This window comes from Bacteroides sp. AM16-13 (genome assembly GCF_003602705.1).
In the GTDB taxonomy this organism is placed as follows: domain Bacteria; phylum Bacteroidota; class Bacteroidia; order Bacteroidales; family Bacteroidaceae; genus Bacteroides; species Bacteroides xylanisolvens.
Map to the genome: position 1 here is coordinate 1 of NZ_QTLK01000007.1, position 57,671 is coordinate 57,671.

General features: G+C 43.0%; 50 protein-coding genes, 1 tRNA gene and 1 pseudogene (1 of these 52 running past the window's edge). 10 read left to right on the forward strand and 42 right to left on the reverse strand.

Annotation, left to right across the window (positions count from 1 at the left end; all coding sequences use genetic code 11):
- Nucleotides 1-53: 53 nt before the first annotated feature.
- The 7 genes and pseudogenes from DW173_RS06980 to DW173_RS07010 form a co-directional block, all read right to left on the reverse strand.
- Nucleotides 54-3,146: pseudogene (locus DW173_RS06980) on the reverse strand (N-6 DNA methylase); the annotation flags it as partial.
- Nucleotides 3,136-3,576: a DUF1896 family protein gene (locus tag DW173_RS06985; protein WP_120144135.1), complete on the reverse strand. Its 441-nt coding sequence runs from the start codon at nucleotides 3,574-3,576 to the stop codon at nucleotides 3,136-3,138. The pseudogene DW173_RS06980 and the gene DW173_RS06985, both read right to left, overlap by 11 nt.
- A 162-nt stretch (nucleotides 3,577-3,738) precedes the next feature.
- Nucleotides 3,739-5,844, reverse strand: coding sequence for a type IA DNA topoisomerase (locus DW173_RS06990; RefSeq protein WP_118290801.1), 2,106 nt, complete (start codon nucleotides 5,842-5,844; stop codon nucleotides 3,739-3,741).
- A 58-nt stretch (nucleotides 5,845-5,902) separates the two neighbouring features.
- On the reverse strand, nucleotides 5,903-6,109 hold the full coding sequence (locus tag DW173_RS06995; RefSeq protein WP_118290802.1) for a hypothetical protein: 207 nt from the start codon (nucleotides 6,107-6,109) through the stop codon (nucleotides 5,903-5,905).
- 4 nt (nucleotides 6,110-6,113) lie between these two features.
- Complete coding sequence (locus DW173_RS07000; RefSeq protein ID WP_199722824.1) at nucleotides 6,114-7,796, reverse strand: DUF4099 domain-containing protein; 1,683 nt, start codon at nucleotides 7,794-7,796, stop codon at nucleotides 6,114-6,116.
- Nucleotides 7,797-7,918: 122 nt separating this feature from the next.
- A complete protein-coding gene (locus DW173_RS07005) occupies nucleotides 7,919-8,254 on the reverse strand; it encodes a helix-turn-helix domain-containing protein (RefSeq protein ID WP_120144136.1) in 336 nt (111 codons plus the stop codon).
- Nucleotides 8,251-8,592 carry a helix-turn-helix domain-containing protein gene (locus DW173_RS07010; RefSeq protein ID WP_117706970.1) on the reverse strand — a complete coding sequence of 114 codons (342 nt, stop codon included), beginning with the start codon at nucleotides 8,590-8,592 and terminating at the stop codon, nucleotides 8,251-8,253. Before DW173_RS07010 ends, DW173_RS07005 begins: the two co-directional genes overlap by 4 nt.
- A gap of 246 nt (nucleotides 8,593-8,838) precedes the next feature.
- Here DW173_RS07010 and DW173_RS07015 point away from each other — a divergent pair, with 246 nt between their 5' ends.
- Entirely contained in the window at nucleotides 8,839-10,026 is a 1,188-nt protein-coding gene (locus DW173_RS07015) for a GIY-YIG nuclease family protein (RefSeq protein WP_120144138.1), read from the forward strand.
- A gap of 111 nt (nucleotides 10,027-10,137) precedes the next feature.
- On the opposite strand, the gene DW173_RS07020 is transcribed toward DW173_RS07015, so the two are convergent.
- The 8 genes from DW173_RS07020 to DW173_RS07060 all read right to left on the reverse strand — a co-directional run bounded on the left by DW173_RS07020 (nucleotide 10,138) and on the right by DW173_RS07060 (nucleotide 17,705).
- Nucleotides 10,138-10,629 (reverse strand): YdeI/OmpD-associated family protein, encoded by a 492-nt coding sequence (locus DW173_RS07020; RefSeq protein ID WP_120144250.1) that lies wholly within the window; start codon nucleotides 10,627-10,629, stop codon nucleotides 10,138-10,140.
- A 348-nt stretch (nucleotides 10,630-10,977) separates the two neighbouring features.
- Nucleotides 10,978-12,000, reverse strand: a complete 1,023-nt coding sequence (locus tag DW173_RS07030; RefSeq protein WP_120144140.1) for a tyrosine-type recombinase/integrase — start codon at nucleotides 11,998-12,000, stop codon at nucleotides 10,978-10,980.
- On the reverse strand, nucleotides 11,990-12,952 hold the full coding sequence (locus DW173_RS07035) for a tyrosine-type recombinase/integrase (protein ID WP_120144142.1): 963 nt from the start codon (nucleotides 12,950-12,952) through the stop codon (nucleotides 11,990-11,992). The genes DW173_RS07030 and DW173_RS07035 overlap by 11 nt, the downstream gene beginning before the upstream one ends.
- The gene (locus DW173_RS07040) at nucleotides 12,949-14,508 is read right to left on the reverse strand and encodes a tyrosine-type recombinase/integrase (RefSeq protein WP_120144144.1); all 1,560 of its coding nucleotides are present in this window, start codon (nucleotides 14,506-14,508) and stop codon (nucleotides 12,949-12,951) included. Before DW173_RS07040 ends, DW173_RS07035 begins: the two co-directional genes overlap by 4 nt.
- 120 nt (nucleotides 14,509-14,628) lie before the next feature.
- A complete protein-coding gene (locus tag DW173_RS07045) occupies nucleotides 14,629-15,483 on the reverse strand; it encodes a ribose-phosphate pyrophosphokinase (protein ID WP_233562112.1) in 855 nt (284 codons plus the stop codon).
- Between the two features lie 184 nt (nucleotides 15,484-15,667).
- The gene (locus DW173_RS07050) at nucleotides 15,668-16,069 is read right to left on the reverse strand and encodes a hypothetical protein (RefSeq protein ID WP_005832617.1); all 402 of its coding nucleotides are present in this window, start codon (nucleotides 16,067-16,069) and stop codon (nucleotides 15,668-15,670) included.
- Nucleotides 16,070-16,088: 19 nt separating this feature from the next.
- On the reverse strand, nucleotides 16,089-17,321 hold the full coding sequence (locus DW173_RS07055) for a site-specific integrase (protein ID WP_120144146.1): 1,233 nt from the start codon (nucleotides 17,319-17,321) through the stop codon (nucleotides 16,089-16,091).
- 299 nt (nucleotides 17,322-17,620) lie between these two features.
- A tRNA-Ser gene (locus DW173_RS07060) sits at nucleotides 17,621-17,705 on the reverse strand.
- A 242-nt stretch (nucleotides 17,706-17,947) separates the two neighbouring features.
- Here DW173_RS07060 and pflB point away from each other — a divergent pair.
- Nucleotides 17,948-20,176 (forward strand): formate C-acetyltransferase, encoded by a 2,229-nt coding sequence (gene pflB, locus DW173_RS07065; RefSeq protein ID WP_120144148.1) that lies wholly within the window; start codon nucleotides 17,948-17,950, stop codon nucleotides 20,174-20,176.
- Between the two features lie 15 nt (nucleotides 20,177-20,191).
- Complete coding sequence (pflA, locus tag DW173_RS07070) at nucleotides 20,192-20,920, forward strand: pyruvate formate-lyase-activating protein (protein WP_004308786.1); 729 nt, start codon at nucleotides 20,192-20,194, stop codon at nucleotides 20,918-20,920.
- Nucleotides 20,921-21,005: 85 nt separating this feature from the next.
- Here the strand turns inward: pflA and DW173_RS07075 are convergent, their stop codons facing one another.
- The 3 genes from DW173_RS07075 to DW173_RS07085 are packed head-to-tail and all read right to left on the reverse strand — an operon-like array spanning nucleotide 21,006 to nucleotide 22,130.
- Nucleotides 21,006-21,452 carry an N-acetylmuramoyl-L-alanine amidase gene (locus DW173_RS07075; protein ID WP_044133339.1) on the reverse strand — a complete coding sequence of 149 codons (447 nt, stop codon included), beginning with the start codon at nucleotides 21,450-21,452 and terminating at the stop codon, nucleotides 21,006-21,008.
- The gene (locus DW173_RS07080) at nucleotides 21,439-21,630 is read right to left on the reverse strand and encodes a hypothetical protein (RefSeq protein ID WP_022199419.1); all 192 of its coding nucleotides are present in this window, start codon (nucleotides 21,628-21,630) and stop codon (nucleotides 21,439-21,441) included. Before DW173_RS07080 ends, DW173_RS07075 begins: the two co-directional genes overlap by 14 nt.
- Nucleotides 21,627-22,130 (reverse strand): HU family DNA-binding protein, encoded by a 504-nt coding sequence (locus tag DW173_RS07085; protein WP_004305836.1) that lies wholly within the window; start codon nucleotides 22,128-22,130, stop codon nucleotides 21,627-21,629. The genes DW173_RS07080 and DW173_RS07085 overlap by 4 nt, the downstream gene beginning before the upstream one ends.
- 193 nt (nucleotides 22,131-22,323) lie before the next feature.
- Here DW173_RS07085 and DW173_RS07090 point away from each other — a divergent pair, with 193 nt between their 5' ends.
- Both DW173_RS07090 and DW173_RS07095 read left to right on the forward strand, forming a co-directional pair.
- Nucleotides 22,324-22,554, forward strand: a complete 231-nt coding sequence (locus tag DW173_RS07090) for a DUF4248 domain-containing protein (RefSeq protein WP_004302304.1) — start codon at nucleotides 22,324-22,326, stop codon at nucleotides 22,552-22,554.
- An 87-nt stretch (nucleotides 22,555-22,641) separates the two neighbouring features.
- Nucleotides 22,642-24,759 carry a BT4734/BF3469 family protein gene (locus DW173_RS07095; RefSeq protein WP_074910036.1) on the forward strand — a complete coding sequence of 706 codons (2,118 nt, stop codon included), beginning with the start codon at nucleotides 22,642-22,644 and terminating at the stop codon, nucleotides 24,757-24,759.
- A 237-nt stretch (nucleotides 24,760-24,996) separates the two neighbouring features.
- On the opposite strand, the gene DW173_RS07100 is transcribed toward DW173_RS07095, so the two are convergent.
- The 12 genes from DW173_RS07100 to DW173_RS07155 all read right to left on the reverse strand — a co-directional run bounded on the left by DW173_RS07100 (nucleotide 24,997) and on the right by DW173_RS07155 (nucleotide 39,464).
- Nucleotides 24,997-25,302: a helix-turn-helix domain-containing protein gene (locus DW173_RS07100; protein ID WP_004325432.1), complete on the reverse strand. Its 306-nt coding sequence runs from the start codon at nucleotides 25,300-25,302 to the stop codon at nucleotides 24,997-24,999.
- Nucleotides 25,303-25,403: 101 nt separating this feature from the next.
- The gene (locus tag DW173_RS07110) at nucleotides 25,404-25,649 is read right to left on the reverse strand and encodes a hypothetical protein (protein WP_117683964.1); all 246 of its coding nucleotides are present in this window, start codon (nucleotides 25,647-25,649) and stop codon (nucleotides 25,404-25,406) included.
- An 8-nt stretch (nucleotides 25,650-25,657) separates the two neighbouring features.
- Nucleotides 25,658-25,792 carry a hypothetical protein gene (locus tag DW173_RS24310; protein WP_004302294.1) on the reverse strand — a complete coding sequence of 45 codons (135 nt, stop codon included), beginning with the start codon at nucleotides 25,790-25,792 and terminating at the stop codon, nucleotides 25,658-25,660.
- 126 nt (nucleotides 25,793-25,918) lie between these two features.
- Complete coding sequence (locus DW173_RS07115; protein WP_118407646.1) at nucleotides 25,919-27,274, reverse strand: MFS transporter; 1,356 nt, start codon at nucleotides 27,272-27,274, stop codon at nucleotides 25,919-25,921.
- Between the two features lie 16 nt (nucleotides 27,275-27,290).
- On the reverse strand, nucleotides 27,291-28,211 hold the full coding sequence (locus tag DW173_RS07120) for a glycerophosphodiester phosphodiesterase family protein (RefSeq protein ID WP_182425111.1): 921 nt from the start codon (nucleotides 28,209-28,211) through the stop codon (nucleotides 27,291-27,293).
- 30 nt (nucleotides 28,212-28,241) lie between these two features.
- The gene (locus DW173_RS07125; RefSeq protein WP_120144150.1) at nucleotides 28,242-30,773 is read right to left on the reverse strand and encodes a glycerophosphodiester phosphodiesterase family protein; all 2,532 of its coding nucleotides are present in this window, start codon (nucleotides 30,771-30,773) and stop codon (nucleotides 28,242-28,244) included.
- A gap of 21 nt (nucleotides 30,774-30,794) precedes the next feature.
- Nucleotides 30,795-32,141, reverse strand: a complete 1,347-nt coding sequence (locus tag DW173_RS07130) for a RagB/SusD family nutrient uptake outer membrane protein (RefSeq protein WP_055235400.1) — start codon at nucleotides 32,139-32,141, stop codon at nucleotides 30,795-30,797.
- A 12-nt stretch (nucleotides 32,142-32,153) separates the two neighbouring features.
- Nucleotides 32,154-35,573 (reverse strand): SusC/RagA family TonB-linked outer membrane protein, encoded by a 3,420-nt coding sequence (locus DW173_RS07135; protein ID WP_120144152.1) that lies wholly within the window; start codon nucleotides 35,571-35,573, stop codon nucleotides 32,154-32,156.
- A gap of 162 nt (nucleotides 35,574-35,735) precedes the next feature.
- Nucleotides 35,736-36,734 carry a FecR family protein gene (locus DW173_RS07140; RefSeq protein ID WP_120144154.1) on the reverse strand — a complete coding sequence of 333 codons (999 nt, stop codon included), beginning with the start codon at nucleotides 36,732-36,734 and terminating at the stop codon, nucleotides 35,736-35,738.
- A 67-nt stretch (nucleotides 36,735-36,801) separates the two neighbouring features.
- Nucleotides 36,802-37,398, reverse strand: coding sequence for an RNA polymerase sigma-70 factor (locus tag DW173_RS07145; RefSeq protein ID WP_004314736.1), 597 nt, complete (start codon nucleotides 37,396-37,398; stop codon nucleotides 36,802-36,804).
- A 212-nt stretch (nucleotides 37,399-37,610) separates the two neighbouring features.
- Nucleotides 37,611-38,909 (reverse strand): outer membrane beta-barrel protein, encoded by a 1,299-nt coding sequence (locus tag DW173_RS07150; protein ID WP_120144156.1) that lies wholly within the window; start codon nucleotides 38,907-38,909, stop codon nucleotides 37,611-37,613.
- A gap of 6 nt (nucleotides 38,910-38,915) precedes the next feature.
- Nucleotides 38,916-39,464: an RNA polymerase sigma factor gene (locus DW173_RS07155; protein ID WP_049703136.1), complete on the reverse strand. Its 549-nt coding sequence runs from the start codon at nucleotides 39,462-39,464 to the stop codon at nucleotides 38,916-38,918.
- Between the two features lie 176 nt (nucleotides 39,465-39,640).
- Between DW173_RS07155 and DW173_RS07160 the strand changes: the two genes are divergently transcribed.
- Complete coding sequence (locus tag DW173_RS07160) at nucleotides 39,641-40,363, forward strand: NigD-like protein (protein WP_004314739.1); 723 nt, start codon at nucleotides 39,641-39,643, stop codon at nucleotides 40,361-40,363.
- Nucleotides 40,364-40,501: 138 nt separating this feature from the next.
- Here DW173_RS07160 and DW173_RS07165 read toward each other — a convergent pair whose 3' ends face one another.
- On the reverse strand, nucleotides 40,502-41,191 hold the full coding sequence (locus DW173_RS07165; protein ID WP_004314740.1) for an MIP family channel protein: 690 nt from the start codon (nucleotides 41,189-41,191) through the stop codon (nucleotides 40,502-40,504).
- 117 nt (nucleotides 41,192-41,308) lie between these two features.
- Here DW173_RS07165 and DW173_RS23935 point away from each other — a divergent pair, with 117 nt between their 5' ends.
- A complete protein-coding gene (locus tag DW173_RS23935) occupies nucleotides 41,309-41,479 on the forward strand; it encodes a hypothetical protein (protein WP_165450455.1) in 171 nt (56 codons plus the stop codon).
- A gap of 24 nt (nucleotides 41,480-41,503) precedes the next feature.
- Here DW173_RS23935 and DW173_RS07170 read toward each other — a convergent pair whose 3' ends face one another.
- The gene (locus DW173_RS07170; RefSeq protein WP_008643125.1) at nucleotides 41,504-42,430 is read right to left on the reverse strand and encodes a hydrogen peroxide-inducible genes activator; all 927 of its coding nucleotides are present in this window, start codon (nucleotides 42,428-42,430) and stop codon (nucleotides 41,504-41,506) included.
- 138 nt (nucleotides 42,431-42,568) lie between these two features.
- Here DW173_RS07170 and DW173_RS07175 point away from each other — a divergent pair, with 138 nt between their 5' ends.
- On the forward strand, nucleotides 42,569-43,045 hold the full coding sequence (locus DW173_RS07175) for a Dps family protein (protein WP_004314742.1): 477 nt from the start codon (nucleotides 42,569-42,571) through the stop codon (nucleotides 43,043-43,045).
- Nucleotides 43,046-43,355: 310 nt separating this feature from the next.
- On the opposite strand, the gene DW173_RS07180 is transcribed toward DW173_RS07175, so the two are convergent.
- From DW173_RS07180 to rlmF, 10 genes are all read right to left on the reverse strand, one after another.
- Entirely contained in the window at nucleotides 43,356-44,492 is a 1,137-nt protein-coding gene (locus DW173_RS07180) for an AMP-binding protein (protein WP_008643122.1), read from the reverse strand.
- Between the two features lie 21 nt (nucleotides 44,493-44,513).
- A complete protein-coding gene (locus DW173_RS07185; RefSeq protein ID WP_008021533.1) occupies nucleotides 44,514-45,539 on the reverse strand; it encodes an o-succinylbenzoate synthase in 1,026 nt (341 codons plus the stop codon).
- Nucleotides 45,540-45,711: 172 nt separating this feature from the next.
- Nucleotides 45,712-46,536 carry a 1,4-dihydroxy-2-naphthoyl-CoA synthase gene (menB, locus tag DW173_RS07190; protein WP_004310001.1) on the reverse strand — a complete coding sequence of 275 codons (825 nt, stop codon included), beginning with the start codon at nucleotides 46,534-46,536 and terminating at the stop codon, nucleotides 45,712-45,714.
- Between the two features lie 3 nt (nucleotides 46,537-46,539).
- Complete coding sequence (gene menD / locus DW173_RS07195) at nucleotides 46,540-48,207, reverse strand: 2-succinyl-5-enolpyruvyl-6-hydroxy-3-cyclohexene-1-carboxylic-acid synthase (RefSeq protein WP_087318449.1); 1,668 nt, start codon at nucleotides 48,205-48,207, stop codon at nucleotides 46,540-46,542.
- Nucleotides 48,208-48,226: 19 nt separating this feature from the next.
- Nucleotides 48,227-49,342: an isochorismate synthase gene (locus tag DW173_RS07200; protein WP_008021526.1), complete on the reverse strand. Its 1,116-nt coding sequence runs from the start codon at nucleotides 49,340-49,342 to the stop codon at nucleotides 48,227-48,229.
- Nucleotides 49,339-50,571, reverse strand: a complete 1,233-nt coding sequence (locus DW173_RS07205; RefSeq protein ID WP_004315182.1) for a Cof-type HAD-IIB family hydrolase — start codon at nucleotides 50,569-50,571, stop codon at nucleotides 49,339-49,341. Before DW173_RS07205 ends, DW173_RS07200 begins: the two co-directional genes overlap by 4 nt.
- An 84-nt stretch (nucleotides 50,572-50,655) precedes the next feature.
- Nucleotides 50,656-51,018: a DUF488 domain-containing protein gene (locus tag DW173_RS07210; RefSeq protein WP_008643118.1), complete on the reverse strand. Its 363-nt coding sequence runs from the start codon at nucleotides 51,016-51,018 to the stop codon at nucleotides 50,656-50,658.
- Nucleotides 51,019-51,083: 65 nt separating this feature from the next.
- A complete protein-coding gene (locus tag DW173_RS07215; RefSeq protein ID WP_120144158.1) occupies nucleotides 51,084-52,841 on the reverse strand; it encodes a helix-turn-helix domain-containing protein in 1,758 nt (585 codons plus the stop codon).
- Nucleotides 52,842-52,995: 154 nt separating this feature from the next.
- Nucleotides 52,996-53,763, reverse strand: a complete 768-nt coding sequence (locus DW173_RS07220; RefSeq protein ID WP_120144160.1) for an N-acetyltransferase — start codon at nucleotides 53,761-53,763, stop codon at nucleotides 52,996-52,998.
- A 50-nt stretch (nucleotides 53,764-53,813) separates the two neighbouring features.
- Nucleotides 53,814-54,749, reverse strand: a complete 936-nt coding sequence (gene rlmF / locus DW173_RS07225) for a 23S rRNA (adenine(1618)-N(6))-methyltransferase RlmF (RefSeq protein WP_120144162.1) — start codon at nucleotides 54,747-54,749, stop codon at nucleotides 53,814-53,816.
- 345 nt (nucleotides 54,750-55,094) lie between these two features.
- On the opposite strand from rlmF, the gene DW173_RS07230 reads away from it, so the two are divergent.
- Both DW173_RS07230 and DW173_RS07235 read left to right on the forward strand, forming a co-directional pair.
- A complete protein-coding gene (locus DW173_RS07230) occupies nucleotides 55,095-56,378 on the forward strand; it encodes a site-specific integrase (RefSeq protein WP_004308773.1) in 1,284 nt (427 codons plus the stop codon).
- Nucleotides 56,379-56,441: 63 nt separating this feature from the next.
- On the forward strand, nucleotides 56,442-57,671 hold the 5' portion of the coding sequence (locus DW173_RS07235) for a YhcG family protein (RefSeq protein ID WP_004308774.1). It continues 66 nt past the right edge of the window; only the first 1,230 of its 1,296 coding nucleotides appear in the window; it begins with the start codon at nucleotides 56,442-56,444; its stop codon lies beyond the right edge, outside the window.

A 57,671-nucleotide genomic window follows, 5' to 3' on the forward strand; every position in this document is an offset into this window, starting at 1 on the left:
TTGCCTGGTAGCTTGCTAATGCTACATTTACTATATGCCCCTTATGGGCGCAGGACCTCGTGGTCGCATATCCCGCCGCCGTTCTGTTTGAGCATCCAGACGCAGTCTTTTTGACTTTGGTACACCTCCTTAATGCCGTACTTCTTTTCCAACGCTTTCAGGTCTAATCCCGGAAAACTCTGGTGCGAACCGTCATAGGAGGGACGCACGAAACAGTTGAACTTGCGGTTGTACATATCTGCCAGCCGCTTTTGAAATTCGGGCGACTGTTCGTTTAGCCAATCCGTGAATCCATTACGGATTTCATCAATCTTGGCGTTGGCAAGCTGTATCGCCTCGCTGTCCCTTACCTTGATGTCATTGCCGTGTTCATCCTTGCCGATACTCTTGCTGATGTCCGGCACGGTATTCAGAAGGGCGTTTTTCAGCAGGCTGACACCGTCGTATTTCCGGTATTGCCCCTGCACGGCGTACTGGTCGGTGATTTTGGCGTTCTTTTCCCCGCATTTGACCGAATACTCGTCGATGCTCTCCGAATAGGCGATAGAAATATCCGTTCCGAACAGGTGCTTGACATAGGCGGTGTAGATACCCGTCGGAATCCAGCGTTCACCGAAATTGAAATCCAATTCGTCGAACGTAATCGGTCGGGGCATGGCATCCCTGAGTGCCGCCAGCGATTCTTCCACCTCCGGTTTACGCTCATTCCCTTCATTGGCAGCCGCCCAACGGGAAACCTGTTCCAACTTCTCAACAACGTTTCCGGCGACAAAGCGGTCTTTAATCTCGTAGTTGTCCACGAGCGGATTGAAAAAGATGCGTCCTTTCAGTAATTTCACCAATTCATCCCGGCTGTTGTCGCAAAGCGTTTCCATGTAATCAAGATTCACCGCCCCGTAACGGTTCAGTGAAGCGGACAAAGCCTCATGCGGTGTTTCCACGTGTGTAATGTCGTTCAGGGCAAAAGCCACGGGATGGTCGAATATGTCCGCCTTGATGAACTGCCCGTTTTCCACCCGTTCCAGCGAAAGCATATCACGCCCGGAAGCGTCCATAAGCAGGAATTTCACGTTCGCTTTGGCATTCAGCCTGCCATAACGCTTCACGAATGTGTCGTAGGCGGTATTCAATGCGGTACGTTCCGGCTTGTTTTCCTCGTGCATCTCCGCCTCGTAGGTATAAAGCCGCTGGTAACTGTCACGCATGGAGATGTAAAGCTCCGCTTTTCCCTGCTGTGCCTTGTCCAGCTCCAACGGGTGGAACGTAGCCCCGTACCGGGTAATCCCTTTCAGATATCCCACCTGATTGCCGTCCGCCACTAACATACCCTCTTTGTGGTGCGGTTCCAATTTTCCCATTAACGGACGGGGCTTCATCAACTCCGCCTCTAACTTCTCCGCTTCTTCCCGTTGCTTTATTTCCTCCCGACGGCGTTGCTCTTCCTCCAATCCGCCACCAACCGGGTACACCGGCTTTTCCGCATCGGAACGGTCGGATAGAGTTTTCCCTTCCCTCAGTTCTGCCCGTTGCTTGGGAGTAAGCCCCATCATCGCCTCATAAAAGCCGTTGATAGGCGGGTTGGTATTCCAATCCATAGCGGCATATACCTGTTCCATATCCACGCTTGGTGGTGTCAGTCGTGCGGTTTCTCCCTCCACCTTATTTATAGGGGTGGTTTGATTGGCAGTTGTCGCCTGCGGCTGGTCGAACAAACTGCGCTGTTTGGAGCGAACGGTACGTTTGGGCTTCTTTCCGGTCGGTTTCTTCTTCAATCCCGATTGAGCGAGCCGCCGTTCTTCTTGGCTGAAATTGAACAGGTCGTACAAGTCCATCACGGGAGGGGTGATTTCCGGCTTCTCTTCTCTTTTCTCCGGTCGTGGGAGGTTTTGCCCGGCTGCGGGTTCCGGCTTCACCTCCGGTTCAGGTTGAACTGTTTCCTTAGCTGCCGGTTTCTCTGTTTCCAGCTTCACTTCCGGCGCACCCTGCCTATACCTATTATATAGGTCGATATTCAGATTGGCGGAAACGGCTATGTCCAGATATTCTTTCAGGTCTTCGCCCATTGCCCGGATACCGCCTTGATGGATGGTGAGCAGAGCAGGTTTGCCGTATGGATCTGTCCCGTGCTGCGTTTTCGTGTTCGGGAGCGGGGCGACGCTCATCGTGTATTCATTCTCAATGATGCCGTCCCCGATGTCCGTTGCAAGGATAAACCGTTTTTCCTGCTCGGACAACTCCCGATTCTTTTTCGTGTCCTTTTGCAGGATAACGAGGTCGCTGCCCACTTCCGTCCCGGCATGGTCGGTAAACAGGTTGTTGGGCAGCCGTACCACCGACACGATATTAGCGTTCTTCACGATATGGCGGCGGACAAGCTCGTTCTTCGGGGAGTTCAATACGCCCTCCGAAGTGATGAACGCCACGATACCGCCTTCACGTGCCGCATCCAGACCTTTGAGGAAAAAGTAGTTGTGGATGCTCTTGGCGGCAGTACGCCGAGCGTTGTCCGCAACTCCCGTGTATTCGGGATCGAACACCGCCACGTCGCCGAACGGGATGTTGGATGCCACCACATCGAAAGTGCCCATGAAGGGTTTCTCAATCCGCTCGAACCCTTCCGCACGCACTTTATGTTCCGGGTAAAGGTGCGAGAGTATCTTTCCCGTAAGCAGGTCTTTGTCAAAAGCCATGACCTCCGCACCCGGAGCGTCAGCACCGAAAGCGGAGATAAACACCCCTTGTCCTGCCGACGGATCGAGCAGGCGGTCGGGGGTAATGCCTTGTTCATGGAGCGTACCGGCAATTGCCGATACAATTTCGGGGGGAGTATAGAACGCTGTAAGGACGGAACTTTTCAGGCTGTCCATATAGCGTTTGTACTCTCTCTCATCTGCCGAGTTATCACGGACAAGCCTGTGTAACTCCGCTGTCATGGGAAACAACTCGCGGTCTGATTTCGTCCAATGTACGGCGTCCATCAGGTTATCGGCAGGGTTGAGGATGAACTTCAACCCGCCGAAACCGCAGTAGCGGCTGAGTACCTCCCGTTCTTCGGGAGTAGCCGCCCTGCCTTCCTTTTCCAATGTGAACACCGTCCGTACTGCCTCGATGTTGTCCCGCAGCTTCGCTTTACGGTTAAATGCCATGCTCTTCGAGGTAGATTGCGACGGTTCCCGTCAGTTCGGTGTAGAGCAGGTCGTATTCGGGCGTGTAGGCGAAACCGTCCGCAAGCGGGTATCGGGCGAACACCTCTTCCGTTGCGGGGAGCAGTGTCAGGGCGAATACAAGGGCATCGCCCTGCGGCACTTCATCGGCAAACTCGTTCCACAATACTTCGATAACGGTGTTGTACTTGGAAAAATGCAAGCCTTGAAGCAATGCCGCCATTGCCAACTCCTGCGCACCTTCCGGTGTAGCCCCTTCCAGACGGGATTGTTCGTACACATCGGCGGCATGGTCGGCACGACCTTCGATGAAATCCGTGTCGGATACACGGTCGGGATGGTTCTCTTTCAAGTATTTCAGCAGGTATAGCCCGTAATAGGAAAACTCTGCGGATTTATTCTTATCATTCATATTTCTGTAGATTTTAGTGGATGATTGTAATTAAGAAAGGTATAAACGCGAAAGGCACTCGACGTCCCCGCCGAGTGCCACCACTAAAATCCACAGTAAAATCAGTACCGACTATCAGATAGTATGAATGACTTCCTGCAAATTCAGTGGTAAATATACGCATTATTTCTTTTTTCGCTTGGAGTTATGGTTGTTTTTCACATCGGGGAACACGAACACCGTGTTGAAATCCCCGTCAAAGGCGACGGCGGCACTGAACGGCTTGCCCTCCTTGCTGTTGAAGCCCTTGATGACTCCCGTCCGCCCTTTGGTAAGCAGTTCGGTAATCTCCGCATCCGTCAGCGTTTTCCCCGCTTTCTGCCGGAACATGGGCAACCCGCAATCGGGATTGCCGCAACGTACCACCTTGCCATAGAACTGCATCATCCCTTTCCCGCATTTGGGACAAGTGCATCCGCTTTCATTGTGCGGGAACAGCTTGTCCGAACTCAGCAGCTCCGATGTAATCTGCGAGGTGTACGCCTCAATGCCCTTGCGGAACGCTTCGGCACTTATTCCGCCGTCTTCGATCTGCGAGAGAGCCGTTTCCCATTCGCCCGTCATGGTTACGTCGGCAATGCGCATCGCCTTGACTACCGAGTAAAGCGCAAGCCCCTTTTCGGTAGGGACGAGGGATTTTTTCTGCCGCACCATGTATTCACGTCTGAACAGCGTTTCGATAATGGCAGCCCTTGTTGCCGGTGTGCCGATGCCGCACTCTTTAAGGGACTGGCGCATCTGCTCGTCTTCCAGCTCCTTGCCGCAGGTCTGCATGGCGGAAAGTAAAGTAGCCTCCGTGTGAAGCGGTTTCGGCTTGGTCTTCCCTTCGGTCAGCGAACACCCCTTGACGGGTAGCGTATCGCCCTCTTTCCATTCGGGCAGCGTCACTTCTTCCGTTTCCTCGCTCTGCCGGTACACGCCACGCCATCCGGCTTGCTTAATGACGGAACCTTTGATGCCGAACGCCACGCCGCCGCATTCCGCCGAAACGGTCGTCACGTCTTTTACGCATCTTTCCCCGAAGGTTTCCAGCATACGCCCGGCAATCATGTCGTAGATAATCCGTTCCTCTGCACCAAGATGCTGTGCCTTTACCTCCGTGACAAGCAGGGCATGGTGGTCTGTAATCTTCGTATCGTCCACGCTCCGGAGTGAGAGGTCGCCCATGCCGGAAATATAACCGCCCCATGCCGGGTTGTTCTTCAATGTCAGCAGCAATGCGGGTATTTCAGCAAATACATCTTCGGAGATATAACGGCTGCCTGTGCGGGGATAGGTAATCAGCTTCGCCTCATAGAGCTTTTGGGCGATGGAGAGCGTCTGTTCCGCCGAGAACCCGTGCTTGGTGTTCGCCTCTTTCTGCAAGGTCGTCAAATCATACAGGAGCGGGGCTTCCTGCACGGTTTCCTTGCGTTCCACATGGGTGACGATAATCTTCCCGCACTCTTTGGCTATGCCGTAGGCGGTTTCGGCAGGCTCTTTCTCTTTCCATTTTTCTATGGAAGAGAATTTCACGACCTCACCGTCCGCCGTTCCGTCGGTCGATAAATGGAGCTGGAATACAGGTTCGGGAACGAAACGCTTGTTTTCCCAATACCGGTCGCATATCATCGCCAATGTGGGTGTCTGCACACGTCCGAGCGAGTATGTACCTCGTCCGGCGGCAACGGTGATGGCTTGCGTGGCGTTGATACCCACGAGCCAGTCCGCTTCACTGCGTGCCTTGGCTGCATAATACAGCTTGTCGTACTCCGCACCGGATTTCAGGTTTTCCAATCCCTCACGGATGGCTTTGTCGGTAAGCGAACTGATCCAGAGACGGTCAAAAGGAGTGGCGCATCCGATGTACTCGTACAAATAGCGGAAGATAAGTTCTCCCTCACGTCCTGCATCGGTGGCGACAATAATCTTGTCGCTTTCACGAAACAGCTTGGCGATGATTTTAATTTGTGCCTCCACGCCGCTGTCGGGCTTGTAGCCTTTCTCTCCCTTGACCTGCCGGGGGACAAGAGTAAACACAGGCGGAATAATCGGCAGGTTATCCCGGTGGAATCCCTTGATGCCGTACCCTTCGGGTAAGGCGGGCATGACCAGATGACCGAAAGCCCATGTTACATAATACCCGTTACCTTTCAGGTAACCTTCCGCTCTCTCCGTTGCGCCCACGATACGGGCGATTTCCCTCGCCACGCTGGGTTTTTCTGCAATAATGCAAATTTGATTGTTCATACTGATTTAATTTATTTATTGTGGATTTTAGTGGTTGGGGCTAAGCCCCGGTTGATAATTATTTTTCTTCTTCTGCTACTGATTTTGCTTTTAACTTCTCTTTTTCGAGTGCCGCAACCAGCTTGCGGTCATAATAGATATGGTGTCCTTCCTCCGTGTAGTACCGCTTGTTTTCCTCTTCGATGGCTTGCCAATCGGCACGCCATATCAGTTTGCCAACCACACATGGGAGAAGCACGGCTATGAAAATGATAAATGCTGCCATATTTTTACATCCTTACGCCTGCCGACCGGTTCTGTGTCCTGCGTTCCTGCCGTTGTTGCTGTTGCGTATTGGCGGGTGTGACCTGTCCTTGTCGCAAGGGTTTGTCTATGCCCTTTGTTGCTTCATTGGTATTCCCGTGAGTATTGACGGCTACCTGCGTGCGGCTTTCCGAAGCGGGTGCAACCTCTCGTGCGTGCGACATTTGGTGGTCGGCACGGAAGTATTTCGGCTTGCCTGCCTCAAAATCGTATCGGACATAGGCGGTATAGGGTTCTCCCTTGCCGTCGCGCTTCATATCCTTGACAAGAATGGTTCCCCCTGCGGCGAAATCCTTCTGCTGTTGCTGAGTGAGCAGCACACCGCCCATTGTTTTCGGGGCGCGGATATTTCCGTTTTCGTCCAGCCATTGGAATTTATAGACTTTAGGCTTCTGTTCGCCTTCCGTCCCGGTGGCGGTTTGTCCGCTTGTCGCCTGTGCAACCGGAATCGGTCTGGCAGGTTGTTGTGCCGTTTGCCCGGTCGCCTGCCCGTTGCGCTGCCTTCTGTTCTGCCCGTTCTGTTTGGGTTTGGGCACGAACTCCACGCCCCGGCGTTCCACGTTCACCTGCAACGTGGCGGTGAATTTCCGTTTCTCAGACAAGATGATTTCTTTATTGGGCAGGGGACGCCCGGCAACGAGTTCGGCTATTTCATGCTCGGTAAACTCGGTCTGCCCGATTCTCGTGGTGACGGGCACGTCTTTCACCGGGATAGCCTCTATCTCGTTGGTCTGACGGTCGATACTGATATAAGAAGGGATAATTTCACCCGTTTCCTTATCAACCAATTCAACGACACGTCCCATGTTTCCCGTCTTTTTTAGGTTCTCCTTGTCTTCGGGCGTAAATTCATGCTCCATGAACTTCTCGTCGAGTTTGGGCTCCTTGCGGATGGTGTGGGGCACGATGCCGATACTGCCGTCCGGCATTTCCTTGAATGAAAGCCGTGCCTCTATCTCGTAGCGTTCTCCGGCAATAAGGGGAGTGACCGTCACAAGTGCCGATTTGCCGTAGCCGAGCATTTTTTCCAAATCACCCGATGCTTCCAACGCTTCGTGTTTGATGCCGTACTGTTCTTCAAGATTTACCCAATCAATACGGTTTTCATCTATCAGATACTTTTTCTCATCGGGCTTCTCTTGTGCGGATTGTCCGTCTTGTGTCTGTTCCTGCTCATGTTCCTGTTTTTCGGAATCTTTTTCGTCAGGGAACCAATGCTCTTCAACTGCTTGCCAGAAAGGGTTGAGGTCATTGGGCTCATCGGGGACAGGTTTAACTTCTTCGGATACGGTTTGTGCCTGCTGTTCGTACTTGGACGTGTCCACATGGTGCGGTTCCAGCAGGTCACGGTTCTTTTCGGGATTTTTAAGCAGGTCTTTAAGCACGTCTATCACATGCTCGATGTTCTCCGCCGCCACACGGTAGAAGCCGAAGCGTTTCGGCTCCTTGCATTGCCGGAAAAAGTTGTCCAGAAAGCTGTCCAGCGGGTTGCTGTTCTTGTCGAACAACAGAAAATCCTTCTGGTTGGCTCCCGAAGCGGCGGTCGTTTTCGGCGTGCCGTCCTTTTTCAGCCCGGCGACGACGCTGATTTCTCCCGTCTTCTCGTCCCGGACAATCAGCACGTCTTTTTGATTCTTTTTTTGTTCCATACTTTATTGCTTTTAATTAAAAATGAAATTGTTTCGCCCACGAAAGTAGCGGCTATCAACCGTCCCGCAATGGGGGAAGAACCGTGTGGCAGCTTGTGGCTTCCGTCTGGAAGTTTGTGGCTTTATGCCTTTTGCCTTTTCTCACCGTTTTTCCCTTCGGACTCCTTGAAATGGGTTCGCAGGAACTCCTGCACGTCCGATTCTTTATAGTACACCTTGTGCCAGAGCATCTGGTATTTCAGTGTCCCCGAACTGCGGTAACGCTGAATGGAGCGTTTGCTCGTGTTGAGCAGCTCGCATAAGTCCTGATTGTCGAGCAGCCGTTCCCCGTCGAGGTATTTCACCTCCCTGAGTTCCTTGCCCGTAAGGGAGGCGATAAGCTGTTCGTTCCGGTCGAAGCGTTCCATGATTTGCCGCATCCAATTTTCAAAAGTGGCTGTATCAAGTGGAGTATTCATCGGGAAGTAGATTCGTGAGCAACTCTATAACTTTCTCTAAACTCATCCAGCGTCTGCGGATTACAGCTGACAATACGTTGTGCAATACATTTTTCCACATCGGAAAGACGATACAAGCATTTACTCCGTATCATACAATAAGGAATAGTTCGTTCTTTCCGCATACGTTGAAGAGTTCTCGTACTAATTTTAAGAAGTTCGGCAAGTTCCTCACTTGTCAGCCATATTTCAGGCTCTTCCGCAGGTACTGCTTCTTTTTTGAATACATAATCGGCAATCCGATTAATTCGAGTTACCAAATCTTGATATACTTGATGATCCAGAGTTATTATTTCCATTCTTTTACGCTTTTTGATTATGGCGCAAAATTGAAAAGATAAAAGAGGGAGAATCCACAGGTAGGCAACTACCTATGTAAGATTTCTCTGGAATTTAAGCTATACCAGAGTTATAATAAAAATCTGTAATGCCAAATCATTAGGTCACATTAATTCTTTGCTTATATTTGCGATGGATGCACATTTGGACATCCTCGTTCACGAGAGAGGCAATGCACATAAAATCAATAAACACATTGAAAAGCAATGACTTATCAGATATATATCTATACGTTAGCACTGAAAGATGGTTATTATTATGTAGGAAAGACCATTGATCCTGACAGAAGATTTAATGAACACTTTAGCGATAAAGGGGCTGTATGGACTAAATTACATCCCCCTGTTAGTGTAATTGAAAAAGAATCTTTTCTCGTTTCTTCTCTCGAAGAAGAGGACCGTTGGGAAAACCACCAAACTATAAAAATGATGAAAGCCAAAGGCTGGCAAATGGTCAGAGGTGGCTATTGGTGTAATGTGGGTGAAATCGAAACCATAAAGCACCTGCAACATTGCGGATATTTTTTAGATATAGATATTAAGGATATTTCATTTAGTAAAAGAGAGTATTATATATATCTTCTTGAATTGGAAAATGACAAATATTATGTCGGCTACTCCCGTTCCTTGAAATCCGCCCTTAAAAGACAGGAAAAAGGTACTGCTTCAAATTGGACTTACATCAATAAACCCATACGGTTATTGAAATATCAGGAAGCAGTATTTGAAAATGGTATTCCTGATATGAATATGGTTAATGAGTGGGTACTTCAATGCGGTGCTGAATACGGGTATGAGAATGTCCGTGGAGGGAGTTTTAATTTATTGGAGCCGGAACAGCATTTAGGAGCTATACAATCATTCTTACAGAAAAAAGGAAAAGGTGTGAATGTTACTAACTTTAGTAATTACAGCAAACTCATAGAAGATTATGAGAAAAATAATCCTAAGATAGATTATGATTTGCCACTTAATGATAACGAGCGCATTATGGTTGTTTATGTGCTGGCATTAGAGGATGGTTATTACCATGTAAGTTACAGTAGTAATTTGACGGCACTTATGCAGAAATATGAGAAAGGTAAATATTGCGAATGGTGCAAACTCCACACTCCTGTTAAGCTATTGGAAATTATTCCCGTAATTTGTCCTAAAGATCATTTGGAGATTATTGAGGAACTTGATCCTATTGTTGAGAAATACTTCAACGAGTACGGAGCAGAGAAGGTTAGAGGTGGTAGATTCCCTATCGTAGATGAGAAACTCCACTTGAAGAAAGTTTTTGAAAGATATAAAATTGACGAATGTAAATACATCAGATATACGCAAAAAGAAATGAATCATCTAAAATATGAACGTAAGAAATCACGAAAGACAAACAACTCAAAAGAATAGTTTTTACAGCTAAATATTTCGTATTTTTCAACTGCCATTTCTTATGAATTTACTAAAAAATAGACATACTGATTGACTCCAAGCGACCCATTGGTTAGTGAAAAAAATGTCTTATTGACTATTTTTGTTTTTTTGATGCTTAGATAGTCTGACAAGGGTTTTAGCTATTCTTTCTACCCTTGTTTCATCTGTTTTGGCGGAATAGATCCATTTGACATAATTGTGTTGTTCATTTTCATTCAAAGAATAGAAGAACTGCTGTGCATCCTGATCTTCTTGTAGGCATAAAAGTAGTTCCTCAGGAATTTCCAGTGGTTCATTGTCCGGATATAAAATGACATGAACATAATCTCCCGCTTGTTTCTTTATCTTTTTCCGTATTTCAGCTTTCACAGAAAGAAGCAGTTGCCCGTTACCCGACGGCATTAAATGAAACTTCTTGATTTCATAACCGTCAATACTGCCGTTTACGATTACCCAACCAAAATGTGAGTGTTTATCCTGTAAAATTTCAGGGATCAGAGCGTAAGTCCACCCACCCTTTCCCGGGAATTTTTCAAGTAGATATTCCTTATCTACCAACGGTTCTTCCTTTACTTTCATAATATCACTCTTTACCTCCATAACTAAAAATTACAAATAATATTTCATCTATATTCAGCAACTACATTATTTAAAATTCATTTCTCTGCATTGGAAAACATAAAAGCCAAAACAGTTTCTCAATCATTTAGCCAAACTGTTTTTCCAAGAAATATCCCGGTCACAGACTTAGCTCCCAAGTCTATCATTCTTCGCTTCAACTGTTTAAAACTCTGTCCGGTGGTTAATATATCATCCTTATGTTGTACACAACATAAGGATGAATATGTTGTGTAGCAAATTATGTTGGCTACTAATTGTTTTTGCTTTAAAATCAATATGTTATATCAATTTTCGCCAACATATATTTTATAGGCTTTTTAGAAACGACATTAATTTATCATCGTTTTTCCATTCTGATTTTGATTCAAACTCTGAAAGAGTCTGAATTTCACATTCCTTCAGAGCTTTTGCTTTCATTTCCATATTTACTTCCGCATAAATATTCGTAGTTTCAATAGAAGTGTGACCAAGCCAAACCCTGATTGTATTAATATCAACACCTGCTTGAAGTAAATGGGAAGCCGTCGTATGGCGTATCACGTGTGGAGATATTTTTTTATCTTTAAGTTTAGGAGATGTTTTTGAAGCAACCTTAACTATTCTATCTATCATTTCAAATACGCCAAAACGGGTTAAAGGATTCCCATACCGATTGAGGAATATATGTTCATCCTCTGTCCTGTTAGCAATTATTTTTTTTAGTTCTACAACAGTGCTTTCCCATAAGGGACACCGTCGGATCTTATTCCCTTTCCCGCAAATTGTCACTGTTGCCATATTTGTGTGATTTCGTGATAGAAACAAGTCCTTAATCAATAAATTACAGACCTCACTTGCCCTTGCTCCACTATTATATAAAAATAAAAGTAGAGCATAATCTTTTCTTCCTTGAACTTCTTTTCTGTCCGGAGCATTTAGCAGGGCATCCATTTCCTCCTTTTCAAGATAGGTAATCAATGACTTTATTTTCTTTTTTGATGGTACCGTATGAATCATGCGGCTCCATTCTACTTGTTCCGGACATTTGGTAGCAATGAATTGAGCCAATGAATGTATTGCGGCAAGCCTCTGGTTTCTTGTAGAGACAGAACATTTACGATTCTCTTCTATTGATTTCAGGAATTTTTCAATCAATACGGGAGTTATGTCCTCAATTCTAATTTGCTCTATCTTCTTTTTAGTCGTATCTTTTATGAAAACTAAAAATATTGTAAGGCTGTCTCTATAACTTTTTACCGTGTTGATAGAGTAATTTTTGATTGTTACCAGATACTCCATAAGAAAAGGACGTATCCAATATCCTAAAAATAATTGATTCTTATTCTTCATTGTGTGTGTTTATTTTTACATATTCTTCAAATTTCTTATTAGCTTCACTAAGCAATTCTTCTGTCATGGTGAGATATACTTGTGTATGAACCAAACGGTCATGACCAAGAAATGTGGAAAGGAATGGAAGCAGGTCATTCACATTTAATCCTTCCTGATACCATGCAGTCAGTCTGTGAACTGCAAAAGTTCCGCGAAGATCATGTATTCTTGGCTGGTGGAAACTCTTGTCAGTTCTTTTAATTCCAGCCAATGTTCTCACTTGTTTAAAGAAATATCTCATTCGGCTGACTGTTTCAGGTTCTCCTTTCTTAGTGTAGAATAATGATGCTTCTTTATGTTCCGGCATTGATAATGATTTTCTCCATTCTAAGTATTCTTGCAGGAACTTTTTAACTTGATGGTTGAAAGGTACTCTTCTTGACTTATAGAATTTAGATTCATTGATTGATACAAAATTTTGTTCAAAATCCAAATCCTTTAGTTTTAGAGCTATGGTTTCATGCGAGCGAAGTCCAAGAACATAAGTAAGTTTCACAAAAGTAGAGAAGCATCTTCCATAAAGTATACAAACGCTTTTTTTACAACTTGGCAAGTTCTCTGCAACAAAGAACATTCTTTTAAGCTCTTCATGCGTATAAACATAAGAAGGGCTATGTGCCGGTCTTTTGGGCAGAGCCTCCGGTAGCGGAATTGTTGAAATCAACAGTCTGGGATATGCCCATTGAAAAAGCCCCTTCAATGCCGAATGTTTACCAAACCAGCCGGGGGTTATCTCTTTTTTTTCACCATACAAATAATCCAAATTTATTTTTTCCGTGATTTCAGAAAATTCAAAATCCTTTCCTATGTAATTATAATACTGGCGCAATATAAAGGCTGTCGTTCTACATTTCTCTCCGAGAGACCTTCTGTAAACAATATACTGTTCTATTACATCATATGTTTTCATAGTAATCCCTCCCAATTCATATCAGCTACCTTACTTAAATTGCTCATATCGACTTTGGCATAGATTCTTGTAGTTTCCAACATTTTGTGACCGAACAAATCTGCGATTTCTTTGAAAGTATGTCCGGTATTAATAAGGTGTGTTGCGCAACCATACCGTAAACTGTGTGCTCCATAATGCTTTAATTGCAAATTTTGACTTTTCAAATGTACGTTAAGAAAACGGTATAGTGCCGCACCGGATAAAGGTTTATATGGAGCTTTTAAAGCCAAGAATACATACTCTGATTTTATATCATTGTTTCTTACGAATCGTAAATATTTGATGATTGCATTACCTGCTATTGGAAATAGTGGTAATATTTGCGGTGCGCTGTTCTTTGAACGATGTAAATAAAAAGTTTCATTTTCCCAATTTATATCAGTAAGTCGCAAGCCTGTTACTTCACTGCTTCTAAGACCATAAATTGCGAATAATAGGTACATGGCTCTATTCCTTATATCCGTAGAATTTTCTGTATCAACATTTTTAATAAGTTCTTTAATGTTTTCCCAAGGAACAGGATAAGGCAATGTCTCAAAATGATATACTCTTGGAGCTTTTACAAATAAACTGATTCCCCTTTTACACCATTTATTTTCTTCGCAGAATCGTAAAAACACTCTAATAGTCGAAGATAAAGGGTATATAGTTCTTCGGACAACTCCTCTATCACTCAATAGCTTGAAATATCCATCAATTGTATCTGGTTTTAAATTATTTAACGAAGTGTCCTTTTCCATAGCAAACATCATAAATTGACCAAGCTGTCTCTTGTTCACTTGTACGGTCTTTTCCGACAAACCTCTTTTACGCATGGAGTTTAGATAACACCACAGTTTGTCTATGTCATTTATATCGGACAATTTATCTTCTTTGAGTAATAAGTTTAAATAAGATAACCAATCTTTGGCTACTCGCAAAAACATCATAAAGGAATAGTTCGGTGATTTATTTTGAGAAGAATAGTGATTGGCAGCATTAATGATGTCCAACTGGTTTACAACCCTTAGTGGAAATAGCTGAAGATGGTCTTGTATATGTATCAGTATAGGAATTATCTCGGAAAAAGTTTTAGGAGAGGTTCCATTTTTTAATTTGTACTGCAAATAATCCTCTCTTTCCGCTAAGTTAGGAGCAGATAAATATAAGACTCGAAAATAAGGAAAGTGAATTAGGTTATTGGTTACAAGAGATTGGTCATTATAGATCGGGTCTAATTTATGTATATCTTGCAAAAAAGATACAGAGTATTCTAATAAACATAAAGAACGAATCCTGCTTATTGGCTCGGCTGGATGAGCTAACTTCCAAATCTCATTTATAGGTACATACCCTTGATGATTTGAAGCCATTATTGCAATAGGGCGCAATAAATAAGCAAGAAAACGAACAAAACTTGGTTGTGCGCCAACCGCAATTTTTCTGTCTATAAGACTTATTCGTTCTTTTAAAAAAGGAGCATTTAACTGTTTGTTTAAACTCCCTCGTCTTTTGAAATAATCCTCGAATCTCATATCTAATCTATTTTTAAGTTATGACTTCTAATGTAGATTAAATGAATGAGATTATGTTGTGTACAATATACAAAAACAATTAACTATTAGGCATTTAATTTATTATAACCACATAATTTGCTACACAACATATTCATCGAATAATATTACGTGCATCCCATTTATATCTCTCCTTTTGATACTCAGATTAGACACCACATCCTTATGCGAAGTACCTTTCATCTGCTCCCTTTCCTCTTCTATCCAGATGGTTTGAAAGCCATCACGCACATTCAACCACTTCGATAAATGATAGCAGAGAACAGGAAATCTTTTCCGTTGCCGTTCCCTTGTAGAAGCAGGAATAGGAATTAATATCGTCTTTTCAGGAGAATTATAATAAGAAATATTCTTCATGCAAAGAGATACAATCTTAGCCACCAGCATCCCGCAATGCCCTCCCTCTTTGAATCGGAAAATCAAATTACTGATACGCTTTTGATGTACATCTATTTTTTGAATACGCGTAGGATAATAATCATGTACATAGTAGCATGTACTCCCGTCAATCTCACAACTTCCGGTGAAAGCTGTATCATAAGGATAAAACTCTGTTTCCACTCCACAATCATAAGAGAAAACCAATATATCCTTATACATACTCAATCTTTCCGAAGATTCCGCCCGTCCGATCCAGCCGACTGATCCTCCGGTATTCATCAATCCAATGCCTATTTCAAGTTGTATATTGAACGACTGATGCGAAATGACATACCAGTCATAATCCTTACAAAGTATCGTAAAATCGCTAAAGTGATCAGATAAGAAATAAAAAAGACCTCCTTCTTTCAGTACAATTACAAATTCACCCTGTGGTTGTCGGTGCAGATAGAAAAATTCCTCATAACTTCCCAACTCATAGCCCATTGGAACTTTATACCCATCTACTACATAGCCAGAATCATATTCAAAAAGCATATTAAAGTCTTCAACCATAAGCACTATATTCTATTTCAATATTTTATGCAAATATACTACCTTGACTTCCGAAGGGAAACATCATTCATTATTCTTTTAGCTTCTTTTATCACAAAGGAGTAAACGCACCGATTATAAACAAAGAAACGGCTTTCTCCCACCTATAAAAGCAGGAAAAGCCGTTCAATTTTATGAAAGTCTATTAGTTTACACTTTGCTTTTTACTTATTTGCAGTACAATAGGGATTTGTTGTTCACTGACCCTTCGTACAAGTTGTTCCGTAATCCATTCCCTGAACATGGCGCAAAACGCACTCTTCATACGGAAAGCAAGCATAATAATCATATTAAGATTATAATAATCCAACCATCCATGCTTACCGGGAGCATATTCTATCGGCATATCTTTTCTCACCGCATACTCATGTAATTCACCTTCAGCAAAAATCTTTTTGATTTGTCGTTCAACAGATGCTCCGCCAACATTGAATATATCGGCGATCTCCCGTATATTCATCCAGATGCTCCCATCCTCCGCAGGTCTGAGAGCAATACGAACACCGCCGGAATCCTTTGCTTCTATAATTACTTTTCCTTCGTCCATACTCTATATTCTATTATCATTATGAGTTTAACGCTATTGATTCGAATTCATCTAATTTCCCAGATAACTGCTGCATATCATTACGTATCTTATCATTCGTGATGCGGGCATAAATCTGTGTCGTTTCTATATTCGTATGTCCTAACATTTTGCTGACTGTTTCAATGGGAACACCTTTAGCAAGCGTGACAGTCGTCGAAAATGTATGTCTTGCGAGGTGGAAAGTAATATTTTTATTAATTCCGCACAAATCAGCAATCTCTTTCAGATAAGAATTTAACTTTTGATTACTTAATACGGGCAATAATTCACCTTTAGGTAATTGTCCATCATACTTCTTCAGTATAGCCAATGGAATTTTCAGAAGTGGAACATTTACCGGGGTATCTGTTTTTTGGCGATGCCTCATAATCCATAGCTTACCATCAAACGAGGTACAGATTTCACTTGCTTTCAGCGTCTTTATATCAATGTAACTGAGCCCGGTAAAACAAGAAAAAATAAATACATCCCGCACCTGTTCCAAACGTTTCGTTGGGAACTTTTTCTTCAATATTTTCTGTATCTCCTGTTCGGTCAGATAACCTCTATCCACGCGTTTCAATCGAATTTTATAATTCATGAACGGATCAGTATAAATCCAACCGTTATTTTTTGCCATAATGACAATCATTCGGAAAGTCTGCATAAATTTGGCGGTTGTATTCTCATTACATAAACTGACGGTTCGTAAATACGTTTCAAAATCCGTAATGAACATATGGTTGATTTCCTTCAAAGCAATATCTGTAATATTATACTTTGCCTTCATAAATTCTTCCATTCTTCTGTAGCATCGGTCATACTTCGCCATAGTAGCAGCTGTTTTACTGATACCAACCAACTTTTGTGCATCTTCATTATGCTTCTTGAATAATTCTAAAAGAGTTCGTTGCTTGGCAGTAAATCCCAGAAAAGCATTTCTCACTTTCTCCGCAGTAACAAACGACTCATGAATTTCAATATCACGATAGTGATTTTTTAGAGAGGTACGTATATCTTCCAGCAAATCATTCAATTGACGTGCCTTTACAGAATTACCGGCTGCTTTACCCAGCTTCACGTCCCATGCCTTTGGATCCACATTCAATTTTGAACTGAATTGTGTGACATCACCACTTACCGTCAGTCTGACCATTATACAGACTGTTCCATCCTTGTTTACTTGATTCTTTCTAATGTAGAAGAGAATCTTAAATGTACTCTTGCTCATATACCTTGTTTTTTATGTCCGTAACAATGGGCTTATAATTCCCACTGCAAAGGAACGATTAACAATTAGTTTATGAACGGACATCTAAGAGACAACGAGCGACAAATCAGCAACTTAACATCAAAATCGTTACTATTTTATTTCGTCTGATTTTCAGTAACGATTTAGTAACACTACTTTGTCCAAACGGGGCATTTTCTTGTCTTTTTCTTGTCTGGCGACAAAATAAAAAAGTCCCGTAAAACCTTGATTTTACGGGACTTGTCTTAGCTTTTCCACTATTTGTCTTTAGTGTTCAGCGGAGAGACAGGGATTCGAACCCCGGGTACCTCGCAGTACAACGGTTTTCAAGACCGCCGCAATCGACCACTCTGCCACCTCTCCAAAACTTCTTTATCAGAAGTGCTTTTCGTTAAAAGCGGTGCAAAGGTACGAATATATTTTAAACTTACAAGAGTTTTCACAAAAAAAAAATCACGAACATCATTTCCAAAGAATAGCAATATCTAGGTATTTTATGTTGAAAAGCATAAAATAGAGCATATTTATGCTGATTATATGAAAAAACGTTGTAACTTTGTGCGCTCTAAAGAAAAGGATAACTACAACCTCTAATTTTATCATTTATGGAATTAAATAAGATCTTTAAAGACGGTCTTTGGAGCACAGAAATCAACGTAAGAGATTTCGTTAGTCACAACATCACTCCGTATTATGGAGATGCTTCTTTCCTCGAAGGACCTACCGAACGCACTAAAGCTGTATGGAACCGCTGCCTCGAAGCACTGGCAGAAGAAAGAGCCAATAACGGAGTACGCTCACTGGATAATGTCACCGTCTCAACCATCACTTCTCATAAAGCCGGATATATCGACAAAGAAAACGAACTGATCGTCGGTCTGCAAACAGACGAACTTCTGAAACGTGCAATCAAACCTTTCGGAGGTATCAACGTGGTGAGCAAAGCCTGCCACGAAAACGGCGTGGAAGTGGACGACCGTGTAAAAGATATATTCACTCACTACCGCAAGACGCACAATGACGGAGTATTTGACGTATATACCGAAGAAATCCGTTCGTTCCGTTCTCTGGGATTCCTCACCGGACTTCCTGACAACTATGCCCGCGGACGTATCATCGGCGACTACCGCCGTATGGCTCTCTATGGTATCGACCGACTGATTGAGGCAAAAAAAGAAGACTTGCATAACCTTACCGGTCCGATGACCGAAGCCCGCATCCGCCTGCGCGAAGAAGTGGCAGAGCAAATCAAGGCATTGAAGGACATGAAGATAATGGGCGAATACTACGGACTCGACTTGAGCCGTCCTGCCTACACCGCACAAGAAGCAGTACAATGGGTGTACATGGCTTACCTTGCTGCCGTAAAAGAACAAGACGGTGCTGCCATGTCACTGGGTAACGTCTCTTCGTTCCTCGACATTTATATGGAATATGAATTGAGCAAAGGAACTATCACAGAATCTTTCGCACAGGAGCTGATCGACCAGTTTGTCATCAAACTGCGTATGGTGCGCCACCTGCGTATGCAATCTTACAACGACATCTTTGCGGGCGACCCGACATGGGTAACCGAATCTCTGGGCGGACGCCTCAACGACGGACGCACGAAGGTGACAAAGACTTCTTTCCGCTTCCTGCAAACACTCTACAACCTCGGCCCTTCACCGGAACCGAACCTGACTGTATTGTGGAGCCCGGAACTGCCGGAAGGATTCAAAGAATTCTGCGCAAAAGTATCTATCGACACTTCTTCCATCCAATATGAAAACGACGACCTGATGCGTGAAGTGCGCCAGTCTGACGACTACGGAATCGCGTGCTGCGTATCTTATCAGGAAATCGGAAAACAAATCCAATTCTTCGGCGCACGTTGCAACCTGGCAAAAGCCCTGCTGCTTGCCATCAACGGCGGACGCTGCGAAAACACCGGTACGGTAATGGTGAAAAATATCCCCGTACTAACCAGCGACACACTGAACTTCGAAGAAGTAATGAGCAACTACAAGAAGGTATTGACAGAAATCGCCCGTGTTTACAACGAAGCGATGAACATCATCCATTATATGCATGATAAGTATTACTACGAAAAAGCCCAAATGGCTCTTGTAGATACCAACCCGCGCATCAACCTTGCTTACGGTGTAGCCGGACTTTCTATCGCCCTCGATTCACTGTCGGCCATCAAATATGCCAAAGTGACTGCACGCCGCAATGACATCGGTCTGACAGAAGGTTTCGATATTCAAGGCGAATTCCCTTGCTTCGGTAATGACAACGACAAGGTAGACCACCTGGGTGTTGACCTGGTCTATTTCTTCAGCGAAGAATTGAAGAAACTTCCGGTTTACAAAAATGCCCGTCCTACTCTGTCTTTGCTCACCATCACTTCCAACGTGATGTATGGCAAGAAAACAGGTGCTACTCCCGACGGACGCGCCAAAGGTGTCGCTTTTGCTCCGGGAGCCAACCCTATGCACGGACGTGACAAGAACGGTGCTATCGCCTCTTTGAGTTCCGTAGCGAAATTGCGTTACCGCGACTCACAAGACGGTATCAGCAACACCTTCTCCATCGTTCCGAAATCACTGGGAGCTACTGAAGAAGATCGCGTAGAAAATCTGGTGACAATGATGGATGGTTACTTCACCAAAGGCGCTCACCACTTGAACGTAAATGTGCTGAACCGTGAGATGCTTTACGACGCCATGGAGCATCCGGAAAAATATCCGCAGCTTACCATCCGTGTTTCCGGTTATGCCGTAAACTTCGTGAAGTTGAGCCGCGAACATCAATTGGAAGTAATCAGCCGTAGCTTCCACGAACGTATGTAATCAGATCTACTCAATATGACGATAAACGTACATTCATACGAAAGTATGGGAACATTCGACGGGCCGGGCTTACGGCTCGTCGTTTTTCTTCAAGGATGCAATTTCCGCTGCCTGTATTGTGCCAACCCCGACACGATAGCCGGAAAAGGAGGCACACCTACCCCACCGGAAGAAATCGTCCGCATGGCTATGAGCCAACGTCCTTTTTTCGGGAAACGCGGAGGAGTCACTTTCTCCGGAGGAGAACCTACGTTTCAGGCCAAAGCACTAGTCCCTTTAGTGCGTGAACTGAAAGAAAAGGGAATACATGTATGCATAGACAGCAACGGCGGTATCTGGAACGAAGAAGTAGAAGAACTTTTCAAACTGACGGATCTTGTATTGCTGGATATTAAAGAGTTCAATCCGGCACGCCATCAGGCACTGACCGGAAGAAGTAACGAGCAAACCATCCGCACGGCAGCATGGCTGGAAGAAAACGAGAAACCTTTCTGGCTGCGTTATGTATTAGTGCCCGGATACAGCGATTTCGAGGAAGACATCCGCCGTTTAGGAGAGGCTCTGGGAAAATATAAAATGGTGCAACGAGTGGAAATCTTGCCTTATCATACATTAGGCGTACATAAGTATGAAGCGATGGAGCAAGAATACAAGCTGAAAGACGTAAAAGAAAATACCCCCGAACAACTTGAAAAAGCCGCGGAGGTATTTAAAGAATATTTCACTACTGTGGTGGTCAATTAGTTGAAGAAGTTGAGAATTGAGAGTTGAGAATTGAGAGTTAACTATGCAGTATAACAGTGCGCAGCCAACTCTCAACTTTCCATTCTCAACTCTCAAATTCTTCGATCACCTCAAAACAGGGACACTCTTTGATCCGTTCCCAGGGGTCTACAATTCCATTATAATTAGTGTCAGGGCTCAAGTCCCGGTGACCGACCACCTTTGCATCCGGATAACGCTGCAACAACTCGCTTACCAGACGATGCATCGCCTCTTTCTGGCGGGAAGTACGTGTATCCGCTGCCTTTCCGTTCTCATCCAGCCCGCCTTCATAGCACACCCCTAAACTAATCGCATTAAAACCGCGTGCATGAGCACCCACCGTATCTTCATCCCTCATCGGTTCTATCTGTCCCGACTTGCGGATATAATAATGATACCCCCAACACGAAAAGCCCCGAAAGCGATGGGCAGTGTCCACATCCTTCGCCGTGAAGTCGCGATCAGCACGGGTAGCAGAGCAGTGAATCACAATCAGACTAATCTTTCTCATCGTCCTTCTCCCTTTCCGTCGTTTTCACATTACACACTTCCTTATGGGTAGCATTGAAGCGCACCTCTCTCACAATTCTGTTCCGCTTTCTTTTTCCGAAGAAAGGCACAAGGAACATGATTACATCCAAAATCTTAGTTACAATTTCTTTCATTTGATTCAATATTAAAGTTATCATGCTGCCGGATCCGGAGCTTCTCCGCTTCCACCACCGTCTGAACCGCCACCGGAACCTTTGTCATCGTCTTCTCCTTCATTGCCGCTACCGCCCGTTTGAGCCACCGCACGCGTCGTTACCTGCTGGTAGCTAAGAATCTTCGTGATGTCCGCCAACGTCTTTCCGGGACGGAAAATAATATGGGCAGCCGTAATCAGCGAACTTGAAAACTCCTTGACCGACACAGCTCCTTCACTGTTCAACCCGATCTGCAAACTGCCCAAATCACCCAGCCGGACTATTCTTCCCGCTTTCAACGCACGCTTCGCCTCATAAAGAATACCCGAAATGGCGGCACGCACATCTGTCTCCGTACAGGTAGACCGGCTGGTGATTCCCTCGCACAACTCTTCAAAATCCAACTCTCCCGAAGCCTGTGCCTGCGCGTAATACTTTGCCGACTCATCCTTTTTGGCAGGATTCTTGCGCGGCACTACTGAATAAGTTACTGTCATTGCCATAATAAAATAATTTTAAGATTTCACACATTTCGAACGCGTTCCTTATTTGTTAACGACATAAAGATAACACATTTTCCACCCTCCGGATTCCCCAACGAAGTTTCCTGATACTCTATGAATAATAATGACGTTATTCTTTTAATAAACCATTAATTTTCAGTAACTTTATAGCATAAATCAAACATCATTCATCATGTATTATCCGGACCAACCGTTTCTTATCCGCACTTATAAAAAGTCGGAACTAGCTCATCTTTACAACCCCAACGTATGCCTTAAAGTAGCCTTACAAATACTACGTCGTTGGATTGTCTACAACCTTCCGCTCCTGCAAGAACTCGAACAAGAAGGCTATCGTGCCCGCAACCGCCTTCTCTCTCCCCGGCAAGTGGCAACGATCATACGCTATTTGGGAGAACCCTAAGAACTTAATCAAAAAAACGAAAAGTTCCATTCTATTATTTTACAAACAAATTTCTTTGCAACCGCAAATTAAAAAGAACAAACCAACATGGATCATTTTACCATCTTTCAAGACTTTTACCGCGTCATAGCCGAAATGACAGAAGAAGAAATCGTATCGGCCATCAGCAACGGCACATACCGGGAAACAGTGGAGGACGTGCGCCGAATCTTCGCGGAACAAGGCGAGAAAGCAGCCAACGAAAAGAAAATAGAACTACCGGAAATCACCTTTTCAGCCAACTACCGGGGAGGACGTTCAAACGCAACTCTCGTCAAGTATCTGGGATACATCGTGGTAGACATCGACCATCAGACACAGGAAGCATTGGCACGCATCCTCGCACTGGCAAAAAAGTGTGCCCACACCCGCATCGCTTTCATCAGTCCCAAAGGAATGGGACTGAAAATCGTGGTACGTGTATGCCGGACGGACGGGACATTGCCCGAAACGATTCAGGAAATTGAAGATTTCCATCATGCCGCTTATCACAAAATCGCTTCCTTTTATGCCCAGCTCTGCGGAGTTGAGGTCGACACTTCCGGACAAGATGTCAGCCGTACTTGCCTGTTCTCTTACGATCCGGATATTTATTTCAATCCCGATGCCACAGCTGTCATCGTGGAACAGCCACCGATGTTCTTCAAGTCTCAAAAGAAGAAAAGGGCATCCGGCAAAAAGAAAAAGACGACAGCACCAGACAACAATCCCCTCACCGAACAAGTGGCACTCAACTACCATTCCTCGCACGCTTCCTTAATGGTGACTCTGAACTATTATCACAATAAATCCGAAAAGTACGTCACCGGCAACCGGAACAACTACCTGCATTGCCTGGCTTGTATGTACAATCGCTACGGCGTCCCCCAGGAAGAGGCGGCAGCTTTTATCAAGAGCCAGTTCACCGATCTTCCCGCGGATGAAATGGACGCACTGATCGGGAGTGCTTACGGACACAACGAGGAATTCGACACCCGCAAGCTGAATAGTACGCAGAAGCGAATATTACAGATTGAGCAACATATCAAAGAAAATTACGATACACGCTACAACGAAGTGCTTCATATCATGGAATATCGCAGAAGGAAAACGGACACGGAGCAACCGGAACCTTTCCATATTCTCGACGAAATGATGGAAAACAGCATTTGGATGGAGATGAACGAACTAGGCTATTCGTGCACCGTCAAAACGATTCAGAATCTGATCTACTCCGACTTCAGCAGCACCTACCATCCTATTCGCGAGTATTTAGACTCGCTGCCTGAATGGGACGGAACGGATTATATCGGTATCCTTGCCAACAGCGTGCATACTAGTCACCAGAAATTTTGGGTAGAATGTCTGGAACGTTATCTGGTGGGAATGTGCGCTGCCGCCACGCAAGACGATGTGGTGAACCACACTGTTTTGTTGCTTTGCAGCGAAATACAGAACATCGGAAAGACTACGTTTATCAACAACCTGCTGCCGCCCGAATTGCGCGCCTATCTTTCTACCGGTCTTATCAACCCGAACAACAAGGATGATCTGGCCAAAATAGCGCAGGCGATGCTTATCAATCTGGATGAGTTTGAAGGGATGAACGGACGGGAACTGAATATCTTCAAGGATTTGGTTACCCGCAAAGTAATCAGCATCCGCCTGCCATACGCGCGGCGTTCACAGAACTTTCCTCACACGGCTTCTTTTGCCGGCACATGCAATTATCAGGAAGTGCTTCACGACACCACTGGTAACCGCCGTTTTCTCTGCTTTCATGTCAACTCGATGGAGTTTATCAAAATAAACTACGCGCAGTTGTATGCACAAATCAAGTATCTGCTCAACAAGCCGGGGTATCAGTATTGGTTCACCCAGTCGGAAAACTCACGGATTGAAGAGAACAACGAGGATTTCATTTTCCACTCACCGGAAGAAGAACTGGTGTTGACACATATCCGCAAACCGGAACGTTTCGAAAAGGTGCATTATCTGACGGTCACTGAAATTGCGGAATTGATTCGCGAACGAACGGGGTATCAATACTCTCACGGAACCAAAGCCCAACTAGGAAAAGTGATGTCCAAACACGGCTTCGAATTTCATAAGGGAAAAAACGGGAGAAGATACACTGTATTCATTATTGATACGGAACAGGTGAAATCAAACAGGCTATATGAATAAGATTTCATCTCCTTCGCACGCAAAAAGGTGAGGGTTGGTGAGGGTACTTTTGCAACTTTTCATTTTTATATTTCTTATTTCTATTCTTCTATTTTCTTCTAAAAAAAAATACGAATGTTAGAAATTTACCCTCACCTACCCTCACCTTTTCCTTTTTCTTCCTCAAAAAAACGGTGGGAAATTTGAAAAAGACAGTTATCTTTTTCAAATTTCCCACCATGTTTTTTTAATCGCTTCTTATAAAGACATCGAAAATTCGATCCTACAACCTAACGCATTCATGATGCGATAGAAAGTAGAAACCTTAGGTTCTGTCTGACCACTTTCCACTCTTGAAATATAAGAACGGTCGGAACCGATACGCCGGGCTAACTCTGCTTGAGTAATCTTAGCCTTTTTCCTTGCGTCTTCGATAATTTGCCCGGTGTAGAAAGCATACGCTTTTTCTTCTGCTTCCGCACGAGTAACAGTTCCCTCCTTACCAAAACGCTCATCTATTAATGCGCTGACATTAAAGAATTCCTCATTTGTTTTTGCTTCCATAATACTCCTTTCTTAATATCTTTGCTTTTTCAATTTCTTTCTTTGGAGGTCAATATGCGAATTGTTGTTCAACTATACAACAATCGTCTTTTTATTTTATATTATTTTTCCTCAAATTCTCCAGCACGCTTTTTCTTCTCATAAGACACCAGCGTCTCTACACTAAGCGTTTTCCCATTCTTAGGGCTTATCACATCTACAACGCTTGCTAACGCACGAAAAGTCTGTTCGCAATTTGCTACTCCGTCATACGTCAACCTACCCAGATTGATGGCATCGAGCACAACAGAGACATATTGCTTCGGATTTCCCCGATACTCGATGATGATAGGCGTGAGATGCGACATCTCTCGAGTCAGTTGACTGACGATTCTTTTTTTTGGTCGAGCAGATCCATTAATTTTTCACTATGCACATTGATTTGTGCGGTTACTTCACGAAGTTCATCTTTCAATGAACACAATAATTCATCATTCAATGAATTTTCCATAAAACTTTCTATTTAATTGATTATAAAAAAGCCATTCCAGAAAGATAAGCAATCATTACTTACTTCCCGGAATGGTGTCTAATACCTCGAAAACAAAGACTTATATTCTAACCTAATGTACTCACTTTAATCCACTTCTTTTGATTTTGCATTCCATACCAGCAAAGCAAACAACACCGAAAGCAAAGCAGCACCAATCCAAAACCAATTGATATAGGTAAAGTCATAAACATCTACTCCATTCTGAACCGTCTTTTGCCCTTCTATTAATATACCGCTCATCACATCCTGCAATCCGGCTCCGATGTAGCTGGCAATACCGACTACTCCCAATGCAGCACCCGAAGCATTACGGGGAGCAATATCCACTGCCATCAAACCACCCAGAAAACAGATCAAAACTCCGATACCTAAACCGAAAAGTACCATTGCCAACACGTCTATCCAAAAATGTACGCCCGGAACCAAGAGAAACAGACAAAGTGCTATTACATTCATCAACCCAAATACTAAAGCTGGAATATTACGACTGCCGGAAAACATTTTATCGGAAATGATACCGGAAAATACTGTGCCAATGATTCCACAGATAGAACTGATTGATATTATAAAACTGGCATCCAGCGTAGAATATCCCTTTTGAGCTTCCAGATAGAAAACACCCCAACTATTTACCGCATAGCGGCTAATATACATAAATGCACTGGATAAAGCCAAAATCCAAATTGCAGGATTCTTCAAGACAGCCTTTTGTGCTTTGTTGAAATCTTCCGTTTGTTTACCAGACAAAGAATGGGAATCCACAGATGAAGAATTTTTGTTCAACAAGAATCCCTGACTCTGTGGCGTATCACGCATAAAGACAAGCATCATAAAGAAACCTAATATCCCAATAATGCCAGCTCCAATCATCCCGTACCTCCATCCCATCCAACTGACTAATAAGGCTATGGAAATAAAGGTTAATGCTTCACCCAAATTATGACTAGCAGACCAAAAGCCGTAAAAAGTTCCCCGTTCTTTACTACTGTACCACCGAGTGAGCGAAACCACTCCGGATGCTGCTCCCATCGACTGAAACCAACCATTCAATCCCCAAAGTAAAGCAAAAGCATAAAAGGAGCTAGTGAAACCTAAACATAAATTTATCAAAGCGGAACACAATAACCCGGTAGACATAAAATGCCGAACATTACTACGGTCAGCAAGAAAACCATTCGTCAACTTACCCACTGCATACACAAAAAACAGACAGGAACCGATGATTCCTAATTGCGTTTCGGAAAATACTCCCTCCTCTACAATTGGCTTGCGCACTACATTCATGCTAAGACGACAAACATAGTAAATGCCATATCCGGTAGTAGCCGACAAAAATGTAGCCCAACGGATGCGCTTAAAGCGGGAAGAATCTTCTGAATCAGTCTCTCCCCCGGCTAGCGGGGAAGAGATTTTATAAAAATCCAATATTTTAAATGACATAACCGAAGTTTACATATTAATGAAAGGCGTCTATCTTATGCTCATTACGTTTCTTACGGGCTTGCAAGTATTCCAGTAAATAAGCGGTACGATCAGTCTGGATAATCGTTGCTCCAAGTTTATCTATCAAATATCCATATCCTTCATCCGGGTTTTCCAATGATTTGTCGTCATCATGTCCGCCTGCCATCGTATCCCAAAGGGTATTATACCAGATTTTACTTTTTCCTTCCAGCTTCGTCCTCACTTGTTTGGGGAGTTGACAAGTATCCGATTCGAACAACAATTCGAAGGCTACCGGATGAAGTTCTTTCATGAAATCATCTATTTGCTGCATAGCTCCCGGTCGATCCAAATGTACGATTGGCATATATATGATCCGGTCTAAATATTTTCCCAAATCCTTTTTCACTTCTGCAACAGGCTTTGACCCCTTCATGATGATCTGTTCAACGGTTCCGGTTTTCTCCAGAATGGGGAAAATCTCATCGAATATCGGATAAGCCTTATCCAAATTTACCATAACGCGCCCTTTGGCTGTCAATAATGCTTCCTCTAATGTAGGCACACGATGTTTGGTTCTCAAAGCAGCGCCATTCTTCAGACGGAGTGTCCGGATAGAATCCAGTGTCCACTCGGCAACCTTACCTTTTCCGGTGGTCGTTCTATCCAAGGTCTTATCATGCATAAGGATCAACTGTCCGTCTTTGGTTTTCTGAACGTCCAGCTCCACGACGTCGGCTCCCAACCGGATAGAACTCTCTATTGCTGCCAGCGAATTTTCAGGTGCAAAGCGCCAATCCGCCCGGTGGGCGACTACGGTTACTTCTTTATTATCAGGATTCGTAATCTTTGCGTAAATTGCCTTCACCGGTTCATCTGCAAACAAGCGGAAAGGAAACAGCAAAATAATTCCTATTATCAGGTAGTTTTTCATATTCATTTTTATCATCTATACTTTGGGGGATTATCTATACTTTTTGGATTTTAAATACTTGGCAGCTAATTCGGCATAATCAGTCTGTACGACATTAATACGTTTGTTTATCATGCCTACCAGCCCCGAATAGTTGTCCGACAACATGTTCGTATCATTCGCTCCTACGATATTGGAGAATAAAAGCCAACCTTTGGATTTAATGTCTTCCGTCATCGCTCCCGCAAGAGCATCCGAAGTGGAAAGTTGCATCATCTGCACATTGTCCGTGTAAGATGAAGCAAAATAGGTAATATCATCTGAAGCTTTTGCCATCGGATGCAGTAACAGAGCGCTGTTCGCCGCTTTCAAATCGTATGCATAATTACGGTTGTTTGAAACATAAAGCAGGACTTCGTTTTCCATGTCGAGTTTTTTAAGTAATGCCACCATTGTCGCTACGGCAACGTTTTTGTTGACTATATCCAAGTTAAAATAAACCTTTCCTTTGCCTTTCTTCAATGCGTCCTCTAAAGTGGGGATTCGTTCGTTTGTCAGATTCCCTGCTGCATCTTTAAGATAGAGTTGCTGTAATTGCTGATAAGAATAATCTCCTACCGCACCGCTTCCGTTAGTGGTTCTGTCGATCGTATTATCGTGCATCAGCACCAATATTCCGTCAGAGGTGGGACGTGCATCAAGTTCGATCATTTCTACTCCTGCATTGATTGCATACTCTATGGAAGTTAATGAATTCTCCGGTATGCCATCGGCTATACCTTTCTGCGTGTTCGCCCGATGGGCACAAAGCCAGACCTTATAGGAACTATCATCAAATAAATTCTTTAAATCGGTCTTCAGATTTCCTGTAATAGGCAATTGTCCGCCCGGTTCGCCTCCCGGATTCTCTCCCGAGCCTCCCAACTGTGCACTGGTGTGGCGGCTGTCTTTCCCTTTCATCGGCCATGCCGAAGCTGCACATCCGGTTATACCTTCATCTTCCAAAGCTACCAGGACACTCTTCGACGGATCTACCGTGTGAGTAACGCCAATATAGATCGTTCCATCCGGTCCGATTGTAGGCGAACTCCAGATTTTTCCGATACCCGCTTCCCAGTTATCTTTTAAAGGAGAATCGCTCTCGCTAATCAGTGCAGCCAAGTCTTTTTTCAAGATTAGCTGTTCTTCCGAGGATTCGGGTTTAATGATATAATAATTACCGGATTGCGTTCCAAAATGAATATTTCCGGCCTGATCGATTGCCGCACATCCACTGACGTCTTCCGGCACACCGTAATGCCATTGAACAACTCCATTAGGAGATAATGCAACGATTCCTCCTGTGGCTTCACCCGGAGCACGTTTTACCGTTACAATGATACTTCCGTCCAAGCCTATCACAACACCCCCTTGGTCTAGTGTTCCTACATTTCCTAACGAAGTACGCCATTTCTCAACCCCGTCGCTTCCAATAGCAAACGCACTGCTTCCTATACTCGGGAAGGTGGCAATTCCGTATATAGTGCCGGTTGCGTCCACAGCTACGGAAGCATTCATGTTTTCTGAAGGCTTATCATTTCCCGAACTATATATTTGCCATGCCCACATCACATTACCACCTGTATTCAGTGCAGACGCCGACGCGCCGAATAAGCCGTTCTTTCCACCAGCCCAAATTAATGTGTTGTTCGCCAATGCTATTCCGGCAGATACTCCCCCCGACGGGCCTCCGGAATTGTCTGCGTTTGCCACATAACCTACTCTGTAACCGGTATTCTTATCGACAGCAAGCACAGATCCCGTAGAGCCGCCGTTACCCATATAGATATGATTCTCTCCAATCGCACAAGTCAGATAATTAATACGAGGCTTTGAAGCCTGTCCTTTATTCCAAAATCCTTTTTCAGCATCTCCGGCAACGACCCATTTCTTTGTTCCATCGGGATTGATGGCATATACGCGCCCTATTTTGCCACTTGTGTCGCCTGTTCCTACATACACAGTACCGTCCGTATCAATGCTCGGAGTGGTATGCGTATTACCGGACGGAGAATCACCGTCAGCCGATGTCCATAAGTCGAACTCCCACAATTGTTCACCGGTAGCGGCTGAAAATTTCCGCAAATAATGGTCATTGGAAGTCATATATACATTATTATCATCACTGACTGCCGGAGCCGTAGAACGTATTTCGCCCAACACGTGGGCACCTACCCATTTCAGTTTCACATTGCCGACTTCGGGCAGAGGTTCAGCTTCAATCGTCAATAATTTATGAGCCATTGCATAATTTCCTTTACTGTCTTTCACATGCAAAGTCACTGTATATGCTCCATTCGTTTCGTAAGTCACTTTAGGAGCAACTTCTGTTGAAGTCTCTCCATTCCCTAAATCCCATTGGCAGGTATAATTACCTTCTCCGCCTACTGTCTCATTCGTGATACTGACTTCTTCGCCTACATAGTAGGTTGTCTTGTCAAAAGTAAATTTAGCTGTCAGCGCATTTTCTTTCCAATCATCCGAGCATGCTGAAAGTAGCAGCAAGCAGATAAAAAACGTTGTTACTATTCTTATATTCTTCATACTTTGTTCTTTCTAAGATAATTAATAGCCTTCATTTTGAGGGTAATTTTCCTCTCCCGCCAAATCGCGTTCCGACTGGGGAACAGGATAATACATCAGATAGTTTCTACCGTTCAAGGAAGAAAACAAGTCCAAACGGTTGGTTCGCTTCAAATCATACCATCGTTGACCTTCTGCATACAACTCGCGGTGACGCTCATCAAGTATTTGATTCTGAAACTCTATATCAGTCATATTTGAAGGCAACAAGACGGTTGCGTAGCGTTTGTTCATAAATTCTTTTAATGTAGCCAACCCATTGACTGCTCCCAATGCTTCCGCTTTAATCAGATACATTTCCGCCACACGGGTAACCACAATCGGGGTTTGTGACGGTTGTTCATTGGTAACAAACTGACCGGTACTTCCATTCGGGAATTTAATAATACGGCTATTATCTGCACCAAATACTGCCTTTGCCCGTATATCCTTTGACTTTACGGCGGTATCATCATAAAGATGGCTGTAACATTCGGTAGAAGGAGAGTAATCCCAAGTCGGATCGATGTCATTGACCGTTTGGTAGAATAACAGCAAACTTGTACTACGCTTGTTGGCTAACGCAAAGACCAGTTCTTTGCTACTGCTATTAGAGACAAACGCCTGGGCATACTCAACTGATGTAGTACTCAATGCGAAATTTGATTTTGTAATCACTTTGTCGGCATAAGCTGCCGCATTTGTATAGTCTTTCAAGGACAAACATACTTTGGCTTGAAGCGCATCACAAGCACTAAGAGACACATAAAAACGATCGGTGAAATCAGACAGTAATCCTTCCGCTTTCGCCAAGTCTTCTTTTATAAAACTCCACACTTCGGTTTCGGGAGAAATGGGAACGACGTCGTAAGTGCGCTTACGCAAGATAGGAACTCCTCCCCAGCGAGTGACCAGATGATAATAAATCAAAGCTCTGAAGTAGTATCCGGTCCCTCCTGTCTGCTTCACAACCTGACTCTCTTTATTAGATGACGCTTCGTATGTTTCAACCAAGAAATTTACTTGCTTCAAGGCTGTGAAACATTTCTGCCACTGGCTCAAAACTTCTTTAGAACTAGGAGCCATCAACATGGGGTCGTTCATGGAAAATCCGGGACCTGCCTTGAAATTCTCGCCTTTTACATCACCATCCATATAAAATTTGAATACCAGTTCTTCCATTTCGGCATACACGCCATTCAATAACTTTTCCAAATCGGATTCGCTCAACATATCTTGAGGTATCTGATCTTTAGGCCGCATATCGTCCAGTATACCTGAACAACCCGTCATCCACAAAAGGCAAATGCTACATAGCAAATAGTTGATTATAGTATAGTATCGTTTCATACATCTATATTTTTAAAAGTTTAGATTCAGACCAAAAATAAATGTTCGCAATACAGGTTGCAACCCGAAGTCAACTCCATAATTTGAGTCTCCCGGGCTACCGGAAAATGATGTTTCGGGATCATAACCGGAATACTTGGTGAGAGTGAGTAGATTATCAGCCGAAACGTAGACTCTTAATGAGTTCACGCGGAGTTTCTTAACGACTGATTCCGGCAAAGTGTAGCCCAAAGTCACAGTTTTCAGTTTAAAATAGGAAGCATCTTCCAAATAACGTGTTGAGGTTTGCACGTTATAGTCATAATCATACCCAGTATGTACTCCTATTCTTACAGGACGAGGAATCGTGTTGCTTGTGCCCTCTCCACGCCAATATCCGTTAGCCACTTCTTTGCTTACATTAAAGTATTGCTCGACAGATTCGCCACGGTCGTTTACTTTTACATTGGACAGCGCCAATCCTAAATGGTCAGTACCTTCGGAACCGTTCACTCCCCGCCATGCCGACATCACTTTACCGCCTACCGAGAATTGTCCGAACAATGACAAATCGAAACCTTTGTAAGAGAAGTTGGAGGTAATACCACCGTAAAAATCAGGAATGGCTTTTCCTACATTCATTCGGTCGGCGTCAGATATATCTCCGTCTTCATTATAATCGAAATATTTCACGTCACCGGCACGGACTCCTTTCGCATACAGTTTCGCAGGCACTTCGTCGTCACGCTGGTAGATACCTTCCATCTTTAGCATATAGAATGTACTGATAGGCTGTCCGTTAATCAACGCATGCATCGAACCTCCTAAAAGGTTACTACCGCTGCTGGGAACAATATACATATCATTTCCTTCGATGAGGGAAAGCAGCTTGTTCTTTACAAAAGAAATGTTACCACCCAAATCCCATTTAAACTTTCCGGTGAAGATTTTACCATTCAAAGCCAACTCAAGTCCTTTATTCTCTAATGAGCCGATATTGGACTGTAATGTGGTATATCCGGTGGTTGCATTGACTGGTTTCTTAAACAGCAGGTCGGTAGTCTTTTGATAGAACATATCTATGTTTAAAGTCAGGCGAGACTGAAACATTTCTATATCAAATCCGATATTAAACTGGCTGGCTTTCTCCCAAGTCAAAGCACGGGCATCCTGCGAAATCTGGAATCCGGCAGAACCGTTGTAAGAAGCACCGCCCGCACTAATCAGTGATAACGGAGCATAATTACTCACTCCTGCCATGCTACCTGTCATACCCCAGCTTAATCTTAACTTTGCATCATTGACGTATTTGTTTTTTGGAAAAAATTCCTCATTGGAGGCACGCCACGCAAAAGAAGCAGAAGGGAAATAACCATATCTCTTGTTCTTCGCAAAGCGGGAAGAACCATCACTACGCAAAGAAGCATTCAGTATGTATTTATTGTCCCAATTCAAAGCGATTCGTCCGAAATAAGATTCTAAGGCATAAGAGGTATAACTAATATTTCCGGCGTAAATATTAGGACCTGCATTGATTAAATCAAAGTTTGAGGAAGGAAATGCACCGTTAGCGTAATTATCACTCTTTGCCCCGAATTGTTCATAAGTGTATTTCTCAAACGAATGTCCCAACATGACGGAGTAGATTAGTTTATTCCATTCATTGTTGTAAGAGAATATATTATCTATCACATAGCGGAAACTCTGGTCTTTTTGTTCGGCTAATGCTCCCCAACCACTACTATTTTTACGGGCATCATGCTTGTCCGACAATTTTTTAGATGTGTTGTCCAAAATACCATATACGCTTACTGTTGGTGTGTACTTAAATCCTTTGAAAGGAGTTACGTCTATGCTGAACACACCAGACAGTTGATATTTCTTAGCTACCCAGTCTTCTTCATTAATCAGCATCACCGGATTGTGGCGCAAAATATCTGTCCCGTTCACTTTATAAGATGTTCCGTCTTCTTTATAAGGTGAATACCAAGGCTGCTCCTCACGAGCTGTACGAAGTACTTTCAAGCTGGTACTCGTTTCTTCCAATAAGTCTGAACGGCTGGCCGAACCTGCCAGATTCATATTCAGTTTGAACAGGTTGTTTATTTTATGTGTGAATTTGGCACGCATATTATACTGGTCATAGCTGCTCTTATTCAAATATCCTTCTTGAGTATTAGCGCCTAAAGAAGCAAAGAAGGTGGTCTTTTCATTTCCACCGGAAATGCTGATAGAGCCGGTACCTGTTTTCGAGTTTTTTCTTGATATTTCTTTCACCCAATTGGTTTCCTGAATTTGAGAAGGAACATACAATTGAAGGTTAGCTCCCATTTGCACATTGTAATTATCAATAGCGGCTTGCATCGTATTCATATATTCCATCGAATTGGCCATTTCAATGTCGCTAGCCAGATAAGCGAATCCGTAACGACCGGACACCTCTATCTTCGTCTTACCTTGCTGACCTGATTTGGTCGTTATCAACACAACTCCGGCATTGGCACGCGAACCATAGATAGCAGCCGCAGACGCATCTTTCAAAACTTCCATGTTCTCAATGTCATTCGGATTCAAGTTGGGATATTTTTCGCTGGGGATACCATCGACCACATAAAGCGGCGAGCTTCCCCCACTAACGGAACCGATACCACGAACGGTAACATTCGGTGCTTCTCCCGGAGTTCCTGATGCAGAGGAGATATTCACACCCGCTACACGTCCTTGCAGCATTTTAATCGGATTATAGTCATTACCCTGATCTATATTTTCCATCTTTACTTTACTGATAGAAGTAGTGACTAGCTTTTGTGACTGGACTCCGTAGCCGACAACAACGACCTCGTCTATCATTTTACTGTCTTCCTGAAGTACAACTTTTACAAATGTCTGCCCTGCGGCAGAAAGGTCAACTGTTTTATAACCGATATAAGAGACGGTCAATATTCCCTTTTCCGGTACGTCTGCTAATGTGAACTTTCCATCAAAATCTGTAATCGTTCCGTGCGACTCACCTTTTATCACAATACTGGCACCAATGACTGGCTCGCCTTTTTCATCGACAACAGTACCTGTTATTTTTTTAGTTATCGATTTGTCCTGGGCTTTGCGAATCAATACAATCACATTATCTTGTTCTTTCTTATACGCTAAGTCCATTCCTCCTAAAAGTTGTTGCATGGTTTGTTCAATCGTTGCGTTCTTCACATTCAACGATACTTTTCGGTTTAACTCCGGCAGACTCTCATTGTAGAAGAATTTGTAATTGCTTACTTGCTCGATTTTCTTTAAAGAGGCTCTCAAAGAGATGTCTTTCACATTCACTGTTATTTGGGAATAAGCGGTGAAAGAGACGCTTAAAAACAATAGCAGACAGATAGCCCGCAGTGTTTTCCAGTTCTTACTTCTCCCTGTATTTGCTTGAGGGAGCTTTTCAAAGGTTGTTTTGTGCTTCATATATCAAAACTTTTAAGTTGTTTGATAGGTATACAGACTACTATACTCACTCGTCCAATCGCCTATCAGACTTTAACTCTCGTTAACTTATTCAATTCAGAGAACAAAAAAACCATTCCTAAGTAGTGGGCTTCGGAATGGCTCTATTCTATATTTTTTCTACTATTTCTCTTTCAAAACAATCACCGAACCGTCCATTTCATAATAGAAAGGTGAAGTAAGCATCAGGATATTCAATGCATTCTGTATGCCACCAACCGGAATGGTTCCGGTGAAATATTCATTAGGTAGTTTATTGGAGTCGAAACGAATCTCTACGTCATAGATGCGTGAAAGGGTTTTCATTATATTCTCCAAAGATTCTTTCTCGAAATAGATATTTCCTTTCGTCCATTCAATGTAGTCACTCGGGTGTACTTGAGTGGCTGTTATCTTATGAGTGGCTTTGTTATATTCTATTTTGTCGCCGGGCTTCATGATATGCGACATTTTCTGCGCATAGACCCCTACTTTTCCTTCCAAAAGAACGACTGTCACGTCTTTGGCATCTTCATAGGCAGATACATTAAAAGAAGTACCGAGTACTTTCACTTCCAAATCACCGACCTGCACTATAAAGGCATGTTTTTCATCATGAGCTACTTTGAAATAGGCTTCACCATTCAGTTGCACACGACGCACATTTTCTCCGAAGTTATTCAGATAGCTTAATTGCGAAGCAGAATTGAGAACGACATTCGTTCCGTCCGGCAATTCGATGGTTGCTTTATCTCCTTTATCAGCTTTTACTATAAAGGGTGCTCCCACTGTTTGGGAAGAATCTATAAGATAGTAGGTGAAGAAGGCAATACAAATGGGTAAAACGATGGCGGCAGCCCATTTCCAAGGATTCATGCGAATAGTTCTTGGTTTCTCTTTTCCCTGTGTCTCTTCTTTTCCCTGTGTCTCTTCTTTTCCCTGCGTCTGTTCTTTGATTCGGGCAAATAGTTTGTTGCGCAGTACCGGATTAATACCGGCATCCGATTTGGAAAATTCTTCTTCCCACCAGTTCTGTAAATGGCGGTCGTTCTTTATCCAATCGGAAAGTTCTTTTATTTCAGCATCCGTTATATTTCCATCGAAATACTTTTCAATCAGTTCTTTATAATATATCTTATCCATCTTCTTTCCTGCTTATTTACAAGTATACATTTTCATCCTATCTACTATCCAAAAACGTGTATTACAATTACATTTCATTAACAAAAAAGGCGATCAGAAGCGCAATTACCTTATCGTAATGCTTCATCAACTGCTCACGCATAAATTTCACCGCCAAAGATAATTGTGTGGCGACTGTACTTTCAGAAATACCCATCATTTCAGCGATTTCCTTATTCGTATAGTTCTGACGCTTACTTAAGATAAAGATTTTCTTTCGCTGTGCCGGCAATTCTTCTGCTAATGAGTCGATATAGTCGTTCAAGAAATGAAGATCAATATTCTCTTCTGTTTGCGAATCACGATCCACACTGCTTTTCAGCAGATATTCATTGTAAACATATTCAACGGTCTGACGCTGGTACATGTTCATCAGTAAATTTTTGGCTATCGTACAAAGAAAAGAAATAAATGAAGCGTTGGTATCGACTTTCTCACGTACTTCCCATATACGGATAAAAGTGGATTGCACCACTTCTTCAGCCATATATTGATTGCCGGAAGAAAGCCGCATAATGAAATTGTACAGTTTACCGCTGTACATATTATACAATCTTTCAAATGCTTGAAAAGAACCGTCTTTTAAATCGATTAATAAATGTTTTTCATCTGTAAAATTCACCATAGCTTAGAATTTTGCAACAAAGGTATGCAACCATAGACCATTAACAGGTGACAATATTATTAATATTTTCTCAATTATCCGATTTTTATGAGGAAAAAGATACTAATATCAGGATAGTGACGCCATCCGGTCAAGATAGTGACGCTATCTAATCAGGATAGTGACGCTATCTTGAACGGATACCGTCACTATGTTCAGTAAGGTAGTTCGCATTAATAAGTCAAGCGGATACCAGCCTGTATATTGAAGTTAAACGGATTCTCTTTACGTATGGTCTGTATATCCGAACCGTCATCAAAATAATAAGCAACACCGGGTTCTACATAGATACCCAGACGTTTCGTTGCGTTCACCTGTGCACCTACCGCACCGGATACCGAGAATTGCAGAGGTTTCACCGTTTCTTTCTCGGAACCGAGCTTTCCATAAACACATTTCTCCACCATACCTCCACCGGAGACGTAGAGAGTGACGAGTTTCTTATCAAGGAAATTCCAGTTGGCACGCAGCGGAATACCGACATAATGAAGTTTTTGTTCTATCTGCTGCTCTTCACCCGCCAGTTTCGCATCCGAAGAAAGCAATGTGTAAGTCAATCCCGTTTCGAGAGAGAATCCTTTGGCCAGTCCTTTACGGACGGACAATCCGAAGGAAATTGGTTGATGGTGCTTAATGTCGACCACTTGTTTTGCCTGACGCAGATAAGGCACTCCATCTTCAAAAACCAATGTCTGATCGTTAGGTATCTCCATCAAACCGTTGGAAACAGAAAGCATATTCACACGAGACATATAAGCATGAGAGCCGGCACCGACTTCTGTGGATGCTCCGCCCGAATTTCCAACCGATAGTCCCATGGACCATGTTCCTTTTTGAGATGCTCTTTTTTCTGCCGGAATATGTAGCTTGTCTCTGCCGGAAGGGCGACGCGGCCTGTTGTTCGGCCGTTCAGTATCCTGTGACTGTGTAGCCTGACCCACATTTTCACTGTCTACCTGCTTTGCTTCATTTTTCGTCTGTTCCGTCTCACCTTTGAGCGTCTGATCTTTCTCAATCACAGGATTATTTTCATTCCCTGTTACAGGTTCGTTGCTATTTTCTATTGCAGATTGATCTGCATTTGTTTTCTGTTCTGTAAGATTCTTATCAATTTTCGCCAAACGGTCTTCACGAGCCACTGGTCGCAAGACGGGTTCTACGGAAGTGCCCTGCACATCCGGTTGTAGCACACCCGGCAACGCATCGGGTGTAGATGCCAATGCCGGAGTCTTTATATGACGTATTTCATCCGCAGCCGGTGTCCCCAGAAAATATAGACTTACCGACGAAACGACGGCTAACAATATAACAGCTGCAGCAGCCATCATCCATTTTCGATAAGGATATATTTTCTTCTCCACAGGAGGCATAAGTTCTTTCTCCAGTTGTTCCCAAGCGGAAGCAGGCACCGGCTCGGAATAATCCGCGAGCTTCTCCTTCAACTTATTCATCCACAATTCTTTCTCTTCCATCTCTATCTATCCATTATGCGTTATCCATTCTTTTACTCTTTTTGCCAATACACTCTTCGCACGAAATAGTTGCGAAGCCGAAGATTTTTCATTAATACCTAATTCCTGTGCGATTTCTTTATGCGATTTGTCTTCGAATGTATAAAGGTTAAACACTGTACGATATCCGGCAGGTAGTTCTTCTATAAACTGCATCAACACTTTCTGTGGAATAGCTTCTACATCAGAAGCATCCGGTTCTTCATATTCTTCAGGCAACTCTTCTAATGGTGCCGACTGATTGATTACATCATTTTTCCGGAGATATTGCAAAGCTGTGTTGACCATCACCCTTTCCATCCAAGCCCGCAGGGAGCCTTCACCCCTCCAGGTGAACTTGTCGAAGGAATCGAATATCTTTAAAAAACCGTCGTGAAGCAGATCCTGGGCTGTATCACGGTCGCCGGTATAGCGAAGACAGATGCCAAGCATACGTCCCGCATACTGCTCATACAGTTCTTTGCGAGCTTGGTTATTGCCTAGCCTGCATTGTTCCGACAACTCTAATTCTTCCATTCTCTTATACACGTGTTTAACTTATAAATGCAGCAAAGATAGAAATACTGCATAGAGAGAACAACTCTTTTATCACTTTTGTTTCTTTAACAGATTCAAATGCAATATTTTCTATCCCATTGCATTTTCACAATACAAAGGAACCATTTTATATAATCTAAAACTTAAATAAGTATATGAAGAAATTTAAATTCATTGCCTTTATCTTTGCTATTATGACTACAATGCCGATTCTCCAGTCATGTTTGGACGACGATGACAACCCGTCCGATCTTCTGGTTGTCAGTACCATCAATATGATTAGCCAGGATAGCAAGGAATTTTATTTCACTTTGGATGACGGGAAAAAGATGTATCCCAGCAATGCGCAAGGATGGAGTAATAAAGATTGGGTGGAAGGACAACGAGCTTTTGTGATCTTCAACGAGCTGGAAGAACCTGTGAATGGATACGACCTTAATATTCAGGTGAGAGGTATCAATCCAATCTTAACTAAAGACATCATCACGATGGGTGAAGATGACAACGACGAAGAAAAAGTCGGAGATGACAAGATCAACACAACTTATATGTGGATCAACAAGGATAATAAATATCTGACGATTGAATTCCAATATTATGGAACGCATAGTGAAGATAAAAAACATTTCCTGAATCTCGTAATCAACGACAAAGAAGAGTCTGCTCCCACTGCTGACGAAGACAGTGCGGAGGACGAATATATCAATCTGGAATTCCGTCATAACAGTGAAGGTGATTATCCTCAAAGCCTGGGCGAAGGATATGTATCTTTCAAACTGGATAAGATTAAAAACCGGATGGAAGGGAAAAAAGGATTAAGGATCCGTGTCAACACTTTATATGGCGGACCGAAAACTTATGAAGTAAAGTTTCCCTAAGATTATAAATCTAATGTAAACGTGCGAAACACACTCTTTTTTAATATAATATATTAATTACGCAAAAGAGGGCGGTAGTTGTGAAACTGCCGCCCTTTTATCTTCTCCTTTATATAAGGAGTTATTCTTATAAAAGATTTATTTCTTTTCTTCCTTATCTCCCAGATAATTCCAAACTACCGCACTCAACGCAGCTCCTACAAATGGAGCAATGATGAACAGCCACAACTGCGACAATGCTTCTCCTCCCTGGAATAATGCCGGAGCAATACTACGTGCCGGGTTTACAGAAGTCCCTGTGATAGGAATACATACAATATGTACCAATACAAGAGTCAAACCGATGGCAAGTCCTGCCAGATTGCCTGCTCCCTTCTTCGAGTCGGTAGAGCCGAGCACCACTAATACAAAAATGAAAGTAAATACTGCTTCCGCAATGAATGCCTGCAACATTTCTCCATCGCCAAAACCATTGGAACCTGTAGCCGTAGGTCCGTCATGAGCACCGGTGGAAACTAAAGCAAAAAGAATAGCCGAGCCGATAATAGCTCCGATTACCTGGAAAATCATATACATACCTGCATCTTTTCCGTTCATACGCCCAGTTAAGAACACTCCTAATGTAATAGCAGGATTAATGTGACATCCTGAAATACCTCCGATAGCATACGCCATCGCTACTACTGAAAGACCAAATGCTAAAGCTACGCCGACTGTTCCCACGCCAGCACCTACCGTACCGGTTACACTACCGGCAAAAACGGCACTTCCGCATCCCATAAGAACGAGCACCATCGTTCCAATCATTTCTGCAATGTACTTTTTCATAACTATAAATAATGGTTAATGCATCAAATATAGAGAATTAACCCAAGAAAACAAAGCCTACGTGCCTAAATTATTATTGCTTTCGCAACATTTTTGAATAAAAGGCAAGCAAATAAAATGAAAAAAGGACTTTTGCACGCCATATTAGCCTCTACCTTATGGGCCATCGTAAACTCTCTTATCAAGCAAGGATTGAGCAATGACGTCACTCCGATGAATTTCTCCGAAACCCGCTTTGCCACTGTTGGAGTTATTCTTTTCGCTTATACCCGGTACAAGGGTATATGACAGGAATCATCTCAACCTCTATTATTATAGCAAACACTGTATGGACTGCAAAGTAAGCATTTCTTTGGGGACTGCAGCTTTTATTTCCTCTTTCAGAACACATAGCAGGCTGTGACGAATAAAATCTCTATTTGTCGCCAACACCACTTGCCGCGTCGGTCGGGGGATAGCAAACGGACGTACTAATTGTCGCTGTTCTTCCGTCAATTGAGCCACTGCCAGTTCGGGAATAAAAGTGATTCCTTTTCCGCTTTCTACCATTCTCATAAAGGTTTCCATGCTTCCCAGGCGATAAGCCATCTGACTAACCTTCACCGCTTCCATCTGACAGAAACGGACAAGTTGGTCACGAAAACAATGTCCTTCGTCCAAAAGCCAAAGATGTTCGCCGGTTATATCGGAAGTGCGGATAACGTCATGTTTGAACGAAGGTTCTTTCCGTGATACATAAGCATAGAATTGCTCATAGAAGAGAGTTTCTTCCGTCAAGAATGTGTCTTCTAATTTACTGGCAATAATCCCTGCATCCAAATCGCCGGCATGCAAAGCTTGCTGAATATCCTGGGTTTTCATCTCCGTGACACGAATATCCAGTTCGGGATATTTCTCCATCAGTTGAGGGAAAAAGCGGGGTAGCAAATAAGGAGCGATAGTGGGTAATACTCCCAAACGGAATACACCTGATAATGATTGCTTATCTTCACTGATGATTTCTTTTACTTGAGCTGCCTGCGCCAGAATCACACGAGCCTGGTCTATCACTTTCTGCCCGATGGGTGTCGGGCAGACGGGTTGCACTGTCCTATCGAATAACTTTACTCCCAATTCATCTTCCAGCTTCTGAATCATGGCACTCAAAGTAGGTTGCGTCACACGGCAATATTCGGCTGCCCGTGCGAAATGCCTGAACTGGTCTACGGCTAGTATATATTCTAATTGTTGTATCGTCATCTATCAAATCATATTAAGTTATAGATTTCATCTATGCAAAGATAGAAATTTTCAGTTTGACAACAAGCATTTTCCGCCTTATCTTTGCAGTACAGAAAAAAAAGAAAACAAGTATAAATCATTAAAAATAAAAAGAATATGAAAACTTTAGAATTTATCAAACTGAATGAATCGGGAGCAAACAACGTAGTAGCATCTTTGCAACAACTATTAGCAGACTTCCAAGTGTATTACACCAATCTCCGCGGTTTCCACTGGAATATCAAAGGACATGATTTCTTTGTTCTCCACAGCCAATTCGAAAAGATGTATGATGACACAGCCGAAAAGGTAGACGAAATTGCAGAACGTATCTTGATGTTGGGCGGTACTCCTGCCAATAAATTCAGCGATTATTTGAAAGTAGCAAATATCAGTGAAGTAGATAAGGTGAGCAACGGCGAACAGGCACTGAACAATATCCTTCAGAGTATCAGTTATCTGATTGGTGAAGAACGTAAAATCTTGTCTATCGCTTCTCAAGCCGGAGATGAAGTAACCGTTTCGATGATGAGCGATTATCTGAAAGAACAGGAAAAACTAGTTTGGATGTTGACGGCTTATAATAGCAAATAATTAAGATAAAAGGTTTAGGTTTTTAAGTGAGAAAGAGAGGATATTTCCGTAAAAGGAATATTCTCTCTTTATTATTTCCAGTGTACTAGTACTATCTAAATACGTTCATTCGCTGATATTATTAAAAAAATTAGTTTTGTTCTTTATTTATCAAGATTTATAAAAGTAAGCAACAACTTTCAAAAGATGAAACTTATTCTACTGAAATAAAATGTCTTACCCTGAATTTTGTTGACTCTAATAAGTCTCAACTAAAACTAGGGTAAGACAATTAGAGGCCCCTGAAACGTTGATGAATAAAGGATTTCAATCAAGGTGTGAGAGTGTGAGTGTAAAACGTCGTCAACATTTGTTTGGCTAAAATACGACACTTCGCACGATTAACCTTGCCGTTTTCTGTTTGCGGAATACAATCTGTCGTCCATATGTACTTGGGACGATAATAAGGTTCCAATATTTCCTGTAGTTTGTTTCCGATTTCTTTAGTGTCCGGCTGACCTTCCAATAATTCTGGCTGACCTTCCAATAGTAAGGTTACAGCCTGCCCTAAACGCTGGTCCGGAACTGAAGTAATAACAAATGGCACAGGAATAAAAGAACGAAGCAATTTCTCCATTTCCTCCGCCTGAATCTTAATTCCTCCACTATTTATCACATTGTCTTTCCGACCCAAAATCATAAAACTTCCATCGGGATAGATGCGTGCAATGTCATTGGTTTGCAATATTTCATCACATACCAAAGGGGCATCAATAATTAACGTATTCTCTACAGATAAAGACAGTTTTACTGAAGAAAACGGATAATAATGTTCCGAAGCCAATGTTCCGTTCAGCCGACGAAGAGCAATATGAGATAAAGTTTCAGTCATGCCATAGGTAGAATAGACGGCAGTCGGAAGATGTTTGATCTCCGCCTCTAAAGCCTCATCAATAGCTCCACCACCTATAATCAAAATATCCGTCTGTTTCAATCGTTCTTTCTCTTCGGGAACTTGCAACGTATTATAAACTTGCAGGGGAACCATTGCCACAAATCTCAAAGGCTCTTTTATATCCGCTAAAGGATGACCGGAAGCAGGACGTACAATCAAATTCAAGCCTGCAACCAACGAACGCACGACCACCATCATTGCACCAATATAACGAAGATTCATACAAAGTAATGCCGTCTCTCCTTTCTTCAAATCCAGAAACTCACAAGTCAGACGCGCACTTTGCATCATCTGGTCTTTACGTACAATCAACTCTTTAGGTGTACCCGTAGAGCCTGATGTATGAACAATGATGACAGGAGAATCGTTAAACCATTCGTTCAGGAAAAGATATAAATCCCAACTAGCAGGAGAATGAGCCTCCGCTCCTCCTGCTATTAATCGGCTTATATCCTCAAAAGTATATTCTTTTCCTTCCAGTAACAAGCGTTGTTGTTTTCGATCGAATATCATCGGAATATCCTTTAAATACTATCATTTACAAAACCATAAACAATCTTTTCTTATTTCAAGAGGCACTTCCACGTTGTCTGTAAAGAGCGCCCCTGTTCCCAGTCCCTGTGGCAACGGATTGCTGAATGTTGCACACCACTGGGCAATGGCGTTTAGCCCAATGTTTGATTCCAGAGCGGAAGTTATCCACCAGCCGATCTGTTGTTTTTCAGCTTCGGTAATCCATTCGTCTCCTCCGCATATTCCTCCATGAAGAGAAGGTTTAATAACGATATATTGCGGACGAATTGTTGAAAGCAGCTCCTGTTTCCTTTCCAGCGTATTGCATCCTATCAGTTCTTCATCCAAAGCAATCGCTAATGGAGATTCGGCAGCAAGCCGAGCCATTTCCTCCCATTGTCCGGCACAGATTGGCTGTTCGATAGAATGTAAATCAAACTCGGACAGACGTTTCAGTTTTTCCATTGCGTCCACGGGTGAGAAAGCACCATTTGCATCTACACGCAACTCTATTTCTTTAGAAGAGAAATGCGTACGAATATGGCGCAACAATGTCAGTTCTTCTTCGAAATTGATGGCACCTATCTTTAACTTGATACAACGAAATCCGGCTTCCATCTTTTTCTCAATCTGGGATAACATGTTCTGAAAATCTCCCATCCAAATAAGGCCGTTAATCGGAATACCAACTTCTCCACGTGAGAAAGCCGTATCACATAAAGCCCAGTTTCCTGCAAAGAAATGCCGGATGGCCGTTTCCAGACCAAATAAAATTGAAGGATAGTCACACAAGCCATCCATATCCAATCTGCCTTGTTCCCTCTCTACTTTCCGGCAGACTTTCACTAATATATCTTCGTAATCAGGAAGATCGTCACAACTTAAAGCGGGCAAAGGTGCACACTCCCCTATTCCCACTCTGCCAGGGAAGTCAGGAGAGGTAAAATGAAGATACCAAACTTTACGCGTAGTATATGTTCCTCTGGAAGTCCCGGCAGGTTGCTTGAAATGGAGCAATCGGGGAATAATTTCTATTTTACAATTCATCGTGAATAATTTTTCAATTCACCACAGAATAACACAGAGCCTCACGAAGTTTTAATAAGTTATATCTCTTGCAGTTCTCCTACCATTCTCTCCTCCACAGTCTTGCTTTGCAGAAAATCGGGCTTAAACGCAGGAAAAGCAAACTCTGTGGTACTCTGTAGCAAAGCCGATTTTAAGGGAATTTCGGATATTGTTTGAAGTTCGGTTTACGTTTCTCCAGAAACGCATTCTTGCCTTCCTGTGCTTCATCAGTCAGGTAATAGAGCAACGTTGCATCGCCTGCCAATTCCTGAATACCTGCCTGACCATCCAGTTCGGCATTCAATCCTGCTTTAATCATGCGCAAAGCCAACGGACTAAGCAACATCATTTCTTCCGCCCACTGCACATATTCATCCTCCAACTGTTCCAAGGGAACTACTTTATTCACTAATCCCATATCCAATGCTTCTTGTGCATTATACTTCCGGCAAAGGAACCAGATTTCGCGTGCTTTCTTCTGACCGACCACACGTGCCAGATAAGACGCACCGAATCCGGCATCAAAGCTACCTACACGAGGACCCGTCTGACCGAAAATAGCATTTTCCGACGCAATGGACAAATCACATACCACATGAAGCACATGTCCGCCACCAATAGCAAAACCGTTCACGGCAGCAATCACCGGTTTCGGGATGCTGCGAATCTGCTTTTGCACATCCAATACGCTTAGACGAGGCACACCGTCTTTTCCGATATATCCGCCACGTCCTTTCACATTCTGGTCACCACCCGAACAGAATGCCTTATCACCGGCTCCGGTAATCACAATCACATCAATATCCGCTTCTTCACGGCAGATGCGCAATGCGTCACTCATTTCAGCAGTAGTTGTCGGAGTAAACGCATTCCGATAGCGTTCACGGTTGATCGTGATACGGGCAATTCCATTATAATAATCAAAAAGAATATCGTCGTATTCTCTGATGGTTGTCCACTCTCTTTGTGTTGACATAATCTATTTTTGTTTTAATTGATGATAATAATTCTTCAACATGCGCGCGTCCTTGTTTTTGTTGGTAAACACCTCCAAGAGCACAGGCTGCTCCATAGCTTCCGGTTGAGTGAAAGTTTTCATCGCTTCAGCCAGTTCTTCGTCATTTTGCGCTTGCAGATAGAGAAACCCACGCTCTTCTGCCCAACCTTTGGCGGACGTTTTATGGACTGCCGCAATAAATTTATGTGAGGTACCCGACATATCCAATCCCGGCAAGGTATGGAAAATCTCTCCTCCTCCATTATTTAACAGAAGAACACGCAGATTGGAGCGAACATTGACGTTCCACAACGCATTCATATCATAGAAGAAGCTCAAATCTCCGATAGCTATAAAGTTCAGTTTGTCGGAAGCTGCCGCATAACCGACAGCCGTAGACAGCGAGCCTTCAATGCCGTTTGTTCCCCGGTTGCAACAAACTTCAATCGTAGAAGGAATGGAGTATAATTGCGCATAACGCACCACCGAACTGTTTGCCAGATGCAACGCACATGACTCCGGCAAGGCTTTCAATAACGTACCGATGGCAGACATTTCCGAATAAGCAAACTCCGGTTCGGGAATGATCTTGCAATAGTTTTCCCACACACGGGGATATTCAGGAGTCCGATTGTCCAGCAAACTGGCTATCTTCTCCAGAAACTCGAACGGGTCCATTTCGATCACCGTAGTTAATGAGCCGTACAAATCGACCACCTCACCATCCGGCGATACGTGCCAATGTTCTTTAGGCGGATGCTGACGGAGAAACTTCTTCAGCCGTTTGGAAACGACATGTCCTCCATAAGTAATCAACAACTCCGGAACCATCTGGCCGACCTTCTCTTCGGGCATGGCATAAAGCGCCGCATCAAAGTTCTTTACCGGAATACCGGGAACTGTCTGGTTGCCGATATGTTCCGTCAACCAGGCAAAATGTTTATATAATAACTTGATATATCTTTTTTCAAACAGATAGATAAGATTCATCTGACCGATGATAATCATTCGCTTCTGGTATTTATTCATCCGATCGACCAAATCGTTATAATCACGATCGTAGACGTTCAACCCCTGATAACGGGTAATGACACGCACTTCAGGAAGCGAATCAACCGTAAACTGGAACAACGGTTCAGAAATAGGGACATTGATATGTACTGGTCCTTTTCCATGATGGTTCGTTTCCAGCAAAGCTTCATTCACCAGACGATTGCAATACCATTCATCTTCTTCCGTATGAATCTCCGGAAGGTTTACCGACTTCTTAACTAATGTCTGAAATACGCCTGGTTGTGGTACTGTCTGTCCATCCATCTGCCCGATCCAGGCAGCGGGACGATCCGCAGAAATAATGACCAGAGGAACATTTTGATAAAATGCTTCTGCCACAGCCGGATGAAGGTTTAATAATGCAGTACCGGAAGTGCAACAGACAGCTGCGGGCTTACCACCATTCAACGCAAGACCGATGGCAAAATAGCCGGCACTCCGTTCATCCGTCACCGGATAGCAGGTAAAATTCGGATGGTTAGACAAAGTATGTACTATGGGCGTATTCCGACTACCCGGACACAACACAACCTTAGTAATCCCATGCGCCTCGAGCAACGCAACCAACTGGAGTATGTTCTTCTTGTCTGTATACATGATGATAATTATTAGTAGTTTATGATTTTAAAGGAGGCACTGCAATCAGCCGTTTGATAGTTTGCAACTTCTTCTCCGTTTCCAGCCATTCGTCATTCAATTCCGAAGAGGCCAATAATCCACCGCCGGCATAAAGAGTAAGTTGTTTATCTTCGATATGCATACAGCGTAAGTTTACATAGATGTCTGTTCGTCCTTCCGGATCGAGCCATCCGATAAAGCCGGAGTAATAGCGGCGGTCGTAACCTTCATTCTGCAAAATAAACTGATAGGCTTCTTCTTTCGGCAAGCCGCATACGGCAGGTGTCGGATGCAAAACTTTCAGAAGGTCTCCCAAACCTTTATTATCTTTCAAAGAAAAACGGAAATCAGTTTTTAAATGTGACAAAGCACCGGCATAAGCAGGATATGGCCCGTTTTCCGTAGAATGAATATCCAGTGAAAGAAGCTGCCGACGGATATAAGAAGCAACATAATCTTGTTCTTTCCGGTTCTTTTCATCCCATACTTGTGGCAGTCTGCCATCTTGCAAAGGCTGCGTTCCGGCTAGTGCAACCGTATGCCATTCGTCTTTCTCACCTGATAAAATGATTTCAGGAGTGCTTCCCAGCCAGATGCCCGTCTGCGGAGTATAACATAAGTAAATATACGAATGAATATAACGTTTACAAGCCGCCCGAAAGATGGACAAAGGAGAGAAATCAGCTACTTTATCAACTGTAAGATGACGGGAAAGCACTAGTTTATCAAACGTCCTGTCACGTAACGCATTTATAAAGGTATGAAAGCATGCCGCATATTCTTCCGTGGAAGAAGTCAGAAATGATTCTTGTCCTTGCAGGCGCAAGGCTATCTCCCGGTCTTCTTCCGTATCATCATCCACGGGTAAAGGCTGCCCCCACTGATCGGGTTGAATCAACACAACCGGACATGACTCACTCACCTGAAACGGAGCAATTACAAATCCTCTCTGTCCATTCAGTTCTTTCAAATCGTATATCAAACGGACCGCTCCTTCCGCCTGCGTCAACAGACGGGGAACCTTCTCTCCGGGAATACGGTAAACAGCAAACGGCTGCTTCCGCTGAATAAATGCATCAATAGTTGTCAAGTTACTTATTTCTTCGTCGGTCATCTCTTTTTCATCACACTGTTGACTACCCGTATGGAAGACACCAGTTTGTTTGTTGAAGTAAACACGTCTACATTCCATACGTGGGAGGAACGTCCCTTATGTACAACTGTTCCTACCGCACGCACTGTATCTCCTTCATGTGCAGAAGATATATGGTTTCCGCTGACCTGCATTCCTACTACAATCTCGTCCGGCTGGCAAAGAATCATCGAACCGAGTCCGGCAACTGTTTCTGCCAGTGCAAGAGTAGCTCCCCCATGCAAAATGCCGAAAGGCTGACGGGTACGATGGTCTACCGGCATCGTTGCTTCCACACGATCTTCGTCGGCGTATGTATATTGAATTCCCAAGTTTCCCATTAATGCGTGGCGTGCCTGCGCATTCAGTTGGTCAAGGGGAATTTCGGCTGCACGCACTTCGGCTATAATAGCCTTCTCCACTGCAACGGCCACTCCGTCTTCCTCATTCGAAGCAGTCACATAGTCGGCACAGGCTTTCACCGAGTCTTGTGAATGTCCCATAGCTACGCCCAACCCGGCCAATTGAATCATTGTTACGTCACACACACCGTCGCCCACAGCAATCACTTCCTCACGCTTCACATCCAGTACCTCCAGCAAAGCACCCAAAGAGTTGGCTTTGTCGATGGCGCAGGGAACTACTTCCAGAAAATATGGCTCCGAACGGAATACGTCCAACGCTCCGTTCAGTCGTCTCTTCCAGTGATCTTCCAAACCAACCAGTGCTTCTTCGTCATCGCTCACCAGCATACACTTACAAGGAGCAAAATCAACGGCAGCAGAAAATTCTTCTTCTTTAATTATTTGCAGGTTATTCAACCGGGCTTCATTTTGGATATGTTCATTTTCAGGAGAATCCGTTATGATCGTATCATCATGATAAGTGAATAAGGCAAAACCGTTTTTACGGGCTTTCTTTTCCAGATACGGCAACATTTCGGGATTAATCCGACGTTCAAACAGAATTTCCCCGTTTTGTGCATTGATAATCTGACAGCCATTATAGGAAAGGATAAAACCTCCATAGTTTCCAAGTTCGAGCATCTTGGCCAGCGGCATCAGGCCATAAGTCGGTCTGCCGGATGCCAGCACAATACGCACTCCCATTTGCTGAACCTTCAACAGGGCAGCCAATGTACGCTTACTAATTTCTTTCGCATCATTAAGGAGTGTTCCGTCTACATCAAGAACCAATAATTTATACTTCATGATTACACGATTTTGATTTAGATTACAAAGGTAGGAAATTGAGTGAACGACAGAAAGCGTAAACAGATAAAAATTACTTTAATTTCACTCTTTCAAACGCATTTCCAGATAATCGCGGAGGATACGGGCATGATTATACACCGGTTCTTTGGAAGCGTAAAGCAATGTTATCACCGGATGCGGCTTGATAAGAGTCAGAAAATCAGCCATTGAGGAAGAAGCGTCAAGTTCTTTCTGATACTGTACGACAAAATCTTCCCAGTGTCCGGGAATATCTTCGTGAAACCATCTACGCAATGTGGAAGACGGCGTGATGTCTTTTGCCCAATAATCATACTTCAGCCATTCTTTCTTCATTCCGCGCGGCCATAGTTTATCTACCAGTACCCGGTAGCCATCTGTTTCTGAAAAATCGTCGTAAACCCGCTTTATCCTAACCTGTATCATTTCTATTTATAGTTAATTATAAATAGATAAACCGGAAAATGCGAAAATTGTTTAGCAGAATCCACTCAATTCTGTAACGAATCCTGTGCTTTTTTAAATTCGTAAGGAGTCATTCCCGTCTTTTTCTTAAAAAGATTGTATAAAATCGGGGTGCTATTAAATCCGGCCTCATCTGCAATGGCACGTATCGTATAGTTGGGATGCTTTTTCATCAGTTCAATGGCATAATTAATGCGCAATTCATTGATATATCCATTGAAATTGGTTCCGGTACATTCTCTTATCATCCTCGCAAAACGTGCGTTATTCAGATGTACGATTTGTGCCAGATCTTCTCTCGACAATTCTGAAGAAAGATATAACTGTTTCTGAATAACGATATCATTCAGTTCCTGAAATATCTTCTTATTCTCTTCTTCTTCCCCACTTTCTTTATCTGTATCGTTAGCAAGTTCTTCCAGTTCTTCGGGTGAAATACGTTCCGGTTCAACCTCCGACACAACAGCCAGTTGTTCGTATACTTCCGATAACTGGTTCCCATCTTTTCTATTAGCAAATTTCTCGTTTATAAGCCTGGCAAGCATCCTGTTCTTATACTCGACTATATGATTGAAATGCCACAAACGCCAAACGATAAACAGAGTCAGTACAACAATACATGCAAGAAAACAGAGGGTAATATTTCTTATTTTTAATTGAAAAGCCTGTTCGGCAATATATTCTTCTTTTTCAGAAACGCCGTACATTGCATTCAATTCCAATGCAGCATTGTTTCTATCCCGGGTATTGATACTATCTGTTATAGTTAAAATCGTTTCACGTATCTCGGCAGCTTCTTTGTATTTATGCATACCCAAATATGCCTTCACCTCCTGTCGAAGGACAGTCAGATACTGTTCATTCAAAGTATCCTGCTGGGTTCTCATCAATTCCTTGAACCCCCTGCAATTATCAATAACCTTTTCATATTGTCCGGAAAGCGCCAAATAAGGAACCGAGTACATTTTTCCGTCGGGAGTATGAGACTCTTTCTTTGATAAGTATTTCTGATAATATTGCTCCGCCTTCTCATATTTCTTCTCCATGCAATAGATGTAGGCTAATTTGGCATATAAATAACTATATTGACCGTCTATATAATCTTCAGAGATTTGAGGTACTGCCTTAAGCCGTTCAATTTGCTTTTCACGCTCAAAACCCACTTTCAATGCCTCATCAATTCGAGAATCATTCATTAAAAAGCTCATTTCTGCTCCATAATAATAAGAGAGCAGCATCATTTCGCGCTTCTCCTTTGAGCCCCGCAAAAGCTCAATAGTCCGGTTAAAATAATCGTATGCTTTATCTTTAAAAGATAATCTCCAATTATTCTCTCCCATACAGAAAAATAACCTGGCTTTGGCTTCCCTGTTCCCTAACTCTTGCGCCTGCCTGATTCCATCTAATGCATAACGCATACTTTCATTATATTTGCTCATCATTGCCGAAAATTCAGCCAAATGTACTGTCATTTTCAACATGTGTTTCGGATCTTTTTGATATAGGGAATCAAGCAAATAAGCTTTCCTTGCATACATAAATGCTAGTTTATTCATATACAGATTACTATATGATAAACTACGCAATTCATTTACAACCCGCAAAGGAATCGTTTTCCTATTCTCCGCTTCGTCCAGTAATTGCAGAGCACGCCTAGGTTCGGGAATATAAATATTCCTGATATATTTCTCCGTATACAGAGAATCATCAGTTAAAGTTTTATCAGCCCTCGAAAATTGATTGTGTACAAATAAAAGCACCAAAATACATACAAAAAAACGCATAAGATCTTACCGTGTTTTAATCATTCAGCATCCAAAGATATGTATTTTCCACAAAAAGTGCAAGGTGCATCTTAATTTTGCAAAATTAAAATAAGAAACATTAGCTATCTTCTTATCCCAATCCTAGTTTCTGATAAATCTTCATCTCACAGAATCACAAGCCTAAAGCCTTCCCCAACCGGGCTTCAATACACGCGCTCAAATCGGTTGTAACAAACTTCCCATTATAAAAAAGAGTAAAGATAGTGGCTGGTGTAGGCGCATATTGTGCTTGTTCCATGGTTTCTAATTCTATTATTTTTAATGGGAGATCCTTACTCTTGGCTGCATTGACCAAAGAACCGCGAACATGGAATTCTGTAAACGGACAGCGATGAGTATAATACACTACTATTCCATCCCGGTCGGGACACTCACCTGTCAATACACTGTCGTTGAATGAAGGATCGGGAGCAGCCGGATTTATTTTCAAAGCCAACAAACTGAATCCGTAAGGAAGTTTTTCTATAGTTTGGAAACCTTGTCGCAGCAGCCATTTTGTATCACTCATAAAATGAAATTTAGAAGTGCCCACTACGGTAACTAAACCATCTTTTCCCTGCAATTTCGCATCATCAATAGCAGAATGCAGCAAAGCCTTGCCATGCCCGCATCCTTTATATTTACCCGATACCCAGAAACAATTTATCATCAGATAATTAGGAGCACTGACAGGAACCCACGCCTTTTCAGCAGGACCATATTCGATGAACACTTTTGCCCGTTCGTCAATACGTCTGAAAACATAACCATTATCAAACTCTTTTTTCAGCCATGCTTTTTTTAATTCATAACTATCTTTGCATTTCTTGTCCGAAAAAGCACAGCATATATGTTCGTCCGCAATATTCTCCTTCGTCAAAGTGATGTAATTTGTTTCCATAATATTTTATTTAATAGGTTTAAAAATAACAGATCAATAAGCACTCATTATTATGAGTTATTAGAAAATCGCCAGGCTAATATTCTGCTGCTTTTAGTTCCCTGCTGCATTCTGATAATCTTATATTCCGATACATTCACAGACTTCAATTTAGCACATAGCTTTTCGAGATTCTTTTCTTTTGAAACCAAGCTGGTGAACCATCCACAGTTCTTCTGATATTTCTGACTCTCGGAGATCATATTCAGTATAAAACGGATTTCTCCACCCTCACACCAAAGTTCATTCGCACTCCCGCCAAAATTTAATTGTACTTTTTTCACCTTCGTCCCCTTCAGGCTACTCAATTTGCGCAAGGTTCCGTCTTCCGCTTCTTCCTTCGAGCTATGAAACGGAGGGTTACAGATCGTAACATCAAAGTATTCGTCAGGCATGATAATTCCATCAAAAATCTTCTGACTGTCTTTCTGAAGTCGCAAGTCAATCTTATGCGCCAATACCGGGTTGCAAGTCACTATCTTCCGTGCATTTTCTATCGAGACCGGATCAATATCACTGCCCACAAATGTCCATCCATACTCTGTGTGCCCTATAATCGGATAAATACAATTTGCACCTACCCCAACATCCAGACATCTGCGTTTCGTTTTCTGTTCGTTCGCATCCTCATCCTCTACCCGCAAATCTTTCGCTACCCTATCCGGCTGAATAAGATCAGCAATATAATGAATATAATCCGCTCTTCCGGGAATGGGTGGACACAAGTATTGTTTCGGTATATCCCAATAACGAATGCCATAATAACTGATTAATAATGCTTTATTTAAAGCTTTTACAGCTTGCGGATTAAAAAAGTTTATAGTTTGTACACCCAGAGGATTAAGTGATACGAATCTCTTAAGTGGAGGATAATTTTCTATCAACAACGGAAAATCATATTGACCATTGTGCTTATTTCTTATATGTAACTCACCTTTTTGCGCCATGTCGGCAAAGATACAGAGAATTTTCCTGCCTGCAAATTTTCCCTGTTAATACACTAAATTGGAATCAAATCACCCCAAAATATCATAAAATAAAAAAGCATCCCATAAGGTCATTTTCTGAAACCTTAATTAGGATGCTTATTCTATAACGCATTGATATTCAATGCTTAAAAGCGGAGAGACAGGCTCTCGAACTTATACTTTCACAGAATATCATAAAACTGCAAACGACTGATAATCAAGTGTAAATTACAATATAGAGTAAAAGTAAATGTTTCTAAATGTCTTTTGCTATCTCAATAATTGGGTGTATATTTGGGTGTAGAATTTCAAACGCACCCAATTATGAATATCAAGCGCAACATCATTTTTGCATTGGAGAGCCGGAAAAAGAACGGTGTGCCAATCGTAGAGAACGTACCCATCCGTATGCGTGTCATCTTTGCCAGCCAACGCATCGAGTTTACAACGGGCTACCGGATTGACGTAGCCAAATGGGATGCAGATAAGCAGCGGGTAAAGAACGGATGTACCAACAAGCTAAAGCAAAGTGCAGCCGAAATCAATACGGACTTGCTGAAATACTATGCCGAAATCCAGAATATTTTCAAGGAATTTGAGGTGCAGGAGGTCATGCCAACGACCCAACAGTTGAAGGAAGCTTTCAACATGAGAATGAAAGACACCAGCGAAGAACAGCCGGAAGAAGCCCCTGTCAGCTTTTGGGAGGTGTTCGATGAGTTTGTAAAAGAGTGCGGTAACCAGAATAACTGGACGGCATCCACCTATGAAAAATTTGCAGCAGTGAGGAACCACCTCAAAGAGTTCAAGGAGGATGCAACGTTCAACTATTTCAACGAGTTTGGATTGAACGAATACGTCAACTTCCTGCGTGACACCAAGGATATGAGAAACAGCACCATCGGCAAGCAAATGGGATTCCTCAAATGGTTCCTGCGCTGGAGCTTCAAGAAAGGACATCATCAGAACATTGCATACGATACGTTCAAACCGAAACTGAAAACCACCTCGAAAAAAGTAATCTTCCTGACTTGGGATGAACTGAACAAGCTGAAAGACTACCAGATACCCAAGGATAAGCAATACCTGGAACGTGTACGTGATGTTTTCCTGTTCTGCTGCTTTACGAGTTTGCGGTATTCGGATGTTCGCAATCTGAAAAGAAGCGATGTGAAGTCCGACCACATCGAAATAACCACAGTCAAGACTGCCGACAGCCTGACGATTGAACTGAACAAATACAGCAAAGCCATACTGGACAAATACAAGGACATCCATTTCGAGAATTACATGGCTCTGCCCGTCATCAGCAACCAGAAGATGAACGATTACCTGAAAGAGCTGGGCGAACTGGCAGAAATCAACGAGCCTGTACGGGAAACCTACTACAAGGGAAATGAACGTATTGATGAAGTCACACCCAAATACGCTTTGCTCAGTACCCATGCAGGAAGAAGGACATTCATCTGCAATGCGCTGGCTCTCGGAATCCCGGCACAGGTGGTCATGAAATGGACGGGACACAGCGACTACAAAGCTATGAAACCCTACATTGACATAGCGGATGACATTAAGGCAAATGCCATGAACAAGTTTAATCAACTATAAAAGTATCAAACAGTTTCATAGATAGTTACCAATGACTATATTTGTAGAAATTATCATCACAATATGAGCAACAAGGAATCCAACATAGAGAAAACGAATTTTGATGCATTCATACAAGCGGTCGGTTCGGAAATAGAACAGGCACAAGTAAGGCTGATTGTTGCAGCCAATGCACAAATGCTGTTCCATTACTGGAAGATAGGCAATTACATCCTTTATCACCAGCAGCTGCACGGATGGGGAAGCAAAATCATCAAGCAGTTGGCAAAGGCTATCCGACTGCATTACCCTGAAAAGAAAGGCTATTCGGAACGTAACCTTACCTATATGTGCCAGTTTGCAAAAGCATATCCTTTAAGAGCGTTGCAAAGTTTCATAGAAACAGATGCAAGCCTGTCTGTCCCAACCATACAGAGTGTGACCAATGAAGTATTAAAACTGAATGACAAGCAATTTACGCAGGAACTTACTGCGCAAATACAATCGATTGATTGTCAATCATTAGCAATTACGCAGGAAGTTCCTGCGCAATTTGAAGATGTGGGAAAAACCGTGTCTGCCATTTACAGGATGGGAATCAGGGAAATAGAAGAAGTTTTCTTGACCTCTCCTATAGCCAAAATAAACTGGACAAGCCAAATGACTATACTTGACAGTTCGCTACCTTTAGGTCTAAGCTACTGGTACATGAAACAGTCTGTGGAAATGGGATGGAGCAGCAATGTATTGAAAATGCAAATTGACAGTGATTTGTATAGCCGACAAATCAGCAACAACAAGGTAAACAATTTCACGACCACACTTCCGGCTCCACAAAGCGACCTTGCCAATTACCTACTCAAAGACCCGTACATCTTTGATTTGGCAGGAGCCAAAGAAAAAGCAGACGAAAGGGATATTGAAGAACAGCTGGTGAAACACGTTACCCGCTACCTGTTGGAAATGGGCAACGGTTTTGCCTTCGTTGCCCGGCAGAAGCACTTCCAAGTCGGAAACAGCGATTTCTTTGCCGACCTGATTCTATATTCCATTCCGTTGCACGCATATATCGTGGTAGAATTAAAGGCTACCCCATTCAAACCGGAGTATGCAGGACAACTGAACTTCTACATCAATGTGGTGGATGATAAACTGAGGGGAGAGAATGACAACAAGACTATCGGGTTGTTGCTATGCAAGGGAAAAGACGAAGTTGTGGCACAATACGCATTGACAGGCTATGACCAGCCCATCGGCATCAGCGATTACCAATTGAGCAAAGCGATTCCCGAGAAACTGAAATCAGCGTTGCCC

What these genes read in the sequence shown, in the direction of transcription:
- DW173_RS07180 (WP_008643122.1), bottom strand. Translation starts at nt 44,492, where the DNA reads ATGATATTCGATCGAAAACAACAACGCTTGTTACTGGAAGGAAAAGAA.
- DW173_RS06985 (WP_120144135.1), bottom strand. Translation starts at nt 3,576, where the DNA reads ATGAATGATAAGAATAAATCCGCAGAGTTTTCCTATTACGGGCTATAC.
- DW173_RS07175 (WP_004314742.1), top strand. Translation starts at nt 42,569, where the DNA reads ATGAAAACTTTAGAATTTATCAAACTGAATGAATCGGGAGCAAACAAC.
- menD (WP_087318449.1), bottom strand. Translation starts at nt 48,207, where the DNA reads ATGTATACAGACAAGAAGAACATACTCCAGTTGGTTGCGTTGCTCGAG.
- DW173_RS07185 (WP_008021533.1), bottom strand. Translation starts at nt 45,539, where the DNA reads ATGAATTGTAAAATAGAAATTATTCCCCGATTGCTCCATTTCAAGCAA.
- pflA (WP_004308786.1), top strand. Translation starts at nt 20,192, where the DNA reads ATGACGATAAACGTACATTCATACGAAAGTATGGGAACATTCGACGGG.
- DW173_RS07050 (WP_005832617.1), bottom strand. Translation starts at nt 16,069, where the DNA reads ATGGACGAAGGAAAAGTAATTATAGAAGCAAAGGATTCCGGCGGTGTT.
- rlmF (WP_120144162.1), bottom strand. Translation starts at nt 54,749, where the DNA reads ATGGCGCAAAAAGGTGAGTTACATATAAGAAATAAGCACAATGGTCAA.
- menB (WP_004310001.1), bottom strand. Translation starts at nt 46,536, where the DNA reads ATGTCAACACAAAGAGAGTGGACAACCATCAGAGAATACGACGATATT.
- DW173_RS23935 (WP_165450455.1), top strand. Translation starts at nt 41,309, where the DNA reads ATGAAAAAAGGACTTTTGCACGCCATATTAGCCTCTACCTTATGGGCC.
- DW173_RS07210 (WP_008643118.1), bottom strand. Translation starts at nt 51,018, where the DNA reads ATGATACAGGTTAGGATAAAGCGGGTTTACGACGATTTTTCAGAAACA.
- DW173_RS07010 (WP_117706970.1), bottom strand. Translation starts at nt 8,592, where the DNA reads ATGGAAATAATAACTCTGGATCATCAAGTATATCAAGATTTGGTAACT.
- DW173_RS07055 (WP_120144146.1), bottom strand. Translation starts at nt 17,321, where the DNA reads ATGAGCAAGAGTACATTTAAGATTCTCTTCTACATTAGAAAGAATCAA.
- DW173_RS07160 (WP_004314739.1), top strand. Translation starts at nt 39,641, where the DNA reads ATGAAGAAATTTAAATTCATTGCCTTTATCTTTGCTATTATGACTACA.
- DW173_RS07130 (WP_055235400.1), bottom strand. Translation starts at nt 32,141, where the DNA reads ATGAAACGATACTATACTATAATCAACTATTTGCTATGTAGCATTTGC.
- DW173_RS07165 (WP_004314740.1), bottom strand. Translation starts at nt 41,191, where the DNA reads ATGAAAAAGTACATTGCAGAAATGATTGGAACGATGGTGCTCGTTCTT.
- DW173_RS07125 (WP_120144150.1), bottom strand. Translation starts at nt 30,773, where the DNA reads ATGAAGAATATAAGAATAGTAACAACGTTTTTTATCTGCTTGCTGCTA.
- DW173_RS07085 (WP_004305836.1), bottom strand. Translation starts at nt 22,130, where the DNA reads ATGGCAATGACAGTAACTTATTCAGTAGTGCCGCGCAAGAATCCTGCC.
- pflB (WP_120144148.1), top strand. Translation starts at nt 17,948, where the DNA reads ATGGAATTAAATAAGATCTTTAAAGACGGTCTTTGGAGCACAGAAATC.
- DW173_RS07035 (WP_120144142.1), bottom strand. Translation starts at nt 12,952, where the DNA reads ATGAAAACATATGATGTAATAGAACAGTATATTGTTTACAGAAGGTCT.
- DW173_RS07215 (WP_120144158.1), bottom strand. Translation starts at nt 52,841, where the DNA reads ATGCGTTTTTTTGTATGTATTTTGGTGCTTTTATTTGTACACAATCAA.
- DW173_RS24310 (WP_004302294.1), bottom strand. Translation starts at nt 25,792, where the DNA reads ATGGAAAATTCATTGAATGATGAATTATTGTGTTCATTGAAAGATGAA.
- DW173_RS07095 (WP_074910036.1), top strand. Translation starts at nt 22,642, where the DNA reads ATGGATCATTTTACCATCTTTCAAGACTTTTACCGCGTCATAGCCGAA.
- DW173_RS07110 (WP_117683964.1), bottom strand. Translation starts at nt 25,649, where the DNA reads ATGTCGCATCTCACGCCTATCATCATCGAGTATCGGGGAAATCCGAAG.
- DW173_RS07000 (WP_199722824.1), bottom strand. Translation starts at nt 7,796, where the DNA reads ATGGAACAAAAAAAGAATCAAAAAGACGTGCTGATTGTCCGGGACGAG.
- DW173_RS07020 (WP_120144250.1), bottom strand. Translation starts at nt 10,629, where the DNA reads ATGAAAGTAAAGGAAGAACCGTTGGTAGATAAGGAATATCTACTTGAA.
- DW173_RS07155 (WP_049703136.1), bottom strand. Translation starts at nt 39,464, where the DNA reads ATGGAAGAATTAGAGTTGTCGGAACAATGCAGGCTAGGCAATAACCAA.
- DW173_RS07030 (WP_120144140.1), bottom strand. Translation starts at nt 12,000, where the DNA reads ATGAAGAATAAGAATCAATTATTTTTAGGATATTGGATACGTCCTTTT.
- DW173_RS07005 (WP_120144136.1), bottom strand. Translation starts at nt 8,254, where the DNA reads ATGAATACTCCACTTGATACAGCCACTTTTGAAAATTGGATGCGGCAA.
- DW173_RS07090 (WP_004302304.1), top strand. Translation starts at nt 22,324, where the DNA reads ATGTATTATCCGGACCAACCGTTTCTTATCCGCACTTATAAAAAGTCG.
- DW173_RS07205 (WP_004315182.1), bottom strand. Translation starts at nt 50,571, where the DNA reads ATGAAGTATAAATTATTGGTTCTTGATGTAGACGGAACACTCCTTAAT.
- DW173_RS07135 (WP_120144152.1), bottom strand. Translation starts at nt 35,573, where the DNA reads ATGAAGCACAAAACAACCTTTGAAAAGCTCCCTCAAGCAAATACAGGG.
- DW173_RS07040 (WP_120144144.1), bottom strand. Translation starts at nt 14,508, where the DNA reads ATGAGATTCGAGGATTATTTCAAAAGACGAGGGAGTTTAAACAAACAG.
- DW173_RS07150 (WP_120144156.1), bottom strand. Translation starts at nt 38,909, where the DNA reads ATGGAAGAGAAAGAATTGTGGATGAATAAGTTGAAGGAGAAGCTCGCG.
- DW173_RS07100 (WP_004325432.1), bottom strand. Translation starts at nt 25,302, where the DNA reads ATGGAAGCAAAAACAAATGAGGAATTCTTTAATGTCAGCGCATTAATA.
- DW173_RS07115 (WP_118407646.1), bottom strand. Translation starts at nt 27,274, where the DNA reads ATGTCATTTAAAATATTGGATTTTTATAAAATCTCTTCCCCGCTAGCC.
- DW173_RS06990 (WP_118290801.1), bottom strand. Translation starts at nt 5,844, where the DNA reads ATGAACAATCAAATTTGCATTATTGCAGAAAAACCCAGCGTGGCGAGG.
- DW173_RS07140 (WP_120144154.1), bottom strand. Translation starts at nt 36,734, where the DNA reads ATGGATAAGATATATTATAAAGAACTGATTGAAAAGTATTTCGATGGA.
- DW173_RS07045 (WP_233562112.1), bottom strand. Translation starts at nt 15,483, where the DNA reads ATGGTTGAAGACTTTAATATGCTTTTTGAATATGATTCTGGCTATGTA.
- DW173_RS07170 (WP_008643125.1), bottom strand. Translation starts at nt 42,430, where the DNA reads ATGACGATACAACAATTAGAATATATACTAGCCGTAGACCAGTTCAGG.
- DW173_RS07080 (WP_022199419.1), bottom strand. Translation starts at nt 21,630, where the DNA reads ATGATAACTTTAATATTGAATCAAATGAAAGAAATTGTAACTAAGATT.
- DW173_RS06995 (WP_118290802.1), bottom strand. Translation starts at nt 6,109, where the DNA reads ATGGCAGCATTTATCATTTTCATAGCCGTGCTTCTCCCATGTGTGGTT.
- DW173_RS07200 (WP_008021526.1), bottom strand. Translation starts at nt 49,342, where the DNA reads ATGACCGACGAAGAAATAAGTAACTTGACAACTATTGATGCATTTATT.
- DW173_RS07015 (WP_120144138.1), top strand. Translation starts at nt 8,839, where the DNA reads ATGACTTATCAGATATATATCTATACGTTAGCACTGAAAGATGGTTAT.
- DW173_RS07230 (WP_004308773.1), top strand. Translation starts at nt 55,095, where the DNA reads ATGAATATCAAGCGCAACATCATTTTTGCATTGGAGAGCCGGAAAAAG.
- DW173_RS07220 (WP_120144160.1), bottom strand. Translation starts at nt 53,763, where the DNA reads ATGGAAACAAATTACATCACTTTGACGAAGGAGAATATTGCGGACGAA.
- DW173_RS07145 (WP_004314736.1), bottom strand. Translation starts at nt 37,398, where the DNA reads ATGGTGAATTTTACAGATGAAAAACATTTATTAATCGATTTAAAAGAC.
- DW173_RS07075 (WP_044133339.1), bottom strand. Translation starts at nt 21,452, where the DNA reads ATGAGAAAGATTAGTCTGATTGTGATTCACTGCTCTGCTACCCGTGCT.
- DW173_RS07120 (WP_182425111.1), bottom strand. Translation starts at nt 28,211, where the DNA reads ATGAAAAACTACCTGATAATAGGAATTATTTTGCTGTTTCCTTTCCGC.